62 protein-coding genes (1 of these 62 running past the window's edge) are annotated in these 54,825 nt (G+C 62.9%); 51 read left to right on the top strand and 11 right to left on the bottom strand.

Features of this window, described 5'->3' with window-relative positions:
• Position 1: 1 nt before the first annotated feature.
• From fliF to F8N82_RS16965, 31 genes are all read left to right on the top strand, one after another.
• On the top strand, positions 2 to 1,783 hold the full coding sequence (fliF, locus tag F8N82_RS17115; protein WP_038996382.1) for a flagellar basal-body MS-ring/collar protein FliF: 1,782 nt from the start codon (positions 2 to 4) through the stop codon (positions 1,781 to 1,783).
• Positions 1,776 to 2,795, top strand: coding sequence for a flagellar motor switch protein FliG (gene fliG, locus F8N82_RS17110; RefSeq protein ID WP_038996381.1), 1,020 nt, complete (start codon positions 1,776 to 1,778; stop codon positions 2,793 to 2,795). The genes fliF and fliG overlap by 8 nt, the downstream gene beginning before the upstream one ends.
• A gap of 84 nt (positions 2,796 to 2,879) precedes the next feature.
• On the top strand, positions 2,880 to 3,641 hold the full coding sequence (fliH, locus tag F8N82_RS17105) for a flagellar assembly protein FliH (RefSeq protein ID WP_038999533.1): 762 nt from the start codon (positions 2,880 to 2,882) through the stop codon (positions 3,639 to 3,641).
• The gene (fliI, locus tag F8N82_RS17100) at positions 3,631 to 4,992 is read left to right on the top strand and encodes a flagellar protein export ATPase FliI (RefSeq protein ID WP_038996380.1); all 1,362 of its coding nucleotides are present in this window, start codon (positions 3,631 to 3,633) and stop codon (positions 4,990 to 4,992) included. The genes fliH and fliI overlap by 11 nt, the downstream gene beginning before the upstream one ends.
• Before the next feature lie 6 nt (positions 4,993 to 4,998).
• Entirely contained in the window at positions 4,999 to 5,451 is a 453-nt protein-coding gene (gene fliJ / locus F8N82_RS17095) for a flagellar export protein FliJ (RefSeq protein WP_038996379.1), read from the top strand.
• A 92-nt stretch (positions 5,452 to 5,543) separates the two neighbouring features.
• Entirely contained in the window at positions 5,544 to 5,849 is a 306-nt protein-coding gene (locus F8N82_RS17090) for an STAS domain-containing protein (RefSeq protein WP_038996378.1), read from the top strand.
• Positions 5,846 to 7,561 (top strand): ATP-binding SpoIIE family protein phosphatase, encoded by a 1,716-nt coding sequence (locus F8N82_RS17085; protein ID WP_038996377.1) that lies wholly within the window; start codon positions 5,846 to 5,848, stop codon positions 7,559 to 7,561. The genes F8N82_RS17090 and F8N82_RS17085 overlap by 4 nt, the downstream gene beginning before the upstream one ends.
• A gap of 25 nt (positions 7,562 to 7,586) precedes the next feature.
• Positions 7,587 to 7,934: an Hpt domain-containing protein gene (locus tag F8N82_RS17080; protein ID WP_038996376.1), complete on the top strand. Its 348-nt coding sequence runs from the start codon at positions 7,587 to 7,589 to the stop codon at positions 7,932 to 7,934.
• 79 nt (positions 7,935 to 8,013) lie between these two features.
• Positions 8,014 to 9,312, top strand: a complete 1,299-nt coding sequence (locus F8N82_RS17075) for a flagellar hook-length control protein FliK (RefSeq protein WP_038996375.1) — start codon at positions 8,014 to 8,016, stop codon at positions 9,310 to 9,312.
• Positions 9,313 to 9,452: 140 nt separating this feature from the next.
• Positions 9,453 to 9,947 (top strand): flagellar basal body-associated protein FliL, encoded by a 495-nt coding sequence (fliL, locus tag F8N82_RS17070; RefSeq protein WP_038996374.1) that lies wholly within the window; start codon positions 9,453 to 9,455, stop codon positions 9,945 to 9,947.
• A gap of 9 nt (positions 9,948 to 9,956) precedes the next feature.
• Positions 9,957 to 10,925: a flagellar motor switch protein FliM gene (gene fliM / locus F8N82_RS17065; protein WP_010225006.1), complete on the top strand. Its 969-nt coding sequence runs from the start codon at positions 9,957 to 9,959 to the stop codon at positions 10,923 to 10,925.
• Between the two features lie 46 nt (positions 10,926 to 10,971).
• Positions 10,972 to 11,439 carry a flagellar motor switch protein FliN gene (gene fliN, locus F8N82_RS17060; RefSeq protein ID WP_038996373.1) on the top strand — a complete coding sequence of 156 codons (468 nt, stop codon included), beginning with the start codon at positions 10,972 to 10,974 and terminating at the stop codon, positions 11,437 to 11,439.
• A complete protein-coding gene (gene fliO / locus F8N82_RS17055) occupies positions 11,440 to 11,892 on the top strand; it encodes a flagellar biosynthetic protein FliO (RefSeq protein ID WP_095161943.1) in 453 nt (150 codons plus the stop codon). It abuts the gene before it with no gap.
• Positions 11,892 to 12,644 (top strand): flagellar type III secretion system pore protein FliP, encoded by a 753-nt coding sequence (gene fliP / locus F8N82_RS17050; RefSeq protein WP_038996372.1) that lies wholly within the window; start codon positions 11,892 to 11,894, stop codon positions 12,642 to 12,644. The genes fliO and fliP overlap by 1 nt, the downstream gene beginning before the upstream one ends.
• Positions 12,645 to 12,665: 21 nt before the next feature.
• A complete protein-coding gene (fliQ, locus tag F8N82_RS17045; RefSeq protein ID WP_038996371.1) occupies positions 12,666 to 12,935 on the top strand; it encodes a flagellar biosynthesis protein FliQ in 270 nt (89 codons plus the stop codon).
• A gap of 7 nt (positions 12,936 to 12,942) precedes the next feature.
• Positions 12,943 to 13,719, top strand: coding sequence for a flagellar biosynthetic protein FliR (gene fliR / locus F8N82_RS17040; RefSeq protein ID WP_038996370.1), 777 nt, complete (start codon positions 12,943 to 12,945; stop codon positions 13,717 to 13,719).
• Between the two features lie 2 nt (positions 13,720 to 13,721).
• Entirely contained in the window at positions 13,722 to 14,858 is a 1,137-nt protein-coding gene (flhB, locus tag F8N82_RS17035; protein WP_038996369.1) for a flagellar biosynthesis protein FlhB, read from the top strand.
• A 166-nt stretch (positions 14,859 to 15,024) separates the two neighbouring features.
• Positions 15,025 to 17,154: a flagellar biosynthesis protein FlhA gene (gene flhA / locus F8N82_RS17030; protein ID WP_038996368.1), complete on the top strand. Its 2,130-nt coding sequence runs from the start codon at positions 15,025 to 15,027 to the stop codon at positions 17,152 to 17,154.
• 11 nt (positions 17,155 to 17,165) lie between these two features.
• Positions 17,166 to 18,473, top strand: a complete 1,308-nt coding sequence (gene flhF / locus F8N82_RS17025) for a flagellar biosynthesis protein FlhF (RefSeq protein WP_038996367.1) — start codon at positions 17,166 to 17,168, stop codon at positions 18,471 to 18,473.
• Positions 18,474 to 18,593: 120 nt separating this feature from the next.
• Entirely contained in the window at positions 18,594 to 19,427 is an 834-nt protein-coding gene (gene fleN, locus F8N82_RS17020) for a flagellar synthesis regulator FleN (protein ID WP_016393812.1), read from the top strand.
• Positions 19,424 to 20,164: an RNA polymerase sigma factor FliA gene (gene fliA, locus F8N82_RS17015; RefSeq protein WP_010225024.1), complete on the top strand. Its 741-nt coding sequence runs from the start codon at positions 19,424 to 19,426 to the stop codon at positions 20,162 to 20,164. The genes fleN and fliA overlap by 4 nt, the downstream gene beginning before the upstream one ends.
• A gap of 103 nt (positions 20,165 to 20,267) precedes the next feature.
• Positions 20,268 to 20,642, top strand: coding sequence for a chemotaxis response regulator CheY (locus tag F8N82_RS17010; RefSeq protein ID WP_038996366.1), 375 nt, complete (start codon positions 20,268 to 20,270; stop codon positions 20,640 to 20,642).
• A 19-nt stretch (positions 20,643 to 20,661) separates the two neighbouring features.
• Entirely contained in the window at positions 20,662 to 21,450 is a 789-nt protein-coding gene (locus F8N82_RS17005) for a protein phosphatase CheZ (RefSeq protein ID WP_038996365.1), read from the top strand.
• A 12-nt stretch (positions 21,451 to 21,462) separates the two neighbouring features.
• Positions 21,463 to 23,691 (top strand): chemotaxis protein CheA, encoded by a 2,229-nt coding sequence (locus tag F8N82_RS17000; protein WP_038996364.1) that lies wholly within the window; start codon positions 21,463 to 21,465, stop codon positions 23,689 to 23,691.
• Positions 23,692 to 23,736: 45 nt separating this feature from the next.
• A complete protein-coding gene (locus tag F8N82_RS16995; protein ID WP_038996363.1) occupies positions 23,737 to 24,855 on the top strand; it encodes a protein-glutamate methylesterase/protein-glutamine glutaminase in 1,119 nt (372 codons plus the stop codon).
• Positions 24,855 to 25,595, top strand: coding sequence for a flagellar motor protein (locus F8N82_RS16990; RefSeq protein WP_038996362.1), 741 nt, complete (start codon positions 24,855 to 24,857; stop codon positions 25,593 to 25,595). Before F8N82_RS16995 ends, F8N82_RS16990 begins: the two co-directional genes overlap by 1 nt.
• 3 nt (positions 25,596 to 25,598) lie before the next feature.
• Complete coding sequence (gene motD, locus F8N82_RS16985) at positions 25,599 to 26,486, top strand: flagellar motor protein MotD (RefSeq protein ID WP_038996361.1); 888 nt, start codon at positions 25,599 to 25,601, stop codon at positions 26,484 to 26,486.
• A gap of 45 nt (positions 26,487 to 26,531) precedes the next feature.
• Complete coding sequence (locus tag F8N82_RS16980) at positions 26,532 to 27,320, top strand: ParA family protein (protein WP_038996360.1); 789 nt, start codon at positions 26,532 to 26,534, stop codon at positions 27,318 to 27,320.
• Positions 27,320 to 28,192 (top strand): CheW domain-containing protein, encoded by an 873-nt coding sequence (locus tag F8N82_RS16975; RefSeq protein WP_038996359.1) that lies wholly within the window; start codon positions 27,320 to 27,322, stop codon positions 28,190 to 28,192. Before F8N82_RS16980 ends, F8N82_RS16975 begins: the two co-directional genes overlap by 1 nt.
• Before the next feature lie 64 nt (positions 28,193 to 28,256).
• Positions 28,257 to 28,736 (top strand): chemotaxis protein CheW, encoded by a 480-nt coding sequence (locus tag F8N82_RS16970; protein ID WP_010225041.1) that lies wholly within the window; start codon positions 28,257 to 28,259, stop codon positions 28,734 to 28,736.
• Position 28,737: 1 nt separating this feature from the next.
• A complete protein-coding gene (locus tag F8N82_RS16965) occupies positions 28,738 to 29,130 on the top strand; it encodes a DUF2802 domain-containing protein (protein ID WP_038996358.1) in 393 nt (130 codons plus the stop codon).
• 75 nt (positions 29,131 to 29,205) lie between these two features.
• Here F8N82_RS16965 and F8N82_RS16960 read toward each other — a convergent pair whose 3' ends face one another.
• Together F8N82_RS16960 and F8N82_RS16955 are read right to left on the bottom strand one after the other, a co-directional pair.
• Complete coding sequence (locus tag F8N82_RS16960; protein ID WP_038996357.1) at positions 29,206 to 29,538, bottom strand: EscU/YscU/HrcU family type III secretion system export apparatus switch protein; 333 nt, start codon at positions 29,536 to 29,538, stop codon at positions 29,206 to 29,208.
• Positions 29,535 to 31,103, bottom strand: coding sequence for a flagellar hook-length control protein FliK (locus F8N82_RS16955; protein ID WP_038996356.1), 1,569 nt, complete (start codon positions 31,101 to 31,103; stop codon positions 29,535 to 29,537). Before F8N82_RS16955 ends, F8N82_RS16960 begins: the two co-directional genes overlap by 4 nt.
• 163 nt (positions 31,104 to 31,266) lie before the next feature.
• Here F8N82_RS16955 and ccmA point away from each other — a divergent pair, with 163 nt between their 5' ends.
• From ccmA to F8N82_RS16895, 12 genes are read left to right on the top strand one after another with little or no spacing between them, the layout of a single operon-like run.
• Positions 31,267 to 31,899 (top strand): cytochrome c biogenesis heme-transporting ATPase CcmA, encoded by a 633-nt coding sequence (ccmA, locus tag F8N82_RS16950; protein WP_038996355.1) that lies wholly within the window; start codon positions 31,267 to 31,269, stop codon positions 31,897 to 31,899.
• Complete coding sequence (gene ccmB, locus F8N82_RS16945) at positions 31,896 to 32,564, top strand: heme exporter protein CcmB (protein WP_026001415.1); 669 nt, start codon at positions 31,896 to 31,898, stop codon at positions 32,562 to 32,564. The genes ccmA and ccmB overlap by 4 nt, the downstream gene beginning before the upstream one ends.
• Before the next feature lie 43 nt (positions 32,565 to 32,607).
• Positions 32,608 to 33,384 carry a heme ABC transporter permease gene (locus F8N82_RS16940; protein ID WP_038996353.1) on the top strand — a complete coding sequence of 259 codons (777 nt, stop codon included), beginning with the start codon at positions 32,608 to 32,610 and terminating at the stop codon, positions 33,382 to 33,384.
• Positions 33,381 to 33,557 (top strand): heme exporter protein CcmD, encoded by a 177-nt coding sequence (gene ccmD / locus F8N82_RS16935; RefSeq protein ID WP_038996352.1) that lies wholly within the window; start codon positions 33,381 to 33,383, stop codon positions 33,555 to 33,557. Before F8N82_RS16940 ends, ccmD begins: the two co-directional genes overlap by 4 nt.
• Positions 33,554 to 34,009 (top strand): cytochrome c maturation protein CcmE, encoded by a 456-nt coding sequence (ccmE, locus tag F8N82_RS16930; protein WP_038996351.1) that lies wholly within the window; start codon positions 33,554 to 33,556, stop codon positions 34,007 to 34,009. Before ccmD ends, ccmE begins: the two co-directional genes overlap by 4 nt.
• 11 nt (positions 34,010 to 34,020) lie before the next feature.
• A complete protein-coding gene (locus F8N82_RS16925; protein ID WP_176470421.1) occupies positions 34,021 to 35,994 on the top strand; it encodes a heme lyase CcmF/NrfE family subunit in 1,974 nt (657 codons plus the stop codon).
• Entirely contained in the window at positions 35,991 to 36,524 is a 534-nt protein-coding gene (locus F8N82_RS16920; protein WP_038996349.1) for a DsbE family thiol:disulfide interchange protein, read from the top strand. The genes F8N82_RS16925 and F8N82_RS16920 overlap by 4 nt, the downstream gene beginning before the upstream one ends.
• On the top strand, positions 36,521 to 36,997 hold the full coding sequence (locus F8N82_RS16915; RefSeq protein WP_038996348.1) for a cytochrome c-type biogenesis protein: 477 nt from the start codon (positions 36,521 to 36,523) through the stop codon (positions 36,995 to 36,997). Before F8N82_RS16920 ends, F8N82_RS16915 begins: the two co-directional genes overlap by 4 nt.
• Positions 36,990 to 38,192, top strand: coding sequence for a c-type cytochrome biogenesis protein CcmI (gene ccmI / locus F8N82_RS16910; RefSeq protein ID WP_038996347.1), 1,203 nt, complete (start codon positions 36,990 to 36,992; stop codon positions 38,190 to 38,192). Before F8N82_RS16915 ends, ccmI begins: the two co-directional genes overlap by 8 nt.
• Positions 38,193 to 38,202: 10 nt before the next feature.
• Complete coding sequence (locus F8N82_RS16905; RefSeq protein WP_038996346.1) at positions 38,203 to 38,616, top strand: hypothetical protein; 414 nt, start codon at positions 38,203 to 38,205, stop codon at positions 38,614 to 38,616.
• A gap of 47 nt (positions 38,617 to 38,663) precedes the next feature.
• Positions 38,664 to 39,602, top strand: a complete 939-nt coding sequence (locus F8N82_RS16900) for a 2-hydroxyacid dehydrogenase (protein WP_038996345.1) — start codon at positions 38,664 to 38,666, stop codon at positions 39,600 to 39,602.
• A gap of 46 nt (positions 39,603 to 39,648) precedes the next feature.
• The gene (locus F8N82_RS16895; protein WP_038996344.1) at positions 39,649 to 40,056 is read left to right on the top strand and encodes a GFA family protein; all 408 of its coding nucleotides are present in this window, start codon (positions 39,649 to 39,651) and stop codon (positions 40,054 to 40,056) included.
• Here the strand turns inward: F8N82_RS16895 and F8N82_RS16890 are convergent.
• The gene (locus F8N82_RS16890; RefSeq protein ID WP_038996342.1) at positions 40,049 to 40,942 is read right to left on the bottom strand and encodes a LysR substrate-binding domain-containing protein; all 894 of its coding nucleotides are present in this window, start codon (positions 40,940 to 40,942) and stop codon (positions 40,049 to 40,051) included. The two genes, F8N82_RS16895 and F8N82_RS16890, sit on opposite strands and share 8 nt — an antisense overlap.
• Positions 40,943 to 41,095: 153 nt before the next feature.
• Here F8N82_RS16890 and F8N82_RS16885 point away from each other — a divergent pair, with 153 nt between their 5' ends.
• The 3 genes from F8N82_RS16885 (at position 41,096) to F8N82_RS16875 (ending at position 43,359) form a co-directional block, all read left to right on the top strand.
• On the top strand, positions 41,096 to 42,028 hold the full coding sequence (locus F8N82_RS16885; protein ID WP_038996341.1) for a DMT family transporter: 933 nt from the start codon (positions 41,096 to 41,098) through the stop codon (positions 42,026 to 42,028).
• A 120-nt stretch (positions 42,029 to 42,148) separates the two neighbouring features.
• Positions 42,149 to 42,487, top strand: a complete 339-nt coding sequence (locus F8N82_RS16880) for an FKBP-type peptidyl-prolyl cis-trans isomerase (protein ID WP_038996340.1) — start codon at positions 42,149 to 42,151, stop codon at positions 42,485 to 42,487.
• A gap of 209 nt (positions 42,488 to 42,696) precedes the next feature.
• Positions 42,697 to 43,359 (top strand): histidine phosphatase family protein, encoded by a 663-nt coding sequence (locus tag F8N82_RS16875; RefSeq protein ID WP_038996339.1) that lies wholly within the window; start codon positions 42,697 to 42,699, stop codon positions 43,357 to 43,359.
• A 3-nt stretch (positions 43,360 to 43,362) separates the two neighbouring features.
• On the opposite strand, the gene F8N82_RS16870 is transcribed toward F8N82_RS16875, so the two are convergent.
• The gene (locus F8N82_RS16870) at positions 43,363 to 44,049 is read right to left on the bottom strand and encodes a hypothetical protein (protein WP_038996338.1); all 687 of its coding nucleotides are present in this window, start codon (positions 44,047 to 44,049) and stop codon (positions 43,363 to 43,365) included.
• The gene (locus tag F8N82_RS16865) at positions 44,049 to 44,810 is read right to left on the bottom strand and encodes a hypothetical protein (protein WP_052251557.1); all 762 of its coding nucleotides are present in this window, start codon (positions 44,808 to 44,810) and stop codon (positions 44,049 to 44,051) included. Before F8N82_RS16865 ends, F8N82_RS16870 begins: the two co-directional genes overlap by 1 nt.
• Positions 44,811 to 45,079: 269 nt before the next feature.
• Here F8N82_RS16865 and F8N82_RS16860 point away from each other — a divergent pair, with 269 nt between their 5' ends.
• Positions 45,080 to 47,023, top strand: coding sequence for an S-type pyocin domain-containing protein (locus F8N82_RS16860; protein ID WP_038996337.1), 1,944 nt, complete (start codon positions 45,080 to 45,082; stop codon positions 47,021 to 47,023).
• On the top strand, positions 47,020 to 47,283 hold the full coding sequence (locus F8N82_RS16855) for a hypothetical protein (protein ID WP_038996336.1): 264 nt from the start codon (positions 47,020 to 47,022) through the stop codon (positions 47,281 to 47,283). The genes F8N82_RS16860 and F8N82_RS16855 overlap by 4 nt, the downstream gene beginning before the upstream one ends.
• 63 nt (positions 47,284 to 47,346) lie before the next feature.
• On the opposite strand, the gene F8N82_RS16850 is transcribed toward F8N82_RS16855, so the two are convergent.
• Complete coding sequence (locus F8N82_RS16850; RefSeq protein WP_038999528.1) at positions 47,347 to 48,255, bottom strand: LysR family transcriptional regulator; 909 nt, start codon at positions 48,253 to 48,255, stop codon at positions 47,347 to 47,349.
• 105 nt (positions 48,256 to 48,360) lie between these two features.
• Here F8N82_RS16850 and F8N82_RS16845 point away from each other — a divergent pair, with 105 nt between their 5' ends.
• A complete protein-coding gene (locus tag F8N82_RS16845; protein ID WP_038996335.1) occupies positions 48,361 to 49,602 on the top strand; it encodes a D-amino acid dehydrogenase in 1,242 nt (413 codons plus the stop codon).
• A 35-nt stretch (positions 49,603 to 49,637) separates the two neighbouring features.
• Entirely contained in the window at positions 49,638 to 50,549 is a 912-nt protein-coding gene (locus F8N82_RS16840; protein WP_176470417.1) for a transporter substrate-binding domain-containing protein, read from the top strand.
• Between the two features lie 27 nt (positions 50,550 to 50,576).
• Here F8N82_RS16840 and F8N82_RS16835 read toward each other — a convergent pair whose 3' ends face one another.
• Entirely contained in the window at positions 50,577 to 51,014 is a 438-nt protein-coding gene (locus F8N82_RS16835; protein ID WP_038996334.1) for an Lrp/AsnC family transcriptional regulator, read from the bottom strand.
• A gap of 131 nt (positions 51,015 to 51,145) precedes the next feature.
• Between F8N82_RS16835 and F8N82_RS16830 the strand changes: the two genes are divergently transcribed.
• Positions 51,146 to 52,051, top strand: a complete 906-nt coding sequence (locus tag F8N82_RS16830; protein WP_038996333.1) for a DMT family transporter — start codon at positions 51,146 to 51,148, stop codon at positions 52,049 to 52,051.
• Here F8N82_RS16830 and F8N82_RS16825 read toward each other — a convergent pair.
• From F8N82_RS16825 to F8N82_RS16810, 4 genes are all read right to left on the bottom strand, one after another.
• Entirely contained in the window at positions 52,038 to 52,730 is a 693-nt protein-coding gene (locus tag F8N82_RS16825) for an alpha/beta hydrolase (RefSeq protein WP_038996332.1), read from the bottom strand. The genes F8N82_RS16830 and F8N82_RS16825 overlap by 14 nt on opposite strands.
• A gap of 103 nt (positions 52,731 to 52,833) precedes the next feature.
• Complete coding sequence (locus tag F8N82_RS16820; protein WP_052251556.1) at positions 52,834 to 53,694, bottom strand: glutathione S-transferase C-terminal domain-containing protein; 861 nt, start codon at positions 53,692 to 53,694, stop codon at positions 52,834 to 52,836.
• A gap of 1 nt (position 53,695) precedes the next feature.
• A complete protein-coding gene (locus F8N82_RS16815; protein ID WP_052251555.1) occupies positions 53,696 to 54,343 on the bottom strand; it encodes an FMN-dependent NADH-azoreductase in 648 nt (215 codons plus the stop codon).
• A 182-nt stretch (positions 54,344 to 54,525) separates the two neighbouring features.
• Positions 54,526 to 54,825, bottom strand: partial view of a PaaI family thioesterase gene (locus F8N82_RS16810; RefSeq protein ID WP_038996331.1) — the 3' portion only. It continues 138 nt past the right edge of the window; the window shows 300 of its 438 coding nt (coding positions 139–438); its start codon lies beyond the right edge, outside the window; it ends in the stop codon at positions 54,526 to 54,528.

Here is a 54,825-nt window from a genome sequence, read left to right as displayed (position 1 = left end):
CATGGCCGAAGCAGTCGTCGATAACGTGCCCGCGAAAAGCAGCGGGGCAGCGCCCAAGCCGCCGTTGTTCGGCATGTCGTTCCTGGAAAATATTTCGCAGATGCCAATGCTGCGTCAGGTCGGCCTGCTGGTCGGTCTGGCGGCGAGCGTGGCGATCGGCTTTGCCGTGGTGCTGTGGTCGCAGCAACCGGACTACCGGCCGCTGTACGGCAGCCTGGCCGGCATGGACACCAAGCAGGTCATGGATACCCTGGCCGCTGCCGACATCCCCTACAACGTCGAACCCAATTCCGGTGCCTTGCTGGTCAAGGCCGACGATATTTCCCGTGCCCGCCTGAAACTGGCCGCCGCCGGTGTAGCGCCGAGCGACGGCAATGTCGGTTTCGAGATCCTCGACAAGGAGCAGGGCCTGGGCACCAGTCAGTTCATGGAGGCCACCCGTTACCGTCGCGGCCTGGAAGGTGAGCTGGCGCGGACCATCTCCAGCCTCAACAACGTCAAGGGTGCGCGCGTGCACCTGGCGATCCCGAAGAGCTCGGTGTTCGTCCGTGACGAGCGCAAGCCAAGTGCTTCGGTACTGGTCGAGCTGTATCCGGGCCGTGCCCTGGAAGCCGGTCAGGTGATGGCCATCGTCAACCTGGTGGCCACCAGCGTGCCGGAGCTGAACAAGTCCCAGGTCACCGTGGTCGACCAGAAGGGCAACCTGCTGTCCGACCAGGTCGAGAACTCCGAGCTGACCATGGCCGGCAAGCAGTTCGACTACAGCCGCCGCATGGAAGGCCTGCTCACCCAGCGTGTGCACAACATTCTCCAGCCGGTGCTGGGTAACGACCGTTACAAGGCCGAAGTGTCGGCAGACCTGGACTTCAGCGCCGTCGAATCGACCTCCGAGCAGTTCAACCCCGACCAGCCGGCACTGCGCAGCGAACAGTCGGTCAACGAACAGCGCTCCAGCAGCATGGGCCCGCAAGGCGTGCCTGGTGCGTTGAGCAACCAGCCACCCGGCCCGGCCTCGGCGCCGCAGACCACCGGTGGCACGCAGACTGCCGCCAGCGCCATTCAACCTGGCCAGCCGCTGCTCGATGCCAACGGTCAGCAGATCATGGACCCGGCCACCGGCCAGCCGATGCTTGCGCCGTACCCGGCGGACAAGCGTCAGCAGTCGACCAAGAACTTCGAGCTCGACCGTTCCATCAGCCACACCCGTCAGCAGCAGGGTCGCCTGACCCGCCTGTCGGTAGCGGTGGTGGTCGATGACCAGCTCAAGGTCGACCCGGCCACCGGCGATGCCGCTCGCACCCCGTGGGCTGCCGAAGACCTGGCGCGCTTTACCCGCCTGGTGCAGGATGCGGTGGGCTTCGATGCCAGCCGTGGCGATAGCGTCAGCGTGATCAACGTACCGTTCGCCGCCGACCGTGGCGAGGTGATTACCGAGATTCCTTTCTACTCGCAGCCGTGGTTCTGGGACATCATCAAGCAGGTCATGGGCGTACTGTTCATCCTGGTCCTGGTGTTCGGCGTGCTGCGTCCGGTGCTCAACAACATCACCGGCAATGGCAAGCAAGGCGCCGGTGCCGATGGCGACATGGAACTGGGTGGCATGCTCGGTCTGGATGGCGATCTGGCCAACGACCGCGTGAGCCTGGGTGGTCCGCAAAGCATTCTGCTGCCAAGCCCGAGCGAGGGTTATGACGCACAGCTCAATGCAATCAAGAGCCTGGTGGCCGAAGATCCGGGTCGTGTGGCCCAGGTCGTGAAAGAGTGGATCAACGCCGATGAGTGATAACCGAGCCCTTACCGCCAAACTGACCCGTGTCGACAAGGCTGCGATCCTGCTGCTGTCGCTGGGTGAAACCGATGCCGCGCAGGTGCTGCGGCACATGGGCCCCAAGGAAGTGCAGCGGGTCGGTGTGGCCATGGCGCAGGTGGGCAACGTCCATCGCGAGCAGGTCGAGCAGGTGATGAGCGAGTTCGTCGAGATCGTCGGCGACCAGACCAGCCTGGGCGTCGGCTCTGACGGCTACATCCGCAAGATGCTCACCCAGGCCCTGGGTGAGGACAAGGCCAACGGCCTGATCGACCGCATCCTGCTCGGTGGCAACACCAGCGGCCTGGACAGCCTCAAGTGGATGGAACCGCGCGCGGTGGCCGACGTCATCCGCTACGAGCACCCGCAGATCCAGGCCATCGTGGTGGCTTACCTGGACCCGGACCAGGCCGGTGAAGTGCTGGGCAACTTCGACCACAAGGTGCGCCTGGACATCATCCTGCGCGTCTCGTCGCTCAACACCGTACAGCCGGCGGCGCTCAAGGAGCTGAACCAGATCCTCGAGAAGCAGTTCTCGGGCAACTCCAACGCCGCGCGTACCACCCTGGGTGGTATCAAGCGGGCAGCGGACATCATGAACTTCCTCGACAGCTCCGTCGAAGGCCAGTTGATGGACGCGATCCGCGACATCGACGGCGACCTCTCCGAGCAGATCGAAGACCTCATGTTCGTCTTCAACAACCTGGCCGATGTCGACGACCGCGGTATCCAGGCGCTGCTGCGCGAAGTCTCCTCCGACGTGCTGGTGGTGTCGCTCAAGGGCGCCGACGAGAAGGTCAAGGAGAAGATTTTCAAGAACATGTCCAAGCGTGCCTCCGAGCTGCTGCGCGACGACCTCGAGGCCAAGGGCCCAGTGCGTGTCAGCGACGTCGAGACGGCGCAAAAGGAAATCCTCACCATCGCCCGCCGTATGGCCGAAGCCGGAGAAATCGTTCTCGGTGGCAAGGGCGGCGAAGAGATGATCTAAGACCTTATCGCGGGTCAAGCCCGCTCCCACAGAGGTCCTGTGGGAGCGGGCTTGACCCGCGATGTTTTGCGAGTGCGTGAAATCATGTCAACCAATGAGCACCTGAGTGAGCTGATTCGCGCCAACGACGTCGAGGACTTCGACCGCTGGGCGTTGCCCAGTTTCGATCCGGAGCCGGAACCTGAGCCTGAACCCGAGCCTGAAGCGGTTCAGGAAGAAATCGAAGAAGTGCCGCTGGAAGAAGTCCAGCCACTGACCCTCGAAGAGCTCGAAAGTATCCGCCAGGAAGCCTATAACGAAGGCTTTGCCACCGGCGAGCGCGAAGGCTTTCACAGCACCCAGCTCAAGGTTCGCCAGGAAGCTGAAGAGGCCCTGGGCGCCAAGCTGGCCAGCCTCGAACAGGTCATGACCCACCTGCTCGAACCCATCGCCGACCAGGACAGCCAGATTGAAAAGGCCGTGGTTCACCTGGTCGGACACATCGCCCGCGAGGTCGTTGGCCGCGAACTGCGCAGTGATTCCAGCCAGATCGGCCAGGTGCTGCGAGAGGCTCTGAAGCTGCTGCCAATGGGCGCCGAGAACATCCGTATCCATATCAACCCGCAAGACTTCGAGCTGATCAAAGCCTTGCGCGAGCGTCACGAGGAGCGCTGGAAGCTGCTCGAGGACGAAGCCCTGTTGCCAGGCGGTTGCCGCATCGAGACTGATCACAGCCGCATCGATGCAAGCATGGAAACCCGTATCGAAAAGGCCATGGCGCAGCTGTTCGACCAGCTCCATGACCAAAGCCTGCACCCGGCGGCACCCGACCTGCAGGTCGACCTGGACAGCCCCGATGCGCCTTGAACGAACCAGTTTCGGCAAGCGCCTGGGCGCTTACGCCGACGCCGTCAATTTACCGTCCCAGCCAGTGGTCGAAGGCCGCCTGCTGCGCATGGTCGGCCTGACTCTCGAAGCCGAAGGCCTGCGCGCGGCGGTCGGCAGTCGCTGTGTGGTGATCAACGACGACAGCTATCACCCGGTGCGGGTCGAGGCTGAGGTCATGGGCTTTGCTGGCGGCAAGGTGTTCCTCATGCCGGTCGGCAGCGTTGCCGGCATTGCCCCGGGTGCGCGTGTGGTGCCGCTGGCCGATAGCGGCCGCTTGCCCATGGGCATGAGCATGCTCGGGCGGGTGCTTGACGGTGCCGGACGAGCCCTGGACGGCAAGGGCGGGATGAAAGCCGAAGACTGGGTGCCCATGGATGGCCCGACCATCAACCCGCTCAACCGCGACCCGATCAGCCAGCCGCTGGATGTCGGCATTCGCAGCATCAACGGATTGTTGACGGTCGGCCGAGGCCAGCGCCTGGGTCTGTTTGCCGGTACCGGCGTCGGTAAGAGTGTGCTGCTGGGCATGATGACCCGCTTTACCGAAGCGGACATCATCGTCGTCGGCCTGATCGGTGAGCGCGGTCGCGAGGTCAAGGAATTCATCGAGCATATTCTTGGTGAAGAAGGCCTCAAACGCTCGGTGGTGGTGGCATCGCCCGCCGACGATGCGCCGCTGATGCGCTTGCGTGCGGCAATGTACTGTACGCGCATCGCCGAGTACTTTCGCGACAAGGGCAAGAACGTCCTGTTGCTGATGGATTCGTTGACCCGTTTCGCCCAGGCCCAGCGGGAAATCGCCCTGGCCATCGGCGAGCCGCCGGCGACCAAGGGTTATCCGCCGTCGGTGTTCGCCAAGCTGCCCAAGCTGGTGGAGCGCGCCGGTAACGGCGAGGCCGGTGGCGGCTCGATCACCGCTTTCTATACCGTACTGTCCGAAGGTGACGACCAGCAGGACCCGATTGCCGACTCGGCGCGGGGCGTGCTTGACGGCCATATCGTACTGTCCCGGCGCCTGGCCGAGGAGGGGCATTACCCGGCCATCGATATCGAGGCGTCCATCAGCCGGGTCATGCCGCAGGTGGTCAGCCCCGAGCAGATGACCGAAGCGCAGCAGTTCAAGCAGCTGTGGTCGCGCCTCTCGCAAAGCCGCGACCTGATCAGCGTCGGCGCCTACGTCGCCGGTGGCGATGCCGAAACTGACCTTGCCATCGCCCTGCAGCCGCGCCTGGTGCACTTCCTGCGCCAGGGCCTGAACGACAACGTCGGCATGCAGCAAAGCCGCGAGCATCTGGCCAGCGTGTTCGCCCAGCCCGCGGCTGGCGGCTGATAGCTTATGGCTCAGCCCAGCCGTGCCGCGCGTCTGGCGCCGGTGGTGGAGATGGCGGAAAACGCCGAACGCCAAGCCGCCCAGCGCCTGGGGCAGTTCCAGCAGCAAGTCAACATGGCCCAGGTCAAGCTCGCCGAACTCGATCGCTTTCGCGAAGACTACCAGTTGCAGTGGATCGACCGCGGCGGGCAGGGCGTGTCCGGCAGCTGGCTGGTCAATTACCAGAGCTTTCTCGGTCAGCTGGAAGCGGCCATGACCCAGCAGCGCCAGAGCCTGGCCTGGCACCAGAACAACCTGAAAAACGCCCGTGGTACCTGGCAGCAGGCCTATGCGCGGGTCGAAGGCTTGCGCAAACTGGTGCAGCGCTACATCGATGAGGCGCGGATGATCGAGGACAAGCGTGAGCAGAAGTTGCTCGATGAGCTGTCCCAGCGCCTGCCGCGCCACGACCGCTACTGATCCGCGCTTGGTCGTTGCAGCTTGCCGCCGGGGGGTGGGGCTGCTAAACCTTCTAGATGTCTGCAATCGTCGCAATGGAAGGAATCATCGACATGGCAGTTGTATCTGAAGTATCCCCGGATGGGAAAAAACTGACGATAAAAGTCAAAGGACGTTTTGACTTCGGCAAGCATCAGGAATTTCGCCAGGCCTACGAACACGAGCAGCACCGGCCGGATTCAGTGGTTGTCGACCTCAAGGAGGCAACCTATCTCGACAGTTCGGCCCTGGGCATGCTGTTGCTGTTGCGCGATCACGTTGGGGGTGATGACTCGGAAATCCGTGTGGTCAATACCAGCTCCGATGTGCGAAAGATCCTCGCCATCTCCAACTTCGACAAGCTGTTCGACATCAGTTGAGCCAGACCACCCATGACCTCGAGGCGCTCACCATCCTGATCGCCGAAGACGGTGCCGCTGATCGTTTGCTGCTCGCCACTATCGTGCGCAAGCAGGGGCATCAGGTGCTCACGGCCGAAGATGGCGAACAGGCGGTAGCGCTGTTCGCCGCACAGCGCCCGCACATGGTCCTGCTCGATGCCTTGATGCCGGTGATGGACGGTTTCGAGGCGGCGCGGCAGATCAAGGCCCTGGCGGGCGAGGCGCTGGTGCCGATCATCTTTCTCACCTCGTTGAGTGAAGAGCAGGCGTTGGTCCGTTGCCTGGAGGCAGGTGGCGACGACTTTCTGGCAAAACCCTATAGTCCGGTGATCCTGGCCGCCAAAATCAAGGCGATGGAGCGGATGCGCCGGCTGCAGGCTACGGTGCTGGAGCAGCGTGACCAGATTGCCCGTCATCACAGTCATCTGCTCAACGAACAGCGGGTCGCCAAGGCGGTGTTCGACCAGGTGGCGCATGCCGGTTGCCTGAGTGCGCCGAATATCCGCTACCTGCAATCACCCTATGCCTTGTTCAATGGCGACTTGCTGTTGGCTGCCTTCACGCCGGCGGGGGACATGCACGTGTTGCTGGGTGATTTCACTGGGCACGGCTTGCCGGCCGCGGTGGGCGCGATGCCCCTGGCCGAGGTGTTCTACGGTATGACCGCCAAGGGCTACGGCTTGGCCGAAACCCTGCGCGAGATGAATGCCAAGCTCAAGCGCATTCTGCCGGTGGATATGTTCTGTTGTGCGTTGCTGCTCAACTTGAGCTTTCAGCGACGGGTGGTCGAAGTATGGAATGGCGGCATGCCGGACGGCTATCTGTTGCCTGCTGGCGGAGGGGAGCCATTGGCGCTGGTGTCGCGTCATCTGCCGTTGGGCATCCTGGCGCCGGAACGCTTTGATGACGCCACGCAGGTGCTGCCGCTGGCGTTGGGCGAGCGCCTGTTTTTGCTGTCCGATGGGGTGGTCGATACCAGTGATGACAACGACCAGTTGTTCGGTGTCGAGCGCTTGCGTCGGGTGCTGAGCGCCAATCGGCAGCCGGCGCTGTTGTTCGAAGAGGTGCTGCAGGCGTTGGAAGCCTTTCGCGGGCGCTCGCGAGACGACGTCAGCCTGTTGGATATCGAGGTAGTCGAGCCGCAGCAGTTGTCACCGCTGCCGGTGATCTATTCTGACAGTGGTCAGTCCAGCCCGCTGGACTGGTCGTTACAGTTCGAGTTTCGCGCTGACACGCTAAAGCGTTTCAATCCATTACCTTATCTGCTGCAACTGCTACAGGAGATACACGGTCTGCGGGCCCAGAGCGGGGCGCTGCACAGCGTCCTCACCGAGCTGTATTCCAACGCCCTGGAGCACGGCGTGCTGGGTCTGGATTCGGCGCTCAAGCGCAATGCGCACGGCTTTGCCAGCTACTACCAGATGCGTGAGAAGCGCCTGCAAGCATTGAGCGAGGGCTTTATCCGTGTGTACCTGCGGGTGGAGCCGGATCGGCAGGGCGGGCGTCTGATTATTGAGGTCGAAGATAGCGGCAAGGGCTTCAATGTGAGTAAAGTGCTGGCAAGGCCTGTGTCCGAACAAGGGTTGTGCGGACGCGGTCTGAGCCTCATACGCCGGTTGAGCCGGCGTGCCGAATGGGCCGACGAGGGGCGCCGCGCATGCGTGGAGTTCGCCTGGGAGGCTCTGGCATAATCCAACTTGATCAAGGAGTGAGCAAGTGTCCGACATTCACATCGATCGCGAGGTGCTCAGCGACCTGCAGGAGGTCATGGAAGATGGCTACCTGCAATTGCTGGAAACCTTTCTTGAAGATTCCGAAAAACGCCTCAGCCAGTTGCATGAGGCGAAGAACGCCGACGAAGTGGCGCGTGCCGCGCACAGTTTCAAGGGCAGCAGCAGCAACATGGGCGCCGTGGCGCTGGCCGAGTTGTGCCGGCAGCTCGAAGACCGGGTCAATCACGGCCCGTTGCAAGGGATCGAGGATTTGATCAATCAGATCGACCGCGAGTACGCAGCGGTTCGTGATCTGTATCGCGATGAGCGCCAGCGGGTGTCGATTGGTTGAGCATGAGGGCAAACTTGGCGCGAGTTTTGCGTAGTCTTCGCTAATTCACGTTTACGACTTTTGTAGCGGAGACTCCTACATGCCTGTCGCCTCCAATCCCCTGTTGCATTCCAGTGCCCTGGCGAAGCCTTCGCGCGCCGCTGCCAGCGCGCCGGATAAATCGCCGCAGGCCCCTAACGACAAGGCGTCCGGCTTTTCCGATGTATATGCCAAGCAGTCCCGCGAGGCGACTGCGGGCGCCAACGAGACGCCTGTGCCTGACAAACCCGCTGCTGGCGCAAGCAGCGGCAAGGACGCCACCGCCGCCCCGTCGAAGATTGCCGACAGCGGCAAGAACTTGCCTGAAGACCAGGACCGCGCCGAGGTCGATCCGGCGCCGTTGCCTGACCCGACCTTGCTCGACCCCAGCCTGGTGGCTGGGCAAGTGACCGATGCACAGCCGGGAGCGCAGTTGATCCAGGCCCAGGCTGAAGCCGTGGCGCCAGTAGTTGAGGCGGCCGCAGCGCAGTTGCAGGCGGCAGCCGTGGTGAGTCAGCCGGTAGCCAAAGAGCCCGATTTCGATCCTGAGGCCGATCCGCTGGCCGATCTGCCGGCCTTGCGCATGGCCCTTGAGCAGAGCGCTCAGGCCCAGGGCACGACGTCGGCGCATGCTGCGGGCAAGGCGGGCAATGCCGAGCCTGACGCGGCACCCGCACAGCCAGCCGTCAATACACTGGCGGCCCTGCTCGACAAGCCGGGAGCCGATGCCAAGCAGGGTGAGCCGGGCGAAAAAGCCTTCAGTGGCCTGATCGACGATGGTCTTAAAGATCTCAAGAGCGCTTCGGCCGATACCCGCGTCGACAACTTCGCCGAGCGCCTGAGCAGCCTGACCCAGGCGGCCACGGCCAAGACCGCCAACGCTGTGCCGGTGGCGGCGCCTTTGAACCAGCCGTTGGCGATGAACCAGGGTGGCTGGACCGAAGGCCTGGTCAACCGGGTGATGTACCTGTCCAGCCAGAATCTGAAGTCGGCGGATATCAAGCTTGAGCCGGCCGAGCTCGGGCGCCTGGACATCCGCGTCAACCTGGCGCCGGAGCAGCAGGCCCAGGTGACCTTCGTCAGTGGTCATGCCGGGGTGCGCGAAGCGCTGGAGAACCAGGTTGGCCGACTCAAGGAAATGTTTGCCCAGCAAGGGCTGGGGCAGCCGGACGTCAACGTCGCCGATCAGTCCCGTGGTGGCCAGCAGCAGGGCGCCCAGGACACGCCGAAGCTCAGTGGCGTGGCAGCGCGGCGCAATGAAGCTGCCGAATCCGCTGAGTCCGGGGAAATCGCACCGGGTGCAATGGCGGTCGAGCAGCAGTCCGTCGTGGGCTCAAGCGCCGTGGATTACTACGCCTGAATCGCGGGTCAAGCCCGCTCCCACAGCCCCTGTAGGAGCGGCTTGGCCCGCGATCAATCACCCTCCAGACAAATCTGGCATAACACTTGCTCAACCCTCGCCATGTGACTGAAATCTCCGATGAATGACGGATTATTGGCATGGCGAAGAGCGAAGCAGAGAAAGACCCCGCCGCTACAGGCAAACTCAAGCTGATCCTGCTGTTGGTGCTGGCATTGCTGCTGGCTATCGGTCTGTCGGTTGGCGCCACCTGGTTCTTCCTGCACAAGTCCGAGGACAAGCCGGCGGTCGATCCGGCCCTGGCCAACCTCAAGCCGGCGGCGATCTACGAGCCCCTGGCACCGGCCTTCGTGGTCAATTTCAACCAGAACGGCCGGCAGCGCTACATGCAGGTGAGCATCACCATGCAGGGGCGTGATCAGGCCGCGCTGGATGCCCTGAAGGTGCACATGCCGGTGATTCGCAACAACTTGGTCATGCTGTTCTCGGGCCAGGGCTTTGACACCCTGTCCAGCCCGGTCGGCCAGGAAATGCTGCGTCAGAAGGCCACTGCCAGTGTCCAGGAAGTGGCGCAGAAGGAAGTCGGCAAGCCGGTCGTTGACCAGCTGCTGTTCACCAATTTCGTATTGCAGTAGGAGCCCCAGATGGCCGTGCAGGACCTGCTGTCCCAGGATGAAATCGATGCCTTGTTGCATGGCGTCGACGATGGTCTGGTGCAAACCGAAAGCAATGCCGAACCCGGCAGTGTCAAAAGTTATGACCTGACCAGCCAGGATCGGATCGTCCGTGGACGCATGCCGACCCTGGAGATGATCAACGAGCGATTCGCCCGTTATACCCGCATCAGCATGTTCAACCTGTTGCGCCGCTCTGCGGACGTGGCGGTCGGTGGGGTGCAGGTGATGAAGTTTGGCGAGTACGTGCATTCGCTGTACGTACCGACCAGCTTGAACCTGGTGAAGATCAAGCCGCTGCGCGGTACCTCGTTGTTCATCCTCGACGCCAAGCTGGTGTTCAAGCTGGTGGACAACTTCTTTGGCGGCGACGGTCGTCACGCCAAGATCGAAGGTCGCGAGTTCACGCCGACCGAGCTACGCGTAGTGCGCATGGTGCTGGACCAGGCCTTCGTCGACCTCAAGGAAGCCTGGCAGGCGATCATGCCGGTCAACTTCGAGTACATCAACTCCGAGGTCAACCCGGCCATGGCCAACATCGTCGGGCCGAGCGAAGCGGTGGTGGTCTCGACCTTCCACATCGAGCTCGATGGCGGTGGCGGTGACCTGCACGTGACCATGCCGTACTCGATGATCGAGCCGGTGCGCGAAATGCTCGATGCCGGTTTCCAGTCCGACCTGGACGACCAGGACGAGCGCTGGATCAAAGCCCTGCGCGAAGACGTGCTGGACGTCAGCGTGCCGCTCAGCGCCACGGTCGCCCGTCGCCAGTTGAAGCTGCGCGACATCCTGCACATGCAGCCGGGCGACGTGATTCCGGTCGAGCTGCCGGAAGAGCTGATCCTGCGGGCCAACGGCGTGCCGTCGTTCAAGGCCAAGCTGGGTTCGCACAAGGGCAACCTGGCCCTGCAGATTATCGATCCGATCGAGCGCCGCTGAGGCGCTCGTGGTTCCAACTCCGAATTGATTGCCCGTCGAGGACAAAATGGCTAACGAAAACGACATCACCTCCCTGGAGGACCAGGCCCTGGCCGATGAGTGGGCTGCGGCCCTGGAAGAAACCGGCGACGCCGGCCAGTCCGACATCGACGCCTTGCTCGCCGCCGACACCGCCAGCGCACCGGCGTCCAACCGCCTGGCCATGGAAGAGTTCGGCAGCTCGCCGCGCAGCAACGAACAGGTCACCCTCGATGGCCCGAACCTGGATGTGATCCTGGACATTCCAGTGAGCATTTCCATGGAAGTGGGCAGCACCGAGATCAACATCCGCAACCTGCTGCAGCTCAACCAGGGTTCGGTAATCGAGCTCGACCGCCTGGCCGGCGAGCCGCTGGACGTGCTGGTCAATGGCACCCTGATCGCTCACGGTGAAGTGGTGGTGGTCAACGAAAAGTTCGGCATCCGCCTGACTGACGTGATCAGCCCAAGCGAACGCATCAAGAAGCTGCGCTGAGTGAGCAGGCTCCTGCGCAACGGCCTGGCCCTGGTTAGCGGCCTGTATGTGGATGTTGCCCTGGCGACCACGCAGCCGGCGGCTGCGGTGCTGGCGCCGGCTGCCAGTGGCAGCGCGGCAGGGCAGTTGACCCAGCTGGTACTGGGCCTGCTGTTGGTGCTGGGGCTGATCTTCGTCCTGGCCTGGCTATTGCGCCGGGTACAGAACGCCGCGCCCGGCAGTGGTCAGGTCATCGAAATCCTCGGCACTCGTTCGCTGGGGCCGCGGGATCGCCTGTTGCTGGTCCAGGTCGGCAAGGCGCAGATTCTCATCGGTCATTCGCCGGGCACTATTGAAGCCCTGCATGTCATGGCCGAACCGATTGAAGTGCCCGCCAGTGCGCGCCAGGCAACACCGGAATTCGCCCAGCGGCTGATGGAGCTGATGGGCAAGGATCAGAAGGGAAGGTCGTGATGGGCGCGTTGCGCATGATGTTGACGCTGCTGCTGATGCTGGCAGCGCCGCTGGCCCTGGCGGCTGATCCACTGTCGATTCCGGCTATCACCCTGTCCAGTGGGGCTGACGGCCAGCAGGAATACTCGGTCAGCCTGCAGATATTGCTGATCATGACGGCGCTGAGCTTCATTCCGGCGTTCGTCGTGCTGATGACCAGCTTCACCCGCATCATCATCGTCTTTTCCATTCTGCGCCAGGCCCTGGGCCTGCAGCAGACGCCGTCGAACCAGATCCTCAACGGCATGGCGCTGTTCCTGACCCTGTTCATCATGGCGCCGGTGTTCGATCGGATAAACCAGGAGGCCGTGCAGCCGTACCTGGCGGAGAAGCTCAGCGCCCAGGATGCGATCAGCAAGGCCCAGGCGCCGCTGAAGAACTTCATGCTGGCGCAGACCCGCGAGAGCGACCTGGACCTGTTCATGCGCCTGTCCAAGCGCACCGACATTGCCAGCCCGGATCAGGCGCCGCTGACCATCCTGGTGCCGGCCTTCGTCACCTCGGAGCTCAAGACCGCGTTCCAGATCGGTTTCATGATCTTCATTCCGTTCCTGATCATCGACCTGGTGGTGGCCAGTGTGCTGATGGCCATGGGTATGATGATGTTGTCGCCGCTGATCATCTCGTTGCCGTTCAAGATCATGCTGTTCGTCCTGGTCGATGGCTGGGCGCTGATCATGGGTACCTTGGCCGGCAGTTTCGGCGGCGTCTGACGCCGCGAGGAGAAGTAGTCCATGACCCCTGAAGTGGCTGTCGACCTGTTTCGCGATGCGCTGTGGCTGACCACCCTGATGGTCGCCATCCTGGTGGTGCCGAGCCTGTTGGTGGGCCTGATCGTTGCGATGTTCCAGGCCGCCACGCAGATCAACGAACAGACCCTGAGCTTCCTGCCGCGCCTTTTGGTGATGCTGGTGACGCTGATCGTGGTCGGCCCGTGGCTGGTGCAGAAATTCATGGAATACATCCTGTCGTTGTACGGCAGCATTCCGCAACTGATCGGCTGACCCGGCGATGCTCGAGCTTACCGATGCGCAGATCGGCGCCTGGGTGGCCAGTTTCATCCTGCCGCTGATTCGCGTCACGGCGGTGCTGATGACTATGCCGATTTTCGGTACGACCCTGGTGCCGACGCGTATTCGTCTGTATTTCGCCCTGGCGATTACCGTGGTGATCGTCCCTGGCTTGCCGCCAATGCCGGTGGTCGAGTCGCTGGATCTCAAGACGATGTTGCTGGTGGCCGAGCAGATCATCATTGGCGCTGTGTTCGGCATGGCGCTGCAGCTGTTCTTCCAGATATTCGTCATCGCCGGGCAGATCGTCGCGATCCAGATGGGCATGGCCTTTGCCTCCATGGTCGACCCGGCCAACGGCGTCAACGTCGCGGTGGTCAGCCAGTTCCTGACCATGCTGGTGACCTTGCTGTTCCTTGCCATCAACGGCCACCTGGTGGTCTTCGAGGTGCTGACCGAGAGCTTTACCACCTTGCCGGTGGGCGGCGGCTTGCTGGTCAATCATTTCTGGGACCTGGCCGGGCGCCTGGGCTGGGTGCTGGGTGCGGCGCTACTGTTGGTGTTGCCGGCGATTACCGCGCTGCTGGTGGTCAACATTGCTTTTGGCGTGATGACCCGGGCGGCGCCGCAGTTGAACATCTTTTCCATCGGCTTTCCGCTGACCCTGGTGCTGGGGTTGGTGATCTTCTGGATCACTCTGGCCGATATTCTTCCTCACTATCAGTCGCTGGCCTCCGAGGCTTTGCAATGGCTGCGTGAACTGGCACGGGCGCGCTGAGCATGGCAGAGAGCGAAAGCGGTCAGGACAAAACAGAAGACCCCACGGAGAAGCGCAAGAAGGACGCGCGCGAGAAGGGTGAGATTGCCCGCTCCAAAGAACTCAACACGGTGGCGGTGACCCTGGCGGGTGCGGGGGCGCTGCTGGCGTTTGGCGGTGGCCTGGCGCAAACCCTGATGGAGCTGATGCGCAGCAACTTCACCTTGTCGCGCGAGGTGCTCATCGATGAGCGCTCGATGGGTATTTTCCTCATGGCCTCGGGCAAGATGGCCTTGTTGGCCACTCAGCCGGTGTTGCTGGTGCTGTTGATCGCGGCAATTATCGGCCCGGTGTCGCTGGGTGGTTTCCTGTTTTCCAGTAGCTCGCTGGCGCCGAAGTTCAGTCGCATGAACCCGCTGTCGGGGATCAAGCGGATGTTTTCGGTCAATGCCTTGTCCGAGCTGCTCAAGGCACTGGCCAAGTTCTTCATGATTCTCATCGTCGCCCTGACGGTGCTGTCGGCTGACCGCGACGACCTGCTGGCGATTGCCAACGAGCCGTTGGAGCAGGCGATCATCCATAGCGTGCAGGTGGTCGGCTGGAGTGCGCTGTGGATGGCGGCGGGCCTGTTGATCATTGCTGCGGTGGACGTACCGATCCAGCTCTGGCAGGCACACAAGAAGCTGCTGATGACCAAGCAGGAAGTGCGCGACGAGTACAAGGACTCCGAAGGCAAGCCCGAGGTCAAACAGCGCATTCGCCAGCTGCAGCGCGAGGCCTCGCAGCGGCGGATGATGGCGGCGATCCCCGAGGCGGATGTGATCATCACCAACCCGACCCACTATGCCGTGGCGCTCAAGTACGATCCGCAGAAGGGCTCGGCGCCGCTGCTGTTGGCCAAGGGCGCCGACTTCATTGCCTTGAAAATTCGCGAAATCGCCAACGAGCACAAGATCCAGGTGCTCGAATCGCCGGCGCTGGCGCGCTCGATCTACTACTCCACCGAGCTTGAGGAAGAGATTCCTGCCGGTTTGTACCTGGCGGTAGCCCAGGTGCTGGCCTACGTCTACCAGATCCGCCAGTACCGCGCCGGCAAGGGCAAGCCTCCGGAGCCGCTCAAGGATTTGCCGATTCCGCCGGATTTGCGCCGCGATTCCTGATCAAGCCTACGGATTCATTGTGGGGGCGGCCTTGCCGGCGATGGCTGCGCAGCAGTCCCGCGTCATTCAAACCACCTCGTTCAGCAAAGTTGGAAAGCTTCTTGCAAAGGCAGCGCTGCGCGCCTCACGCGCGTCAAAGTTTTGCTTGAGCTAACGAGGAATACCGGTGGATCGCTCTCAGTTAATCAACAGTGCCCGTAGTAACCTGGTCGGCCTAGGCCGGGGGAACCTGGGTGTGCCGCTGTTGCTGCTGGTGATGCTGGCAATGATGATGTTGCCGATCCCGCCGTTTTTGCTCGACGTGTTCTTCACCTTCAACATCGCCTTGTCGATCGTGGTCCTGCTGGTCTGCGTGTATGCCCTGCGCCCGCTGGACTTTGCTGCGTTCCCGACCATCCTGCTGGTGGCGACATTGTTGCGCCTGGCCCTCAACGTAGCGTCCACGCGGGTGGTGATGCTCCACGGCCATGACGGCCATGAGGCCGCCGGTAAGGTGATCCAGGCTTTCGGCGAGGTGGTGATCGGCGGTAACTACGTGGTCGGTATCGTGGTCTTCGCGATCCTGATGATCATCAACTTCGTGGTGGTGACCAAGGGTGCCGGGCGTATTTCCGAGGTGAGCGCGCGCTTCACTCTCGACGCCATGCCTGGCAAACAGATGGCCATCGACGCCGACCTCAACGCCGGTCTGATCGACCAGGCCCAGGCCAAGGCGCGCCGTGCCGAAGTGGCCGGCGAGGCCGAGTTCTACGGCTCGATGGACGGTGCCAGCAAGTTCGTTCGCGGTGACGCCATCGCCGGCCTGCTGATCCTGTTCATCAACCTGATCGGCGGCATGGCCGTCGGTATGTTCCAGCACAACATGACCTTTGCCGACGCCGGCAAGGTTTACGCCCTGCTGACCATCGGCGACGGTTTGGTGGCGCAGCTGCCATCGCTGTTGCTGTCCACCGCAGCGGCGATCATGGTTACCCGTGCCTCGGGCTCCGAGGACATGGGCAAGCAGATCAACCGGCAGATGTTCGATTCACCCAAGGCCCTGGCGGTCTCCGCTGGCTTGATGATCGTCATGGGCCTGGTGCCGGGCATGCCGCACGTTGCCTTCCTGAGCCTCGGCCTGCTGGCCGGTGGTGGTGCCTACCTGGTGTGGCGCAAGCAGAACCAGGTCAAGCTCAAGGCCCTGGAAGAGGTGCAGCGCCAGCAGGACCTGCTGCCTTCGCCCCAGCGCGCCATGGAAACCAAGGAGCTGGGCTGGGATGACGTCACCCCGATCGATATGATCGGCCTTGAGGTCGGCTACCGGCTGATCCCCCTGGTGGACCGCAACCAGGGCGGCCAGTTGCTGGCGCGGATCAAGGGCGTGCGCAAGAAGCTATCCCAGGACCTGGGCTTTCTCATGCCCACGGTGCATATTCGCGACAACCTTGACCTGGCACCCAGTGCCTACCGTCTGACCCTGATGGGGGTGATCCTGGCCGAAGCCGAGATCTACCCGGACCGCGAGCTTGCGATCAACCCCGGGCAGGTGTTCGGTACCCTCAGCGGCATTGCCGCCCGCGACCCGGCTTTTGGCCTGGAAGCGGTGTGGGTCGACGTCAACCAGCGCAGCCAGGCGCAGTCGCTGGGCTACACCGTGGTGGACGCCAGTACCGTGGTCGCCACTCACCTCAACCAGATCCTGCACAAGCACTGTCATGAGCTGATTGGTCACGAAGAGGTGCAGCAGCTGTTGCAGGTGCTGGCCAAGGCTTCGCCCAAGTTGGCCGAGGAGCTGGTGCCAGGCGTCATTTCGTTGTCGGGGCTGCTCAAGGTCCTGCAGGCGCTGCTCGCCGAGCAGGTTCCGGTGCGTGACATTCGCAGCATTGCCGAGGCCATCGCCAACAACCCGGGCAAGAGTCAAGATACCGCCGCGTTGGTGGCCGTAGTGCGCGTCGGATTGTGTCGCGCTATCGTGCAAAGCATTGTCGGCGTTGAGTCCGAGCTACCAGTGATCACCCTTGAGCCAAGATTGGAACAGATTTTGCTCAATAGTTTGCAAAGGGCTGGGCAAGGCCAGGAAGACGGTGTTCTTCTGGAGCCGAGCATGGCCGAAAAGCTTCAGCGTTCGTTGATCGAAGCCGCCCAGCGTCAGGAGATGCAAGGGCAGCCGGCGATCCTCCTGGTCGCAGGACCGGTACGAGCCATGCTGTCGCGCTTCGGTCGCCTGGCTGTACCGAATTTGCATGTTTTGGCGTATCAGGAAATACCTGACAACAAGCAAGTTACCATCGTCGCCACAGTGGGCCCGAACGGCTGAGGTAGTGGGTTATGCAAGTTAAGCGTTTTTTCGCCGCCGATATGCGTCAGGCCATGAAGCTGGTTCGCGATGAGCTGGGGGCTGATGCCGCCATCATTGGCAACCGTCGGATTGCCGGCGGTGTCGAACTGACGGCTGCGCTGGACTACAAGCTGTCCGCTCTTGCGCCGCGGGTGCCGAATGTCGAACTCGAAGACGAGCTGCGCAAGACCCAGTCGCGCATCGTCACGGCCCAGGCCGAACTGAGCAGCCGCAGCGAGAGCGAAGACGCCAACCGCCAGCTGTTTGCCGGCTTGCCGCTGACCGCGTCCGAGCCGCTGGTCGACCCGCAGGTCGAAGCGCCGGCAGCCCCTGCTGCGCCAGCCGCGCCGATTGATCCGCGCCTGTTCGATTCGATGCGCTCGGAACTGTCGGGCTTGCGCGAACTGCTTGAAGTGCAGCTTGGCTCGCTGGCCTGGAGCCAGTTGCAGGGCAACAAGCCGCAGCAGGCCAACCTCTGGCGGCGCTTGCAGCGTATCGGCCTGTCGGGGCCGATTGCCCGCGAACTGCTCGAGCTGACCACCGAAATCGAAGAGCCGCGTCACGCCTGGCGCATGCTCCTGGCGCATCTGGCGCGCATGATTCAAGTGCCGGAAATCGAACCGATCGAAGAAGGCGGTGTCATTGCCATGGTCGGTCCGGCCGGCATGGGCAAAACCACCACCCTGGCCAAGCTCGCCGCCCGCTACGTGCTCAAGTACGGCGCGCAGAACCTGGCCCTGGTGAGCATGGACAGCTTCCGCATCGGCGCCCAGGAGCAACTCAAGACCCTGGGGCGGATCCTCAACGTCTCGGTTACCCACGTTGACCCGGGCCAGTCGCTGGCCCAGGCCCTGGACCCGCTGCTGCGCAAGCGCGTGGTGCTGATTGACACCGCCGGCCTGCAAGCCAGCGACCCGGCGCTGCGCATGCAGCTAGAAACCCTTGCCGGGCGCGGGATTCAGGCCAAGAATTACCTGGTGCTGGCAACCACCAGCCAGAAGCAGGTGCTGACCGCCGCCTACCACAGCTACAAGCGCTGCGGCCTGGCCGGTTGCATCCTGACCAAGCTAGATGAAACCGCCAGCCTCGGCGAAGTATTGAGCCTGGCAATCAGTCACGAACTGCCGGTGGCCTATCTTACCGATGGCCCGCGCATTCCTGACGACCTGCACCTGCCGCGCCGGCACCAGTTGGTCAGCCGCGCAGTGAGCGTGCAGATGCAGGACGAGCCCAGCGAAGAGGCCATGGCCGACATGTTCGCTGATCTCTACCACAGCTCCGGAAAACGCGTGGGCTGAGGTGAATATGAATACGTTGCAAAGTACCTACATCAATGGTCTGCCAGGCATTTTTCAGGTGTTGAAAGCGCAGCCCAGTCATGTGGCCTCGGTCTAAGTAAGACAAGGTAAAGAACAAACATGGGTAGCATGCATCCCGTACAGGTGATCGCCGTGACCGGTGGCAAAGGTGGCGTCGGCAAGACTAACGTGTCAGTGAACCTGTCGCTGGCGCTGGCTGAGCTTGGCCGTCGGGTCATGTTGCTGGACGCCGACCTGGGTCTGGCCAACGTCGACGTGCTGCTGGGCCTGACGCCCAAACGCACCCTGGCCGACGTCATCGAAGGCCGTTGCGAGCTGCGCGATGTGCTGCTGCAAGGCCCCGGCGGTGTGCGCATCGTGCCGGCGGCCTCGGGTACGCAGAGCATGGTGCACCTGGCCCCGGCCCAGCACGCCGGCCTGATCCAGGCCTTCAGCGAGATCGGCGACAACCTCGACGTGCTGGTGATCGATACCGCTGCGGGTATCGGTGACTCGGTAGTCAGTTTTGTCCGCGCCGCCCAGGAAGTGCTGCTGGTGGTATGCGACGAGCCCACCTCGATCACCGACGCCTACGCCCTGATCAAGCTGCTCAACCGCGATTACGGCATGAACCGCTTCCGCGTCCTGGCCAACATGGCCCAGAGCCCTCAGGAAGGGCGCAACCTGTTCGCCAAGTTGACCAAGGTCACTGATCGCTTCCTCGATGTCGCCTTACAATACGTCGGTGCGGTGCCTTACGACGAATGCGTGCGCAAGGCGGTGCAGAAGCAGCGAGCGGTCTATGAAGCCTTCCCGCGTTCCAAGTGCGCGCTGGCATTCAAGGCCATTGCCCAGAAGGTCGATAGCTGGCCGCTGCCTGCCAACCCACGGGGGCACCTGGAGTTCTTCGTCGAGCGTCTGGTGCAACCGACGAGTGCGGGTCCGGTGCTATGAACGCCAGCGGTTATCGGATGTACAGCAAGGCTTCGCGTGACGCCCAGTACGAGCTGATCGAGCGTTACGCGCCGTTGGTCAAGCGCATCGCCTACCACCTGCTGGCACGTCTGCCGGCCAGTGTGCAGGTCGAGGACCTGATCCAGGCCGGAATGATCGGCCTGCTCGAAGTTGCCAACAAGTATGACGCGAGCAAGGGGGCCAGTTTCGAGACCTACGCCGGCATCCGCATCCGCGGCGCCATGCTCGATGAAGTGCGCAAGGGCGACTGGGCACCGCGTTCGGTACACCGCAATACCCGCATGGTCAGTGACGCGATTCGTGCAATTGAAGCAAAAACCGGCCGCGACGCTAAAGATCACGAGGTTGCTGCCGAACTTCAATTGAGTCTCGATGATTATTACGGGATTTTGAATGACACCCTGGGCAGCCGCCTGTTCAGTTTCGACGACCTGTTGCAGGACGGCGAACATGAAGGCCTGCACGAGGACGGTGCCAGTGCCCAGCTCGAGCCTTCGCGCGATCTGGAAGACGAGCGTTTTCAGGCAGCCTTGGCCGATGCCATCGCCAACCTGCCGGAACGCGAACGTCTGGTCCTGGCGCTGTACTACGACGAAGAACTCAACCTCAAGGAGATCGGTGAGGTCCTGGGGGTGAGTGAGTCGCGCGTCAGCCAGTTGCACAGCCAGTGCGCGGCACGTTTGCGTGGTCGCCTGGGGGAATGGCGGGCGCGTTGAACAAAGGTTCGATGCAGTCGTGAAATGTAGTGCCGAATTGATTGAATGCGCGTTCCGCGCTGAACGCGTTAAAGACTGCTTGGAGGTCTAATTGAACAAAGACATGAAAATCCTCATCGTGGACGACTTCTCGACGATGCGGCGGATCATCAAGAACCTGTTGCGTGATCTGGGCTTTACCAACACCCAGGAAGCCGATGACGGCACCACTGCGCTGCCGATGCTGGAAAGCGGCCATTTCGACTTTCTGGTCACCGACTGGAACATGCCTGGCATGTCCGGTATCGACCTGCTGCGCAAGGTGCGTGCCGACGAGCGTCTGAAACACCTGCCGGTGCTGATGGTGACTGCCGAAGCCAAGCGCGAGCAGATCATCGAAGCCGCCCAGGCCGGGGTCAACGGCTACGTGGTCAAGCCGTTCACCGCCCAGGTGCTGAAAGAAAAGATCGAAAAGATCTTCGAGCGCGTCAATAGCTGAGGTACGCCACGGGGGCGCTATGGAGCAAACACAATCATCCTTGGGCGAGTTTGAGTCGACACTCAAGAAGCACGCCCGGGAACTGGTCGACAGCCTTGAACGAGGCAAGTTCGGCGACGCGGTGCAACTGATCCATCAGCTGAACCAGACCCGTGACCTTGGCCTGTACCAGGAAGTCGGCAAACTCACCCGCGAGCTGCACAGCGCGATCGTCAGCTTCCAGATCGACCCGCACATGCCGCAGGCCGAGGAAGTGTCGCAGATCACTGATGCGACCGAACGCCTGTCCTACGTGGTCAAGCTGACCGAGGGCGCGGCCAACCGCACCATGGACCTGGTCGAGGCCAGCACGCCGGTACTCAACGAATTGAGCGATGAAGCCAAGGCGCTGAGCGTCGACTGGCAGCGTTTCATGCGTCGTGAAGTGGCGGCGCCGGAGTTTCGTGAGCTGGCCAAGCGTGTCGACAGTTTCCTGACGCGCAGCGAGGAGGGCAACCGCAAGGTCGCCAGCCACCTCAATGACATCCTTCTGGCTCAGGACTACCAAGACCTGACCGGCCAGGTGATCAAACGCGTCACGACGCTGGTCACCGAAGTAGAAAGCAATCTGCTCAAGCTCGTGCTGATGGCAAGTCAGGTCGACCGTTTTGCCGGTATCGAACATGACCACCAGCAGCTGCGCGCTGAAAAAGATCAAGAAAAACATCCGACTCGGGGTGAAGGTCCGCAGATTCATGCCGATAAGCGTGAAGACGTTGTGTCCGGTCAGGACGATGTCGACGATCTGCTGTCCAGTCTGGGTTTTTAGGGAGCACGTTTAATGAGCTTCGGCGCCGATGAAGAAATCCTTCAGGATTTCCTGGTAGAAGCCGGCGAAATTCTTGAGCAACTGTCCGAGCAACTGGTCGAGCTGGAAAGCCGTCCGGATGATGCCGACCTGCTCAATGCGATCTTTCGCGGTTTTCACACTGTAAAAGGGGGCGCCGGCTTCCTCCAGCTCAATGAGCTGGTGGAGTGCTGCCATATCGCCGAAAACGTGTTCGACATCCTGCGCAAGGGTGCCCGGCGCGTCGACTCCGAACTGATGGACGTGGTCCTGGAAGCCCTGGACACGGTCAACAGCATGTTCGGCCAGGTGCGCGAGCGCACCGATATCACCCCGGCCACCCCCGAGCTGCTGGCGGCGCTGTCGCGCCTGGCCGAGCCTGCCGGGGAAGACGAAGTGGCAGCCCCTGCCGCTGAGCCCGAGGTGGTTGAAGCGCCAGCGGCCGAGGCCGAGGCGGACATTACCGACACCGAATTCGAACAGCTGCTCGACTCGCTCAATGCGGTCAAGGCCGAGGCCGAAGCCCAGGTGGCCGAGCCTGCCACTGACGAAATCACCGACGCCGAGTTCGAGTCGCTGCTTGACCAGTTGCACGGCAAGGGCCAGTTCGCCGCCGACAACCTCGGCGCTGCAGGTGAAGCACCGGTTGCGGCCGCTGCGGCGGGCGACGCCAGCGGCGATATCACCGATGACGAATTCGAAGCGCTGCTCGACCAGTTGCACGGCAAGGGTACCTTTGCCGTCGATGCACTGCCGGGCGCCGCTGCCGCGCCTGTGGAGGCCGCCGCGCCTGCCGCGGCTGGCGATCACATCTCTGAGCATGAATTTGAAGCGCTGCTCGACGAGCTGCACGGCAAGGGCAAGTTCGCTCCGGACGCCGTAGCCACTGCCGCACCTGCTGCTGTCGCGGCGCCAGCCAAAGCTGCAGCCAAGCCTGCGCCGGCACCTGCCGCCAAGGCCGCTGCGCCAGCCCCTGCGGCCAAAGCACCGGCTGCGGCGCCTGCACCGGCACGCCAGGCCGCTCCGGCTGCCGAGAAGCATCCCGCCAGCGAAACCGAGACCACCGTACGGGTCGATACCGCGCGGCTCGACGAGATCATGAACATGGTCGGCGAGCTGGTGCTGGTGCGTAACCGTCTGGTGCGCCTGGGCCTGAACAGCGGCGATGAGGCTATGTCCAAGGCCGTGTCGAACCTCGACGTGGTCACCGCCGATCTGCAGACCGCGGTGATGAAAACCCGCATGCAGCCAATCAAGAAGGTCTTCGGGCGTTTCCCGCGCCTGGTTCGCGACCTGGCCCGGCAGCTCAAAAAAGAGATCAACCTGGAACTGGTCGGTGAAGAAACCGACCTCGACAAGAACCTCGTCGAGGCCCTGGCCGACCCGTTGGTGCACTTGGTGCGCAACGCCGTCGACCACGGCGTCGAGACCCCGGAAGAGCGCGAAGCCTCAGGCAAGTCCCGTGGCGGCAAGGTGGTACTCTCGGCCGAACAGGAAGGCGACCATATCCTGCTGTCGATCTCCGATGACGGCAAGGGCATGGACGCCGACGTGCTGCGTGCCATCGCGGTCAAGCGTGGCGTGATGGACAAGGACGCGGCCGATCGCCTGAGCGAGACCGAGTGCTACAACCTGATCTTCGCCCCGGGCTTCTCGACCAAGACCGAGATCTCCGACGTGTCCGGGCGTGGCGTGGGCATGGACGTGGTGAAAACCAAGATTTCCCAGCTCAACGGCTCGATCAACATCTATTCGACCAAGGGCCAGGGCTCGAAGATCGTTATCAAGGTGCCGCTGACCCTGGCGATCATGCCGACCCTGATGGTCATGCTGGGCAACCAGGCGTTCGCCTTCCCGCTGGTCAACGTCAACGAGATCTTCCACCTCGACCTGTCGCGCACCAACGTGGTCGACGGTCAGGAAGTGGTGATCGTGCGTGACAAAGCCTTGCCGCTGTTCTACCTCAAGCGCTGGCTGGTCAGCTCGGCCGCTCATGAAGAGCAGCGCGAGGGCCATGTGGTGATCCTTTCGGTGGGTACCCAGCGTATCGGCTTCGTCGTCGATCAACTGGTGGGCCAGGAAGAAGTGGTCATCAAGCCGCTGGGCAAGATGCTCCAGGGCACCCCGGGCATGTCGGGCGCCACCATTACCGGTGACGGGCGCATTGCGCTGATCCTCGACGTACCGAGCATGCTCAAGCGTTACGCCGCCCGGCGTATTTGATTCTGGTGGCGCGGCGAAATCGCCGCGCCCCCTAATGGAGTGTTTATGGCAGTCAAGGTCCTGGTGGTGGATGATTCCGGTTTCTTCCGCCGCCGCGTCTCGGAAATTCTTTCAGCGGACCCGACTATCCAGGTCGTCGGTACCGCGACCAACGGCAAGGAAGCGATCGACCAGGCACTGTCGCTCAAGCCTGACGTCATCACCATGGACTACGAAATGCCCATGATGGATGGCATCACCGCCGTGCGTCACATCATGCAGCGTTGCCCGACCCCGGTGCTGATGTTCTCCTCGCTGACCCACGAAGGCGCCCGTGTCACCCTTGACGCGCTGGATGCCGGTGCGGTCGATTACTTGCCGAAGAACTTCGAAGACATCTCGCGCAACCCGGAGAAGGTCAAGCAGTTGCTGTGTGAAAAGGTCCATACCATTTCCCGTAGCAACCGTCGTTTCAGTGCCTACGCAAGCCCGGCGCCAGCGCCGCAGCCAAGTGCGCAGCCCGCTGTCAGCAGCCTGGGCAGCGCCCCAGCGCCACGTGCCGCAGCACCTGTGCGCGCAGCGGCGGCGCCGGCCTCCAGTGCTTCGCCGGCACCCAAGCGCAAGCCCTACAAGCTGGTTGCCATTGGTACGTCCACCGGCGGCCCGGTTGCTCTGCAGCGGGTCCTGACCCAACTGCCGGCCAACTTCCCGGCGCCGATCGTGCTGATCCAGCACATGCCGGCGGCCTTTACCAAGGCGTTTGCCGAGCGCCTCGACAAGTTGTGCAAGATCAGCGTCAAGGAAGCCGAGGACGGCGATATGCTGCGCCCGGGCCTGGCCCTGCTGGCCCCTGGCGGCAAGCAGATGATGGTCGACGGTCGCGGCACGGTGAAGATTTTGCCGGGCGATGAGCGCCTGAACTACAAGCCGTGCGTAGACATCACCTTCGGCTCGGCGGCCAAGTCCTATGGCGACAAGGTACTGTCGGTGGTACTCACCGGCATGGGCGCCGACGGCCGTGAAGGCGCGCGCCTGCTCAAGCAGGGCGGCAGCACGGTGTGGGCCCAGGATGAAGCCAGCTGCGTGATCTACGGCATGCCCATGGCTATCGTCAAAGCCAACCTGGCAGACGCGGTGTACGGCCTGGACGAAATCGGCAAGCACCTGGTCGAGGCCTGCGTCTGATGGATGTCTTGAGCCTTATCGGGATCATCCTGGCATTTGTCGCCATCGTTGGCGGCAATTACCTCGAAGGCGGTCACCTGTCGGCACTGCTCAACGGTCCTGCGGCGCTGATCGTGCTCGGCGGCACCCTGGCGGCGGCGTTGCTGCAATCGCCGATGAGCGCTTTCAAGCGCGCGCTGCAGATCGTGCGCTGGATTCTGTTCCCGCCACGGGTCGACCTGGCCGGCGGCATCGACCGGGTCGTCACCTGGTCGCTGACCGCGCGCAAGGAAGGCCTGCTGGGCCTTGAAGGCGTGGCCGATGCCGAGCCGGACCCTTACGCACGCAAAGGTTTGCAGCTGCTGGTCGACGGCGCTGAACCTGAAGCCATCCGCAGCATCCTCGAAGTGGATTTCTACACCCAGGAAAGCCGCGATGTGCAGGCTGCCAAGGTGTTCGAGAGCATGGGCGGCTACGCGCCGACCATCGGTATCATCGGTGCGGTGATGGGCCTGATCCACGTGATGGGCAACCTCGCTGACCCGTCGCAGTTGGGCAATGGCATTGCCGTGGCTTTTGTTGCCACCATCTACGGTGTTGCCAGTGCCAACCTGATCCTGCTGCCGATTGCCAACAAGCTCAAGGCCCTGGCCCTGCGCCAGTCGCGCTACCGGGAAATGCTCCTGGAAGGTTTGCTGTCGATCGCCGAAGGCGAAAACCCGCGCTCGATCGAGCTGAAGCTTCAGGGCTTCATGGAGTAACACATGGCGCGCCGTCGACAACCCGAAGAGCATGAAAACCACGAACGCTGGCTGGTGTCCTACGCCGACTTCATTACCTTGCTGTTCGCGTTTTTCGTGGTCATGTATTCGATCTCCTCGATCAACGAGGGCAAGTACAAGGTCATTTCCCAGGCCCTGATCGGCGTGTTCAACGACCCCGAGCGGAGCATGAAGCCGATCCCCATCGGCGACGAGCGCCCGCTCAGCGTCAAGCCGGCCGAGCCGTTAATCAAGGACAGCGAGCAGGTTGACGCGGGCCTGGCGCAAACCAGCAGCGACCCGCTCAAGACCATCACCGATGACGTGCGCGACGCCTTCGGTGACCTGATCAAATCCGACCAGATGACCGTGCGCGGCAACGAACTGTGGGTCGAGATCGAGCTCAATTCCTCGCTGCTGTTCGGCAGCGGCGACGCCATGCCCAGTGACGTGGCGTTCAATATCATCGAGAAGGTGGCGAGGATCCTCAAGCCATTCGCCAACCCGGTGCACGTCGAAGGTTTTACCGACGACCTGCCTATCCGCACCGCGCAGTACCCGACCAACTGGGAACTGTCATCGGCGCGGGCGGCGAGCATCGTCCGCCTGCTGGCGATGGAAGGGGTGAACCCGGCGCGCATGGCGTCGGTCGGCTACGGTGAGTTCCAGCCGATCGCCGGCAATGACACAGCCGAAGGTCGCGCGCGCAACCGACGGGTGGTATTGGTGATCTCGCGCAACCTGGAAGTACGCCGCAGCCTGACCGGTACTGGCAGCGCCAATGCCAGCCCGGACGCGGCGATGAAGCGGGCTGGCACACAAACTGCACCGGCAGCGGTAGCACCGACGGTGGGCGATAATCGCGTCAATTCCCCGTCACCGACCCTATAACCGATCCCGGCAGGGCAGGCTGCCGTACCGGGAGGAAGCAATGCAATGAGAGTCTGGGCAGTAGCCAATCAAAAAGGTGGAGTCGGCAAGACCACCACGTCCATCGCCCTGGCCGGCCTGCTGGCCGAGGCGGGCAAGCGTGTGGTTGTCGTCGACCTCGACCCGCACGGGTCGATGACCAGCTATTTCGGGCACAACCCCGATGCGCTGGAGCACAGTTGCTACGACCTGTTCCTGCACAAGGGCACGGTGCCTGAAGGCTTGCCCGGGCAATTGCTGCTGCCGACCAGCGACGAGAAGATCTCGCTGTTGCCCTCCAGTACCGCTCTGGCCGTGCTTGAGCGCCAGTCGCCGGGCCAGAGTGGCCTGGGCCTGGTGATCGCCAAGTCTCTGGCGCAACTGTGGCAGGACTTCGACTACGCCATCATCGACAGCCCGCCGTTGCTCGGCGTGCTGATGGTCAACGCCCTGGCGGCCAGCCAGCAGCTGGTGATCCCGGTGCAGACCGAGTACCTGGCGGTCAAGGGCCTGGAGCGCATGGTCAGCACCCTGGCGATGGTCAACCGCTCGCGCAAGCAGGCGTTGCCCTATCACATCGTGCCGACCCTGTTCGACCGCCGCACCCAGGCCTCCATGGGCACCTTGCGGGTGCTGCGCGACGCTTACCCCGAACATATCTGGCAAGGCTACATTCCGGTCGACACACGCCTGCGTGATGCCAGCCGGGCCGGGCTGACGCCCTCGCAATTTGACGGCAAGAGCCGCGGCATAGTGGCCTACAAAGCGCTGCTCAAGCACCTGCTGACGCAGAACCTTGCCCTGCAGGTGGCCTGATGAATCGCCCTCAACAGCTCGCCAGCCGGCCACAGATGGCCTTGCAGACCTACCTCGACGGTTTGCTGCAGGAGGCTACCGGAGAACTCGACGAGGTGCTGCCGGCATCGGTCGAGCCGGACGAGTTCCAGGCAGCAGTGCGTGAAGAGCAGGCCCGTGATGCCCAGGTGGCGGCCCAGGCCGCGGTAAAACCTGAGCCACTGCCATTTGCCGAGCCGCCACTCCCGGTATTGCCGCTGACCTTGCCGCCGGTGGTCGAGGCTGCGGTAGCGCCGGTGGTCGAGTCTGTAGTCGAAGCGCCCAAGCCGCAGGCCGAGGTTGCGCCGGTCGAGCCGCTGGTGGATGTGCACCTGCCGCCGGCACCCAATCAACCGGTACCACCGGCCACTGTCGATGGCCGCCCGGCCTGGGCTGCCGAGCCGTTCGAATGCCTGCTGTTCGATGTCGCGGGCCTGACCCTGGCGGTACCGCTGGTATGCCTGGGCTCGATCTACTCGCTGGCCGGCCACGAATTGACACCGCTGTTTGGCCAGCCCGACTGGTTCCTTGGCATCCTGCCGAGCCAGAGCGGCAACCTCAAGGTATTGGATACCGCCCGCTGGGTCATGCCCGACCGTTACCGGGACGACTTTCGCCAGGGCTTGCAGTACGTGATTTCGGTCCAGGGCTACGAATGGGGCCTGGCGGTGCATCAGGTCAGCCGTTCGCTGCGCCTGGACCCCAACGAAATCAAGTGGCGCAGCCAGCGCGGCCAACGGCCATGGCTGGCCGGCACCGTGATTGAACACATGTGCGCGTTGCTCGACGTCGCCGAACTGGCCGAGTTGATCGCCAGCGGTGCGGTCAAGCAATTGCACAGCACCCATAACTAATCGGCCGCATCTGCCGCGACCGCACTGAGCACACCGCCGATGGCGGATTTTGAGGGATAGGGGAATGAAAAAATCGTCTGCACAAGGTTCCGAAGATCCGATCCTGCAGTGGGTGACCTTCAAGCTGGACAACGAGTCCTACGGCATCAACGTGATGCAGGTGCAGGAAGTCCTGCGCTACACCGAGATCGCCCCGGTCCCGGGTGCCCCGAGCTACGTGCTGGGCATCATCAACCTGCGCGGTAACGTGGTCACCGTGATCGACACCCGCCAGCGCTTCGGCCTGCTGTCCAGCGAGATCACCGACAACACCCGTATCGTCATCATCGAGGCCGACAAGCAAGTGGTCGGCATCCTGGTCGACAGCGTCGCTGAAGTGGTTTACCTGCGTCAGTCGGAAATCGAGACCGCGCCGAATGTCGGCAACGAGGAATCGGCCAAGTTCATCCAGGGCGTGTGCAACAAGAACAACGAACTGCTGATTCTGGTCGAGCTGGACAAGATGATGACCGAGGAAGAGTGGTCCGAGCTGGAGAACATCTGAGTTGATCCTCGAGGTTGCAGTCATATTTCTGGCGCTGCTCTGGGCGGTCAGCCTGTGGTTCTTCCTGAACTACAGCAAGCGCCAGCGTGAGCTGGCCGCGCAACAGGCCCAGGGTGATGCGGTGCGTGACCAGCGCATCAAGGACCTGGCCAAGAGTCTGGACGACTACCAGAACGGCAGCGTGCGTATGGGCGAAGCCCTGCACGAGCTGCGCGCGGTGGTTGCGCCCTTGCCGGACAAGCTCCTGCAACTGGAGCAGCGTGACCCCAACAGCCTGTCGTTCGCGCAAGCGGCGCGGCTGGTGGGCATGGGTGCCAGTGTTGATGAACTGACCCAGTCCTGCGGTTTGACCCAGGCTGAGGCTGAGTTGATGAGCAAGTTGCACCGCAGTTGAAGGTTGCAGTGAATTGATCGCGGGGCAAGCCCGCTCCTGCAGGTGTTGTGGGAGCAGGCTTGCCCCGCGATGCTTTCAGGCACCCGGCAATCTCAGGTCGGTGGGGGTGATATCGCGCTCCTGGGGGGGCTCGTCGACAAACCCCGCCGGCACCTTGCCCTTGAGCTGCCAGGCGAAGGCGATGATTTCGGCGATGGTCAGGTACAGGGCCTCGGGAATCTGATCGCCCAGCTCCATGCGCGCCAGCAGGCGCACCAGTTCGGCGTTCTCGTAGATCGGTACCTCGTGCTCGCGGGCAATCGCCAGGATCGCCTCGGCCAGCTCGTCGTCACCTTTGGCACTAAGGGTCGGGGCTTGCTGGCCGTCGTAGGTCAGGGCGATGGCCTGGCGGGGAGTTTTATCAATCATGCCTGTTCATCCACCCATCTTTGCTCCAGGTGCGTACGCGGCCCCTGTGGCGCTGTGCCGTGATGGCAGTGCAGCTCCGTGACGTTGAGACCACGGGCCAGCAGCCGTTCGCGCAGGTGGCCGAGCTGGCTTTCGATCAGTTGCGCGGTGCTTGGTAATTCGGCCCAGAGCTGGCTGGACAGGCTGCCCTGGCTGATCTGCGCCTGCACCTGCAATGGCCCCAGCGGGTGCAGGTCAAAAGACAGCTCGATGCGCCAGAGCATTTCCAACGGGTCGCGACGCTCGCGCTCCGGGTCGCTTTGCTGCTCCGGGGTTTCTTCGCGCTGCAGTTTCATCTGCAACGGCATGAAATCCTGGCCGGTACGCAGGGGAATCTCCAGTTGCCAGGTGGTTTGCAGGTTGCCATCGGCGGTGGTGCCGGTTTGCTCAAGGCTTGCCAGCTGATGGCTTTGTAGGCGCGAGATGGCCGCAGCAGCCAGGCGCAGCAGGTGCTCGAGATCACCTTCGCCGTCCTGGCTCTGCAATAACCGCGAGGGCAGGGGGAAGCCACCGGGCTGGGGCCGCGGGCTGACCTGGCCGAGCATGCCCAGGGCATTGCGGACCATGCCCGGCATGACCTGGGCCAGGGTGCTGGCGGCGGCCGCCGGGTTGAAGGTGGCGTTGCCGGGCAGGCCCGGCAGCAATTGCGCCACCAGGCGTACCACCTGGGCCTTGAGGTCGGGGGCAAGTGCGGCAGGCAGCCCGGCCAGCAGCTTGGCCTCAAGAAACACGCCGCTGTTGCTCAGGGCCTGGGCCAGGCCCTTGGGCTCGCTGAGCTGGCGGATGTCCGGCAGGCTGGCCAGCAGCTTGTCGACCGTGGCGCGCACTTCGCCGCTCTGGCTATTGTCGTTGCGTAGCTGCTGCAGGCCTGCCAGCAAGCCTTGCAGGGAGGCCTGGCGACTCTGCTGGGTGCTGAGCTGCTGGGTAATCGCCAGTTGCTCCTGGCGGCCGCTGAGCGGGACGAAGCTCAGCGATTGATCACCTTGCACCCGAGCGCTGAGCAGGCTGCCCACCGCTAGCGGACGGGGGCTGTCGATGGCCAGGGTGGCACCGGCTTGCGGGCCGCCGAGCAGGGTTACCAACGAGCGAAACTGCGCCAACTGGCCGGCGTTAGGCGGCAATGTCTGGCTGGTGACGACCTTGCCTTGCAGCAGGGTGCCTACCGGCAGCTCGCGGGTGTCGATGCGGGTCAGGGTGGCCACGCTACTGGCGATGGTCTGCTGCACCGTGATGCTCAGGTTGGCGCTGCTGCTCTGGGTGACCGCCAGCTGGCTGCCCTGGGCCAGGGGCAGGCTGCTGCTGGCCTGGACGTTGGTCTGTCGGCCGTTGTCCTGGGTCAGCTTTAGCAACATCTGGAAGTCCTGGCCGACCTGACGCAGGGTCAGTACCTCGGCCTTGGCGGTTTCGCCGGGGGCCAGCAAGGCCTGTTGCGGTTGCAGCAGGCGCAGCAGTTCGCCGGTCATCGCCGAGCGCAACGGCGGGTTGGCCGGAATCTGTGTGCCGAGGTTGTTGATTTCGCCTGTCATCCGCTCGCAACCTGTTGAAATAGCCCTCTTTGCAGTAGGACATCACATGTATAATGCCGCCCGATCTTTGGCGATCAGCGCGGCCGGGCCACATCGTCGTTGCCAGTATAACGGCAAGGCCGGGACCGACTTGAGACAGGCATCCCAAGCATAAGGCGAAACCGTGACCCCTCATCTCCAAGCCGTGGGCCTGGCCTGCGAGCGCGACTGGCGAATGCTCTTCGAAAACCTCGAATTGCACCTGGGTGCAGGCGACATGCTGCAGATCAGCGGCCCCAACGGCAGTGGCAAGACCAGCCTGCTGCGCCTGATGGCCGGCCTCATGAGCCCGACCGCCGGGCAGATTCTGTTAAGCGGCAAGCCGTTGACCGAGCAGCGCAACGAGCTGGCGCGCATCCTCTTGTGGATTGGTCATGCCGCCGGCATCAAGGATGTCCTCAGCCCCGAAGAGAACCTCGCCTGGCTCTGCGCCCTGCATCGCCCGGCAGCGCCTGCGGCCATCCGCAAGGCCCTGGAAGCGGTCGGCCTGCGCGGTTTCGAAGACGTGCCTTGCCATACCCTGTCGGCCGGCCAGCAACGCCGCGTGGCCCTGGCCCGGCTGTACCTGGACAGCCCGCCGCTGTGGATTCTCGACGAACCCTTCACCGCCCTCGACAAGCAGGGCGTGGCCCAGCTCGAAGCGCACCTGGCCGCCCATTGCGAGCAGGGCGGCATGGTCGTGCTGACCACCCACCACACGCTGGAACGCAAGCCGTCCGGTTACCGTGAACTGAACCTGGGGCAGTGGGCCGCATGAGTGTGTTTGTGCTGTTGTTGCGCCGTGAGGCGCGTCTGTTGTGCCGACGTCCCGCCGAGCTTGCCAACCCGCTGGTGTTCTTCGCCATCGTTGTCGCGTTGTTCCCGTTGGCGGTCGGTCCCGAGACTCAATTGTTGCAAACCTTGTCTCCGGGACTGGTCTGGGTCGCAGCGCTTTTATCGGTTCTGCTCTCGCTGGACGGGCTTTTCCGCAGTGATTTCGAGGATGGGTCGCTTGAGCAGTGGGTCCTTTCGTCGCACCCCCTGCCTCTTCTGGTGCTGGCGAAAGTGCTGGCACACTGGGCCTTTTCCGGCCTGGCACTGGTATTGTTGGCACCCTTGCTGGCACTGATGCTAGGTTTGCCTGCGGCATGCCTGCCGGTACTGCTGGCATCGCTTTTGCTCGGTACCCCGGTATTGAGCCTGTTGGGCGCCGTGGGTGCGGCCCTGACGGTCGGCTTGAAACGTGGCGGCCTGCTGCTGGCGCTACTTATTTTACCGTTATATATCCCGGTATTGATCCTGGGCAGTGGCGCCTTGCAGGCGGCATTGCAAGCTATGCCGGCGACCGGTTATCTGCTCTGGCTTGGCAGCCTGACCGCCCTGGCAGTAACTCTGGCACCCTTTGCAATAGCGGCTGGCCTGAAGATCAGCGTCGGCGAATAATGAGGTCTGGGCTCAGCCCAGCAAAGACCCTGGATGTACCGTGATGAAAAGCAGCGCAATCAGCTGGACGTGGTTTCACAAACTGGGTTCACCCAAATGGTTCTATTCCATCAGCGGGCGGATGCTGCCGTGGCTGGCGATTGCCGCCATCCTGCTGATCGGCATCGGCGTGGTCTGGGGCCTGGCCTTCGCGCCGCAGGATTACCAGCAAGGTAACAGCTTCAGGATCATCTACATCCACGTACCGGCGGCGATGCTCGCCCAGTCCTGCTATGTGATGCTGGCGGTGGCCGGGGTAGTGGGCCTGGTGTGGAAGATGAAGATCGCCGATGTCGCCCTGCAATGCGCGGCGCCCATCGGTGCCTGGATGACCGCCGTGGCGCTGGTCACCGGGGCCATCTGGGGCAAGCCGACCTGGGGCAGCTGGTGGGTCTGGGATGCCCGACTGACGTCGATGCTGATCCTGCTTTTTCTGTACTTCGGTCTCATTGCCCTGAGCCATGCAATCAGCAATCGTGAGAGCGCGGCCAAGGCCTGTGCGGTGCTGGCCATCGTCGGCGTGATCAACATCCCGATCATCAAGTATTCGGTGGAGTGGTGGAACACCCTGCACCAGGGCGCCACGTTCACCCTCACCGAAAAACCGGCGATGCCCGCCGAAATGTGGCTGCCGCTGCTGCTGACGGTGCTGGGTTTCTACTGCTTCTTCGGCGCCGTGCTGTTGCTGCGCATGCGCCTTGAAGTGCTCAAGCGCGAGGCACGCGCCAGCTGGGTCAAGGAGGAGGTATTGAACAGCCTGGGTCGGGAGATGGCGCGATGAGCTTTGCCTCCTTCAGTGATTTTCTCGCCATGGGCCATCACGGCCTGTACGTCTGGTCGGCCTACGGCATCTGCCTGCTGGTGCTGGCCCTCAACGTCGCCGCGCCCGTGCGCGCCAAGCGCCGTTACCTGCAAGAACAGGCGCGTCGTCTGCGCCGGGAGAACAAACCGTGAATCCGCAGCGTAAAAAGCGTCTGTTCATCATCCTCGGCCTGCTGGCCGGGATTGGCATTGCCGTGGGCCTGGCCCTGAGCGCCCTGCAGCAGAACATCAACCTGTTCTATACCCCGACCCAGATCGCCAATGGCGAAGCGCCGCTGGACACTCGCATCCGCGCTGGCGGCATGGTCGAGAAAGGCTCGCTGCAACGCTCCGGCGACTCGCTGGACGTGCGCTTCGTGGTCACCGACTTCAACAAGTCGGTACCGATCACCTACCGTGGCATCCTTCCGGACCTGTTCCGCGAAGGGCAGGGTATCGTCGCCCTGGGCAAGCTCAACGCCGAGGGCGTGGTAGTGGCCGATGAAGTGCTGGCCAAGCACGACGAAAAATACATGCCGCCGGAAGTCACCAAGGCCCTCAAGGAAAGCGGCCAAGCCGCCAGCGATGCCGGAGCCAAGCCATGAATGCGGCACTGATCATTCCTGAACTGGGCCAGCTGGCGATGATCCTGGCGATCTGCTTCGCCTGCGTCCAGGCCACCATCCCGCTGCTCGGCGCCTGGCGCGGTGACAGCCTGTGGATGAGCCTGGCGCGCCCGGCGGCCTGGGGCCAGTTCGCCTTCCTGGCGTTCGCCTTTGCCTGCCTCACCCACGCCTTCATGACCGACAACTTCTCGGTCGCCTATGTCGCCAACAACTCCAACAGCGCCTTGCCCTGGTACTTCAAGTTCAGCGCCGTGTGGGGCGCCCACGAAGGCTCGCTGCTGCTCTGGGCGATGATCCTCGGCGGCTGGACCTTCGCCGTGTCGATCTTCTCCCGGCAATTGCCGCAGGTGATGCTGGCGCGGGTGCTGGCGGTGATGGGCATGATCAGCGTCGGCTTCCTGTCGTTCCTGATCATCACCTCCAACCCGTTCAAGCGCCTGCTGCCGCAGGTGCCGACCGACGGCGCCGACCTCAACCCGCTGCTGCAGGATATCGGCCTGATCGTCCACCCGCCGATGCTGTACATGGGCTATGTGGGCTTCTCGGTGGCCTTTGCCTTTGCCATCGCCGCCTTGCTCGGCGGTCGCCTGGACGCCGCCTGGGCCCGCTGGTCGCGGCCCTGGACCATCGTTGCCTGGGCCTTTCTGGGTATCGGTATCACCCTCGGTTCCTGGTGGGCCTATTACGAGCTGGGCTGGGGCGGCTGGTGGTTCTGGGACCCGGTCGAGAACGCCTCGTTCATGCCGTGGCTGGTGGGTACCGCGCTGATTCACTCGCTGGCGGTCACCGAGAAGCGTGGCGTGTTCAAGAGCTGGACGGTACTGCTGGCCATCGCCGCCTTTTCCCTGAGCTTGCTGGGCACCTTCCTGGTCCGTTCCGGGGTACTGACCTCGGTGCATGCCTTCGCCTCGGACCCTGAGCGCGGCATTTTCATCCTGATTTTCCTGCTGTTCGTGGTCGGTGGCTCGCTGACCCTGTTCGCCCTGCGCGCGCCGGTGGTCAAGAGCCAGGTCGGCTTTGCCCTGTGGTCGCGGGAAACCCTGCTGTTGGCCAACAACCTGGTGCTGGTGGTGGCGGCGTCGATGATCCTCCTCGGTACCCTGTACCCGTTGATCCTCGACGCCCTGACCGGCGCCAAGCTGTCGGTCGGCCCGCCGTACTTCGATGCGCTGTTCATCCCGTTGATGGCGCTGCTGATGGTGGTAATGGCGGTGGGCGTGATCGTGCGCTGGAAAGACACCCCGAGCAGATGGCTGCTGGGCATGCTCACCCCGGTGCTGATCGCCAGCGTCGTGCTGGCGCCGATCGGCGGCCTGCTGGTGGATGATTTCGACTGGCAGGTGCTGGCCACCTTCGCCCTGGCTGCGTGGGTCATCCTTGCCGGCGCCCGCGACATCCTCGACAAGACCCGTCATAAAGGTCTGTTCAAGGGCCTGCGCGGCCTGAGCCGCAGCTACTGGGGCATGCAGGTTGCGCACCTGGGCCTGGCGGTATGCGCCCTGGGCGTGGTGCTGTCGAGCAACAACAGCGCCGAGCGCGACCTGCGCCTGGCACCTGGGGAGTCGGTGGAGCTGGCCGGTTACCAGTTCGTCTTCGAAGGCGCCAAGCACTTCGAAGGGCCGAACTTCACCTCCGATAAAGGCACCGTGCGCGTGGTCGAGAACGGTCGCGAGATCAGTGTGCTGCACCCGGAAAAACGCCTGTACACCGTGCAGCAGTCGATGATGACCGAAGCCGGCATCGACGCCGGTTTCACCCGTGACCTGTATGTCGCCCTCGGCGAGCCGCTGGATAACGGCGCCTGGGCGGTGCGGGTGCACGTCAAGCCGTTCGTGCGCTGGATCTGGCTGGGCGGTTTGCTGACCGGCCTGGGCGGTTTGCTCGCGGCACTGGATGGTCGCTATCGAGTCAAGGTGAAAACCCGTGTGCGTGAGGCACTGGGCATGTCTGGAGCAACTGCATGAAGCGTTGGATCATGGTGCTGCCGCTGGCGGTGTTTCTGCTGGTGGCGGTGTTTCTCTACCGCGGTCTGTTCCTCGACCCGAGCGAACTGCCCTCGGCGATGATCGGCAAGCCGTTCCCGGCCTTTGCCCTGCAGTCGGTCGACGGCAAGCCGCTGACCGAAGCCGACCTGCTGGGCAAACCGGCGCTGGTCAACGTCTGGGCCACCTGGTGCCCGTCGTGCAAGGTCGAGCACCCGTACCTGAACAAGCTGGCCGAGCAGGGCGTGGTGATCCACGGGGTCAACTACAAGGATGACAACGGCGCCGCGCTGAAATGGCTGGCCGAGTTCCACAACCCGTACCAGCTCGACATCCGCGACGAGCAGGGCAGCCTGGGCCTGGACCTGGGCGTGTACGGCGCGCCGGAAACTTTCCTGATCGACGCCAAGGGCATCATCCGCTACAAGCATGTCGGGGTGGTTGACGCCACGGTCTGGCGCGAGCAACTGGCGCCGCAGTACCAGAGCCTGGTCGATGAGGCCAAGCCATGAAGCGCTGGCTGGCAGCCGTCGTGCTCGGCCTGAGTCTGGCCGGGGTGACCCAGGCGGCAATCGACACCTACCAGTTTGCCGACGAGGCCGAGCGTGCGCGTTATCACGAGTTGACCAAGGAACTGCGCTGCCCCAAGTGCCAGAACCAGGACATCGCCGACTCCAATGCGCCGATTGCCGCCGACCTGCGTCGGGAGATCTTCCGCATGCTCGGCGAGGGCAAGAGCAATCAGCAGATCGTCGACTTCATGGTCGATCGCTACGGTGATTTCGTCCGCTACAAACCGGCCCTGAGCGCCCGTACCTGGCTGCTGTGGTTCGGCCCGGGGGTGTTGCTGCTGGGCGGTTTTACCGTGCTCGCGCTGATCGTGCGCAAACGCCGCGGGCAGGCGGCTGCAAGCAGCGCCGACCTTTCTTGCGAGGAGCGTGAGCGCCTCGCCAAATTGCTGGACAAAGAACAGACCCATGACTGATTTCTGGCTTGCTGCAGGCCTGCTGTTGCTGGTGGCCCTGAGCTTTTTGCTGATCCCGGTGTTGCGCGGCCGTCGTGCGCAACAGGAAGAAGACCGCACCGCCCTCAACGTCGCCCTGTATCAGGAACGCGTCGCCGAACTGGCTGCCCAGCAGGCTGCCGGGGTGCTCGATGCCGAGCAGTTCGGCAAGGGCCGTGATGAGGCCGCGCGCGAGCTGCTGGCCGATACCGAAGGCGCCGAGCCGCAACGCCTGGGGCGCCTGGGCAAACCGTTGCCGCTACTGGCCGCGGTGCTGGTACCGCTGATGGGCCTGGGCCTGTACCTGCACTTTGGTGCCAGCGAGCAGGTCGAGCTGACCCAGCAATTTGCCAAGGCGCCGCAGTCCATGGAAGAAATGACCCGCCGACTGGAGTTGGCCGTTCAGGCCCAGCCGGATTCGGCCGAAGGTCTGTACTTCCTTGGCCGTGCCTACATGGCTCAGGAGCGTCCAGCCGATGCCGCCAAGGTGTTCGAACGTGCCGTGGCAGTTGCCGGGCGTCAGCCGGAACTGCTCGGGCAGTGGGCGCAGGCGCTGTACTTTGGCAACAACAAACAATGGAACGGGCAGTTGCAGGCCCTGACCGACGAAGCGCTCAAGGCCGACCCGAACGAAGTCACCAGCCTTGGTCTGCTGGGCATCGCGGCATTTGAGGCCGAGCACTACCAGCAAGCCATCGACTACTGGAACCGCCTGCTGGCGCAACTGCCCGAGGGCGATGCCTCGCGCTCAGCGCTGCAGGGCGGCATCGAGCGGGCCAGCGACAAGCTCAAGGCCGGCGAGGGCAAGGCCGCGCCAGCGGTCGCCGAGCAGGGCACGGCACGCCTGAAGGTGCGGGTGGAGCTGGCAGCGGCGCTCAAGGACAAGGTCAAGCCTGACGACAGCGTGTTCATCTTCGCCCGGGCAAGTTCCGGCCCGCCAATGCCGCTGGCGGCCAAGCGGGTTACTGTGGCGCAGTTGCCGATCGAGGTGGAACTGAGCGACAGCGACGCGATGATGCCGAACATGAAACTGTCTAGCTTCCCTGAAGTCCAACTGGTTGCGCGCATCTCACGCGCTGGCCAGCCGACCCAGGGCGAATGGATCGGAAAGGGTGCTCCGCTGGCCAGCAGCACTACCGCTGCGCAACACCTGACCATCGACAGCCCGGACCAGTAAGAGACCGACTATGAACAGCATCGCACGCCTGACCCTTCTCTCCCTGGTTGTAGGCTTGAGTGCATGTACCGTTCATCAGCCCTCCGAACCCACCGCGCCGCCGATCGAAACCTGGCCGCCGGGGCCGAGTACCAAGCCTGCGCCCAAGCCCGGTGCGGTGCCGAGCAAGCCGGCCGTCACTCCGGTGCCCAAGCCAGTGCAGCGTACCTCACCGAGCTTTGCGCCACCGCCGGGTGGCGCCAGCCACTGGGACCCGCGCCTGGGCGTGTACGTGCTCGACGGCAAGACCAACACCTTCTACCGTCAGCGCACCTACTACCGCTGGAACAACGGCTGGAGCTGGTCGACCAACCTCAACGGCCCCTGGCAGGAAACCGACAGCAGTGGCGTGCCGGGCGGTCTGGGCCGGGCTTTCGCCCAGTAACCTGAGATGCGCATAATGCTTCCTCGCGAATAGCCCGGGAGCATGGCATGACACAGACGGTACTGGTGCTGGTAGAAACGGTCGACGACTACCTGCCCCTGTTGCAAAACAATGGCTTTCGCCTGATCCGCGCGCAGACCCCAGCGTTACGCGCCGAGGCCATTGCCCGTCATGGCAGCGACATCGATGCAGTGCTGACCCGCGGCCCGCTGGGCCTGTATGCCGACGAAATGACCGCGTTGCCGGCCTTGAAAATCATCTGCGTGATCGGCGCCGGTTACGAGCAGGTCGACCTGGCCGCCGCCGCTGCACGGGGCATCACAGTGACCAACGGCGCCGGGGCCAATGCCACGGCAGTCGCCGACCATGCCATGGCCTTGCTCCTGGCGGTGGTGCGCGATATTCCCCGCGCCGATGCCTCGACCCGCCGTGGCGAGTGGAACCGGGTGATCAGCCCCTCGGTGAGCGGCAAGCGCCTGGGCATTCTCGGCCTGGGCGCGGTGGGCCTGGCGATTGCCAAGCGGGCGGCGCAGGGCTTTGACATGCCGGTGAGTTACCACAACCGAAAACCGCGTAGCGACGTGGCTTATCACTACTACGACAGCCCCTTGGCCCTGGCCCGGGAATCGGACTTCCTGATCGTCGCCACGCCGGGCGGCGCCACTACCCGCCAGTTGATCGACAGGCCGGTACTCGAGGCCTTGGGCGCGGACGGCTTTCTGGTCAACATTGCACGGGCCAGCGTGGTCAGTACGGCTGATCTGGTCGATGCCTTGGCAAGCCGGGTGATTGCCGGTGCCGGGCTGGACGTGTTCGATGACGAGCCGGCAGTACCCGAGGCCTTGAAGGCCTTGCCCTCGGTGGTGCTGACCCCGCATGTTGCCGGTCAGTCGCCGGAGGCGGCACGTGACACGGTGCAACTGGTGCTGAAGAACCTGCAGGCGTTCTTCGCCGGCGAGCCGGTGCTGACCCCGGTCACTGCATAACAGCTGCTAGACTTGCTGCCTACCTCTCCAGCTAGGAGCCTTGATCATGTCCCTGGAAAAACACGGCAGTTGCCTGTGCGGCGCCGTCAAACTCAGTGTCAGCCTGGAAAAAGCCAGCGTCAACGCCTGCCATTGCAGCATGTGCCGGCAGTGGGGTGGCGGGCCGTTCCTGTCGGTGCACTGTGCGCAACCGGTGAAATTCACCCGTGGCCAGCCGGTGTTCCATGACTCCTCCGACTGGGCCCAGCGCGGTTTCTGCGGCACCTGTGGCACGCACCTGCTGTACCGTCTGAAATCCGGCAATTTCGATGCGGTATCGGTGGGGGTGCTTGAGGGTGACACCGACTGGGTTTTCGACCTGCAGGTGTATGTCGACAAGAAACCGGGCTACTACTGCTTCGCCAACCAGACCCAAGAAATGACCGCGGCGCAAGTCGAGGCCCTGTTCAACTGAGTGCCAGCAACCAGTCCTCGAACACCTGCGCTGCGGGCGAGCGCAGGGCCTGCTTGTCGTGCACCAGGTAGTCGGCCTGGCCGGTGTGCACGACAAATTCCGACACCTGGCGGATCGAGCCGTTGTCGATCCGCTCGCGGGCCATGAACTCCCAGCCCAGGCCCACGCCCATCCCCTGCATCACTGCATCGAACACCAGGTTGACCTGGTTGAAGGTCACCGCATTGGCCGGCGCCTGATAACGCAAGCCCTGGTGGCCGAACCAGTCCTGCCAGTCCAGGCAGTTCCAGGCCGAGGCATCCAGTTGAATCAACGGCAATGCCTGCAGCTCGCTCAATGAATGCACGGCGGGCAGGGCTCGTTTGACGCTGGCAATGGGATAGATGGCCTCATCGAACAACTTGCTGGCCTTGAGCGAACTCCAGTGGCCATGGCCATAGAGGATGCCGAAGTCGTAGTTGCCGATATCGCTTTCGCTGATTTCGTTGCTGGCGTGAATGTTCACCGTCAGCTCCGGGTGTTGCTCGTTGAAGCGCAGCAAGCGCGGGAACAGCCAGTACTGGGCCACCGCATGGGTGCAGATGACGCTGACGTTGCGGCTGCCGTGGCCGCTTTTCAGACGCAGTACATTGGCCAGCAGACTTTCGAGCATAGGTTCGACGATGGCGTTGAAGCCCTCGCCCGCCTGCGTCAGGGCGATGCCTCGGGCGCGGCGTTCGAACAGCAGCGCACCCAGATGCTCTTCCAGCACCTTGATCTGTTTGCTTACCGCGCTTTGGGTCAGGTACAGCTCGCTGGCGGCGCGAGTAAAGCTGCCGGTACGCACCACCGCCTCGAAGGCGATCAGGGTGTCCAGAGGCGGCAGGTGACGGCTGAAGCGGCTCATGTGACGGTCCGGTCTGGGGAATGCCTGAATCATAAGGTCGATGCTTTCAGTGCGAAAGGTATTCCCTGTAGGAATGTCTGCATGCCGAATGATCTTTTGTCCAGGCGCTGTCCAGGCGTTAGCCTGCGCACTTCTTTGAACAGGAGCGGGCACGTGAAACGGGGTGTGGCGTATGCCGGGGTAGCCGGTGCGATGTGGGGGCTGGTGCTGATGGTGCCGCAGTTGTTGCCGGAGTTCAGCCCGGTGCTGCTCAGTTGCGCGCGTTTCGTGCTGTTCGGCCTGGTGACCCTGGTGCTGGCGATCCCCATGCGCAAGGCCCTGGGCCGCCTGACCCTGAGCGATGTGTGGATGATCGGGCGCCTGGCGCTGATCGGTAACCTGCTGTACTTCATCTGCCTGGTCGCGGCGATCCAGCGCTTGGGCGTGGCGCCGGCGTCGCTGATCGTCGGCGTACTGCCCCTGACCATCACCCTGTATGGCCGCCATGACAGCGACGGGGTGGCGCTGCGCCAGTTGCTGCTGCCGCTGGGCCTGATCCTTGCGGGCATGCTCTGCATCAACCTGCAGACCTTTGCCCTCGAACCCGGGGCGGCGGCCGACAAGCTTGTAGGTGTGCTCTATGCCCTGGGTGCGCTGGTCTGCTGGACCTGGTACGCGGTGCACAACAGCCGCTACCTCAAGCAGTGCGGGCATTTCGACAGCCATCAATGGTCGGTGCTCAACGGGGTGATGACCGGCGTATTGAGCCTGGTGCTGGTGGCGGTGCTGGCGCTGTGGCAGCCGGCCCAGTTGCAGGTCGACGCTGCGCCCGAGCGCTGGCTGCTGTTCTGGCTGTACAGCCTGGGGTGCGCGGTGTTCGGCTCGTGGCTGGCGGCCTTGCTGTGGAATGCTGCCTCCAAGCGCATGCCGCTGACCCTGAGCGGCCAGTTGATCGTCTTCGAGACCCTGTTCGCCTTGCTCTACGCCTTCATCTGGCGCCAGAGCGGCCCGAGCCTGCTCGAAGGCCTGGCGATAGTCCTGGTGATCGGCGGCGTGTGCTGGTCGATGCGCCAGCATGAGCCGGGCAGGGCGCCAGCGACAGCCTGAGGCCGGTGTGGGAGCGGGCTTGCCCCGCGATGCCATGATGGTCATGGGCCTTGCAAAACCCCGCCAACCCTGCGAAAACGCAGCCCACCCAAGGCATATCCCGTTTCAACGAGGTCAAGCATGAGCAGCGAACTGCAAATCATCGATATCCAGCCAGGCGACGGCAAGGCCGTGGTCAAGGGCGCGCTGATCACTACCCAGTACACTGGCTGGCTCGACGACGGCACCGAGTTCGACTCCTCCCACAGCCGCGGCAAGGCGTTTCAGTGCGTGATCGGCACCGGTCGGGTAATCAAGGGCTGGGACCAGGGCCTGATGGGCATGCAGGTCGGCGGCAAGCGCAAGCTGCTGGTGCCGGCGCACCTAGGCTACGGCGAGCGCAGCATGGGCAAGATCCCGCCCAATTGCGACCTGACCTTCGAGATCGAATTGCTCGAAGTCCTAACCCGCGACGATTGAGCGCCGTCCGTCTTAATTCAGCAACATCAAGGCTCTACAGTAGCTCTGGCTCAGGGATGAGCGCTCAGGGATCGAACCAAATGGCATTCTTGCACTCTGAAGCATGCCCGATTCCACGGATGGAACATCAGACAGGGATCCCCCCGCGGCTTCGGCCGCGGGGTGGCACAGGCGGGTCAGCCTCAACCCTTTTTGCTGTGAAGAGCCCTATGAAGTTGCCCTCCCTGTTCAAGCGTCATCGTCACGCTGCGTTGTCCCTTGCCCTGCTTGCCGGTGTCGGCCTGCTGGCTGTCGAGGCGGTGGAAAGCCGCGCGGAACCTGTGGATGGTGTGCAGACCCTGGTGTTCCTGCGCCACGCCGAAAAGCCCGGCGAGGGCCTTGGGCAACTCAATTGCCAGGGCCTGAACCGCGCCCTGGACCTGGCCACCTTGCTACCGGAGAAATTCGGCAAGGCCGACTATGTGTTCGCCGCCGATCCGTCCCGGCATGTCGAAGAGGGCAGCAAGGACGACGCCTACAGCTACATCCGCCCGCTGATGACCATCAGCCCCAGCGCCATCAAACTTGGCTTGCCAGTGAACATCGACTTCGGTGCCAACGACACCGGCGAGCTGGCCGACGAACTGCTGCAGGACAAATATCGCAACGCCACCGTCTATACCGCCTGGTCCCACGGCTACCTGCCGGAACTGATCAACACCGTGGCCGGTAAGGCCCTGGGTGAAAAGCGGGTGATCACCGACGACTGGGACGGTGAGGATTTCGACTCGATGTATGTGCTGACCCTGACCTGGCATGACGGCAAGGCCAGCCTGCTCAGCCGCAACTACAAGCAGGGCCTGAACAACGGCGAGCACAGCTGCCCCAGCTGATGCTCAGTTCAGCGCTTCGAACTGCCCCTTGGCCTCGCGCCATTCAAATACCTTGCCCAGGCAGTTGCTGTTGGCTTCCAGCAGCACCTGGGTGCTGCCGCCTTCGAGGCGTACCTTGAGGCTGTCGATACCCTGGCTGTAGCAACCGGGCAGGCCCACCTCAAGGGTTTGCACGCGCTTGCCGCTGGATTTTTCCATGACCTCGATGGTCTTCACCTGGTCGTAGTCATCGGCCAGCGGAATCTGGAAATAGAAGCGTTCGGTAGACACCGCCTGAGGCAATGACGGGGTGCCCGCAGGCCAGACTTGCTGATGACCAAAGTCAGCCACCAGGCGCAACTCCAGGGGCAGTTGCCGGGCGTTGGCGTAGGCCGTCCAGGTGCCGAGCATAGGCTCTCTGATGGCGTTGTCATCGGGGTTGTAGAACCTCAGCCGAGCCGTGGGCAAGCCGCCGCCGTCCAGTTCATCCATCGACAACTGGCGGCTGTAGTTCACCGAGCGCTTGAGGCGGATCGGCGTGCGATAGCGATCGTAAAAGTAGAACCCATGCTTGTAGTCATTGGTTTTCTCGATCACCAGGGTGATCGCCTGCTTGCCCAAGGTGCCGTGGTACACCGACTGGTAAGCCTGGACGCCGAGGCTCAGGCCGAGCAGCCCGGCAGCCAGCAGGCATTTGCCTAAGCTACTCATCAGTTGCGCTCCCTGGCTTGCTGCTCGGTCTTGAGCTCATAGCGACTGCTGTCCGCCTGGTACACGTAGTACTGCAGGTCCTCACCGGCCGCGCCACCGCTGGCCAGTTGCCCGACCGGCGTGGCTTTGAAATCGATCACCCCATCACCGTTGAAGTCGGCAAAGCTCAGGCTGGCACTGCCCTGGAAGAACAGCGCCAGGTTGTCGATGACCTGCACCGGCTGGCCGCTGCTGCGATCGAGGATAGTGATGCGATTGACGGTACCGACATGCTCGCCTGCGGCCTTGTGCGCATGCACGCGAAACAGCCTGCGCCCGTCCAGTGGCAGTTGCAGCAGTTCGCCCTGCCAGGATGCGTCCTGGCGGTTACTGAAACGCGTCACGCGCTTGAGCGCCAGCGCTTGTCGCTCGCGGTTGCGCAGGTTCACCCGGGTGCCGTGCAGCTCGCGGTCGTGGCTGAAGGCAAAAGGCTGAATCAGCAGCGCGGCAGAGGGCAGTTCCGGGTTATCCAGGAGATTGATCAACAGTGGCAGGCGAACGTCGTGGGGCGTGCGTTCAAGAGGGATGAGCCACTGACGCTGCTCCTCAAGCCAGTAACCCTCGACGGTCTTGTGCTGGGCGTCGTAAGTCAGGGCGACTTCAATGGCGGTGTCGCCCTGGGTGCCCTGGTAGACATTGACGGGGAGGGCAGCCTGAGCTGCGGCGCAGGGCAACAGGGTTGCCAGGCTGAGCCTGAGCAGCAGCCTTGGGAGGGGGATCATTTGAGCAGGGCGTCCATGCAAAAAAACTGCAGCAAGGCTAACAAACCTGAGGGGTGACGGCGACTGCTGATAGGTGTGGACGGAGCGCTCTATATGAGACTGGTTCTCTTCAACGTCCTTTCTACCGAGTCCTATGCAAGATGAGCTAGTCAAATAGTGCTGGTTAAATATACAGTAGTTTTGTCGTCCACGAAGGATGACCAACCAACGACCGGGGTTCAAAAACCATGGCTTGATTGAAAACGTCCAAGCAGTCAAAGGATAGAAATATGCCAGGAAGCATTGTTTTACCTCCCATCATCATTACCGGTAGAGAACAGATCTATGGTCCAGGCGGGGGCGGCGGCTACGATCCCAACGCCGACCTGAGCTACAACCTTAGTATTCTCCAGCAGCCGGATGCGCTGCAGTCGCTGACCAAACAGAACTTGCGCGGGCGGATCTACAGCTCGCTGCTGTCGATCCGGAGCAAACTCCAAACCTTCTTTTCGGCCAAGCTTGCAACGATTTCGGCGGACACCGAAAGCGAGATGCAGGCGGCTGGTGTACGCAACGAGGCCTCTTACCAGACCTCGACCGACACCGAAAACGCCAAACGCACGGTAGACGGTCTGATTCAACTGAAAAGTGCACAGTTCAGTGCCTATCAGGCTTTGGCACTGGGCTACTCCGGGAGCGATCCACTGACGCTCACGGATGCACAGCTGGGACAGATCGTCGCCCGGGAAATGGGCTGGAACCTGGGCCAGTATCCGGCGCTGGGCAAGGCCCAACAAGACCGCTTCGGCGATTCCTACAGTGCCGCCTACCAGGCGAAGATCCTCGCCGAAGCCATCGCCATTCTGAACCGCAAGTCTGCTGCGCTGGCGGCGCGGCTAGCTCAGGTTCAGGCTGCTGAAGCCGAGGCGCGTCGGGTCGCGGCCGAACAGGAAGCGCGTCGTCTGGCCGAAATCAAGCGCCAGGCTGAAGAGCACGCGCGACTGGCTGAGGCCAGGCGTCAAGCCGAAGAGCAGGCGCGTCAGGCCGAAGCCACGCGTAAAGCCGAGGAACAGGCACGTCTGGCGGCCGAGGAGGCGATTCGCGCCGCCAACACCTTCAGGGTGCCGGTTGCCGGAAACAAGGCCCAACTCAGTGCCGTGGCAGGTTCCATCGCCCTCGCCACGGGGTCGAAGTTCAGCCTCGATGCCGCCATCCAGGGCGCTATCAAGTTGTTGCAGGCTGCAGCCGGTGTTGTACTCGATCGCGCCACCGGCGTGGGTATCGGTTTGCTGGTTTACTCACCCTCGCTGGGTAACAGTGACCGATTCCCGTCGACCTCGCTGACGGTTCCGGCCGGCAGCCTGACGCCGAATCTGCCGCAGAACCTGGCGGCGATCGCCGCGGCTGGCGGTACGGTCGACATGCCGTATCGGGTGGTTGGCAGCCGTACGCAGTACTCGGTGGTCAAGACCAGTTCGGCAGGTGGCCTGTCGCCGAAGGTCAAGGTCAGGCTGCTGACCCTCAATACTGCGCGCAATGCCTACACCTTCACCAGCGCTGATACACCGCCGATCACCTTGAGTTTTCCCATTGCAGCGCCTGGCAACAGCTCCACGGGCACCCCGGCAAAACCTGTGGACGTGCCGGTTTACACTGGGGTTACCCTGACACCGATCCAGGTTGAGGGTGAGGTCTTTCCTGCGGTTAACCCGTTGGATATCCATGACGGCATTTACGTCTTCCCGGCCGATTCGGGATTGGCGCCATTGTATGGTGTGTACAACTCACCTTATGAGGGTGCCACCACGGTCGGTGTCCATAGCGGGCGAAAATACAACCCTGCCAAGGCGGGCGGACCCGTCCGGGAGCTGGACTGGAAGAGCGCATCGGTCACTCAGGCGGGAGTCGCGCTGGTCAAGCTGCACACCGGGCGCTTTGCTCCCTCCGACGCAAACAGCATCATGATTGCCCGGCTGGAGAAGATCCTGCGCGGCGAGCTCCAGGTCACCGATACTGACAAACGCTTTTACACCCACGAAATCAGGGAGCTGGAGCGTTATCGTGCGCTCGGCGTCAAGGATGGTCGTGAAGACCACTCGGTATGGAATGATGCCCATACGGCAACGCTTGAGGACTACGGCATCAACGAGCGCACTGACTCGCTCTATACCCAGCAAGCGAAAGAGGCGGGCGAGCAGCAGGAATACAAGGAAGCTATGAGGGATTTGAAATGAGCACTATCAAAGACATTATCTTGAATGAATCTGTAGTGGATGTACTGACGGCCCTCCTGCCGGGGTCTTCTATTCAGAACGTCGACCGGATGTACGTTAACTACAAGTTCGACGTCATCGCCAGTGGCGAGTTGGTGAACACCTACAACAAGCTGCTTGCCGATGGTGTATTCGCCACGGGTGAAAACGGCCGTACCATCAAAGGCCCGAAATGGAAGGCGCCTGGCTTTGTGACCAGCAAAAAGTACGCTGGCAAATAAAGCCTCTCTGAAACTCCAGTGTTTGTAGAAGGCCCCGCTCAGGCGGGGCCTTTTTATTCAGGCTCAAGCGCCTCGGGTGACCAGCGCAATCTGCTCCTGCGCCCGCTCGGCGAAATACTCCAGCAACTCATCCAGGGTGTGCGGGTGGCTCTCGTTGGCACGGGTCAGGGCATACAGGGTAATGGGCAGGGCAGGATTCAACGGCCGCACCAGCGTTTGCGCCGAACCCTGGGCGGTAAACGGATCGATCAAGGCCAAGCCGGCACCGGATTCGACCATGGCCCGGGCCAGGGAGTAGGTCTGCACGCGGATGCTGATACGCGGCGCCGGCTCCAGGTTTTTCAGGTACTGGCCGACCTGGGCGGCCAGCGGATCGCTGCTGCTCAGGCCGATCAACGGCGCATCGGCCAGGGCTTCCAGCGCCAGCGGCAGGCCCTGGCTGTCTGCGCTCCAATAGCCCTTGGGGGCCAGTGCCACCAGCATGCCATGGGCCAGGGGCTGCACAGTCAGACCGGGGTGTTCGGGGTGGCGCAAGGTCAGGGCGACATCGATCTCGCGCATCAGCAACTGCTGTACCAGCTCGCGGCTGTGCAGGCTCGACAGTTCACACTCGGATTGCGGATGACGCTCGGCCCACTGGCGGATCACTGGCGGGAACAGCGACAGCGCCAACGCCGGTGTTGCCCCGATACGCAGGGTCATGCCCGGTTGCCGGCGCAGGCTGGCGGCCAAGCGCCGAACCGCTTCGACGCTGTCGCTGACCTTGTCGACCTCACGTTCCAGGGCCAGGGCCTCCGGGGTGATCTGCAACTTGCCACGCACCCGCAGGAACAACGGGAAGCCCAGCTGCGCTTCGGCGTGCTGGAGTATCTTCGACACCGCCGGCTGAGTGACGTGCAGCAACTGCGCGGCGCCGCTGATGGAGCCGGTCTGGCGGATGGCCTGGAACACTTCGATATGACGTAAGCGCATGGGGCAGCCCATAACCTTTGTTTATGGTCTGCCCATTTTTATTCATTATCGCCAGGCTGTCACCGGGCCTAGTCTGAAGGCCTTCAGATAGGTGGATGAAAGCACATGGCACAGCGAGTAACGGTCATCGGCGGCGGGGTCATCGGTCTGGCAACGGCTTACGCCCTGGTGCGCGACGGTTTCGCCGTTGACCTGATCGAGGCCCGCGAGAGCTTTGCGGCCGGCACCAGCTTTGCCAATGGCGGACAGTTATCGTATCGCTATGTCGCGCCGCTGGCCGATACCGGGGTGCCGCTGCAGGCGCTGGGCTGGCTGCTGCGCAGCGAATCGCCGCTCAAGCTGCGCCCGCGCCTGGACCTGGCGCAGTGGCGCTGGATGGGCGCGTTCATGGCGGCGTGCCGGACTTCGGTCAATCGCAGCAATACCGAGCACCTGTTGCGCCTGGCCTTGCACAGCCAGCGCACGCTCAAGCAATGGCGAGAGGACGATGGCCTGGACGGCTTTGCCTGGCGGCGCAACGGTAAGCTGGTGACCTTTCGCAACCGTGCAAGTTTTGATCGTGCCCGCCAGCACCTGCTCGACCCGCAAGGCCAGCAGGTATTGGACGCGCAGGAGATCCGCGCGCTGGAACCGGCCTTGGCCGATGCGCCATTCGTTGGCGGGGTGTTCACCGCTGATGAAGAGGTCGCCGATTGTCATCGTTTCTGCCTGGCCCTGGTCGAGCGCCTGCAGGCGTCGGGGCAATGCCGCTTGATGCTCGGGCAAACGGTGACGCGTATCTGTCATGGCAGCGGGGTGGTGCAGGGGCTGGAGCTGGGCGAGCAGCGCTTGCCGGTGGAGCACCTGGTGCTGTGTGCCGGGCACCGCAGCGCCAGCCTCGGCCTGCCGGGGCTGAAGCTGCCGATCTATCCGCTCAAGGGCTACAGCCTGACCGCGCCGATCAAGGCCGGCCAGCGGGCACCGCAGGTGAGCATCACCGACTACGACTGCAAGATTGTCTATGCCCGCCTTGAAGACCAACTGCGTATCGCTGCCATGGTCGATATCGTCGGCTTTGATGAATCGCTGGATCCGGCGAGATTGGCCAGCATGCGGCACTTGGCAATGGCGACTTTGCCCGATACCGCCGACTATCAACAGGCCCGCGAATGGGCCGGCATGCGCCCGGCAACCCCCAGTGGCGTACCGTTGCTCGGTGCCACGGCCTACCGCAACCTGTGGCTCAACCTTGGCCATGGTGCCCTCGGTTTTACCCTGGCCTGCGCCAGTGGCCAACTGTTGGCCGAACTGATCGGCGGCCGCGCGCCGTCAATCGACATGCACGGCCTGACCCCTCGGGCGGCCTGACCCGAACAAGAACAACAACCGCAAGGAGTGTCCCGATGTCGATTACCTGTTTGCACCGTCCTGCTCTGCTTGCCCTGTCATTGTGTTTCGCGCAGCCGCTTCTGGCTCAAACCCCTGCGCTCACTGGCAGCCTGAAGAAGATCGCCGAATCCGGCAGCATCACCCTCGGCTACCGCGACTCGTCCATTCCTTTTTCTTATGTGGGCGATCACAGCGGCAAGCCCATGGGCTATTCGGTCGACCTCGCGGCGGAAATCGTCAAGCACCTGCAGGCCAAGCTGGCGGTGCCGCAACTCAAGGTGCGCTACAACCTGGTGACCTCGCAGACGCGTATCCCGCTGGTGCAAAATGGCACCGTCGACCTGGAGTGCGGTACCACCGGGGTCACCGCCGAACGGCAGAAACAGGTGGATTTCTCCTATGGCTTTATCTTCGTCAAAGGCCAGCTGCTGACCAAAAAGGACAGCGGCATTCAGGGCCTGGATGACCTCAAGGGCAAGAATGTGGTCAGCACCGCCGGCACCACCAACGAGAAGTACCTGAAGAACTACAACCTGGAGCACAAGCTTGGCGCCTCGGTGATCAGCGCCAAGGACCACGGCGAAGCGTTCATGATGTTGCAGTCCGGGCGCGCGGCGGCGTTCTACATGGATGATGCGCTGCTGTACGGCGAGCGGGCCAAGGCGCGCAACCCCCATGACTGGATGGTGGTGGGTGAGGCGCAATCGAAGGAGATCTACAGCTGCATGGTGCGCAAGGGTGATGAAGGGTTGTTGGCGCTGGTCAACGAGGCGCTGGCGGATGTCTATCGCAGCGGGCGCATCGACGGGATCTACAACCGCTGGTTCCAGCAGCCCATCCCGCCCAACGGCCTGAACCTGGAGTTTCCGATGACCAGTGAATTGAAGGGGCTGATTGCCCAGCCCTCGAGTGAGCCGGTGCAGTAACGCCGCTCCTACAGGGTTGTGCAGTGTTCAGGCCATTGGCGGCAAGCGGCGTTTCACCGGGGTCTTCTTGACGATTGCGGTATTGGTCTCGGCATGGCTGTTGAGCTTGTCCAGCACGCTGTCCAGCGCTTCCATCGAGCGTACGTGCAGGCGCGCGATGAAGCAGTCATCGCCAGTCACCTTGTCGCATTCGGTGAACTCGGGGATGGCCATGATCTGGCGCTCCACCTCCTGCAGTTGCCCCGGCAGCGGCCGGACCCGGACGATGGCCTGCAACTGGTAGCCGAAACAGCGTGGGTCGATCTCCACCGTGTAGCCCTTGAGCACGCCACGTTCTTCAAGGCGGCGCAGGCGTTCACTGACGCTGGGTGCTGACAGCCCGCTCAACTGTGCCAGGGCCTTGAGCGAGCGCCGCGAGTCTTCCATCAGCGCCTTGATCAATAGTTGGTCGATATCGTCGGTCATACAGGTCTCGTTAGGCAAAAAGCGAAAGTTGCCTTGATAGTAAAGGTACAAAGTCAGTCTAGCCTGTTTTATCCGCTGGAAGGGTCGCCGCCACCATTGCCATAATTTGCCCATCGTCAAGGAGGTGAGTGATGGACAGTTCAATACGCCGTGGGTCGTTCGAGATGGTCGCCGCGATGCTGATTTCCGGGACCATTGGCTGGTTCGTGCTGGTGTCCGGGCAACCGGTGCTGGATGTGGTGTTCTGGCGCTGCGTGTTCGGTGCCGGGACCCTGTTGCTGATCTGCCTGGCCATGGGCTTTCTCAAGCCCAGTATCCTGACTCTGACCACCTTCGCCCTGGCCGTGCTCAGCGGCGTGGCCATCGTCGGCAACTGGGTGTTGCTGTTCGCCTCTTATTCGCGCGCATCGATTGCCATCGGCACCGCGGTGTACAACGTCCAGCCGTTCATGCTGGTGGGCCTGGCGGCGCTGTTTCTCGGTGAGAAGATCACCGTGCCGAAACTGTTCTGGCTGGGGGTTTCCTTTGTCGGGATGCTGGCGATCGTCAGTGCCCATGGCAGCCAGGGCGGCAGTGGCAACGACTACCTGCTGGGCATTGCCCTGGCCCTGGGCGCGGCGTTTCTCTACGCCGTGGCGGCGCTGATCATCAAGCGCCTGAGCGGCACGCCGCCGCACCTGATCGCGCTGATCCAGGTGTGCACCGGCATTCTCCTGCTGGCGCCCTGGGCGAACACCAGTGGCCTGCCAGGCGACGTCGGCGCGCTGGCCAGCCTGGTGACCCTGGGCATCGTTCACACCGGGGTGATGTACGTGCTGCTGTATGGCGCGATCCAGAAGCTGCCGACCGCCTTGACCGGGGCGCTGTCGTTCATCTACCCGATCGCGGCGATCTTCGTCGACTGGTTCGCCTTTGGCCATCGCCTTGAACCGCTGCAATGGCTGGGTGTGGCCGCGATCCTGCTGGCCGCGGCCGGCATGCAGCAAGGCTGGTGGTTCAAGCCTGCGCTCAAGGCGCCGGCGGTCAAGCCAGACTGACGGCTGCACGGTCGATCAGGGCTGCCACTTCGGCGGCCCTGGACACCAGCGAGGCATGGCTGGCCTCCAGCGTCAGCAACTCCTTGGGCTTGAGGCGTGCCGCCATGAATGCCTGGTTATCCGGGTGGATCATCCGGTCTTGGGCCGAGAGCTGATACCAACTGGGCTTGTGTTTCCACGCAGGCTCGCCGACGGGGTCACCGAAGGTGCTGGCCAGCGGCGCCTTCTGGGTCACGCTCATGATCAGCCCTTCATCCTTGCTCAGGTCCTGGCAAAAACTCTCATGCAGTTTGTCGGGTTTGATCCACAGGTAGCCATCGCCGTCCGGTTGCAGGTTGGCCGCGGCTTTTGGCGGGTTCTTGGCGGTGATGGCGCCGGGGCTTTCGCCGCTGTCCGGGGCAAAGGCGGCAATGTAGACCAGGCCGGCGACATTGGCCTGGTTGCCCATCTGGGTAATCACCGCGCCGCCATAGGAATGCCCGACCAGCAGCACCTTGCCGGGTATCGAGGCGACCATCTTGCGTGTACGTTCGGCGTCGTCGGCCAGCGAGGTCAGGGGCATTTCCACCGCATGCAGGTTGCGGTGGCCCAGGCGTGACAGTTCGAGGATGACCCGACTCCAATGGGCGGCGCCGCCCCAGAAACCATGGACCAGGACAATGGAAGGGGTGTCGCTCATGGCCGTTCTCCAGCGCGAAGGGTGGGAATGGCAGTGTAGATGCTCGTACCTGATCATGATGGATCCCGCCGCCACGCCAGTTCGGCGTGGCGGCAGGTCCGGATCAGTTCAGCCAGGGCAGGGCAGGGCCCTGGGGGACGATACGGGTCGGGTTGATGTGGTCGTGGGAGTAGTAGTAATGCAGCTTGATATGGGCCATGTCGATGGTGCGGTAGATTTCCGGGATGCGCACCAGGCGGCACAGGTACTCGTACAGCGCCGGGTACTCGCTCAAGGTCTTGAAGTTGGCCTTGAAGTGCACGTAGTACACCGCTTCATAGCGAATCAGGGTCGGCAGCAGGAACAGGTCGCTCAGGCTCAGCGTGCCACCGACCAGGTAGGGTTGCTTGCGCAGCCGGTTCTCCAGGGTATCCATGGCTGCGAAAAACTGCGCGAAGGCCTTGTCGTAGCTGTGCTGGTCGGGGGCAAAACCCATGTGGTAGACCATGCGGTTGATGTTGCTGTGCAACCAGCTGTTGAGCTCGACGATGTCGCAACTGGAGCGCTCCGGTACCAGATCCAGCGGCGTGCGCGCCAGTGGCAGCAGGCGGGTAGCCATCTGTAGCGCCAGCTCCGCCGAGTCGTTGTGGGCGATGCAGTCCTTGCGCCGGTCCCAGAGCACCGGCACTGACTGGTTGCCGCTGAAGTCCGGATGCGAGCGTTGGTACAGGGTCGATAGCAGCGTCACGTCCTTGTGCAGCGGATCCTGGTCGCGCTCATCGAACTCCCAGCCCTTGTCGTAGCGACGCGCCGCCACCGAGGTGACATCCAGCGCGTCGCCCAAGCCCAGCAGACTCTGCACCAGGTGCACACGGTGCGAAAACGGGCAGGCGTGGGAGATGTACAGGTGGTAGCGATTGGGCTCGGCCACCAGTTCACTGAGGATCAGCGCTTCACCCGCAGTATTGTCGTTCGCTTTGGACATGTTACCTCCCTTGCGCGGCAGCCAGGCTCAGGCGCGGGCGTGCGCCCATTGATTCGATGCTGTGTTGGATCTGCGAGCGGGCGGCAGCCAGGCCTTTGGCCAGGCTTTCCTCGCCCATGCCCAGGCCTTCGGCATAGATGAACTCGACACGCTGCAGGCCGATGAAACCCAGGGTTTGCGTGAGCCAGCCGGCCAGGCTGTCGCTGCTCTGGCTGTAGACGCCACCGCTGGTGTTGAGCACATGCACGGGCTTGTCGTTGATCAAGCCAACCGGTGCGCCATCGACGTAGTTGAAGGTGACGCCGGCACGCACCAGGTAGTCGACCCAGGCATGCAGGATCGACGGCGCACCGAAGTTGTAGCGCGGCAGGCCGATGACCACACGGTCGGCTTCCTGCAGTTCCTCGATCAGTTCATTCGACAGTTGCAGGGCGGCACTGGCCTCGGCGCTGCTGGCGTCGCCGCCGTACAGGGCATCCATGGTCACGGCGTTGAGATGGGGGATTTGCTGGGCATGCAGGTCACGGACGACGATAGAGGCTTCAGGAATCACCTCCTTGAGTTCAGTCAGGAAGTTGTCGACCAGTTGCCCGGAAAAGCCGCCGTCGGTTTTGATCGAAGAACGAATGACCAGTACTTTGTGATTCATTGTTTGAACTCTTGTGATGAGGGAGTCGCTAAAGTTTTTAACAATTGGCCGGACAAAAATAGCGCAGATATTCAGGTTCAAACTTCAAGGGTCTTCATGTATTTCCAGGCCGCCACGCAAACAGCCCGGTGGCGCAGGCAAGGGCGCCACCGGGCTGTTTGCCAACGCTATCGGCGCGGCTTTTACCACTGGTGCTTGAGACGAAACTTGGTCAGTTGTGCGCTGGCCACCTGGGTGCGGCTGCCGTCGGCATTGAGCCGCCAGGCGTCGGCCTGGGTGAAGATCAGGTTGCGACCGTCGCGGATCACCCGGGCCTGGAACTCCAGTTCGCTGTGCAACGGGCTGGCCGACATCAGCATGGTGTTGAAGCTACTGGTCAGGGCGTATTCCTCGGGGCCGAGGATCGGCAGGGTGGCGAGCATGCTGACGACATCGAGCATCGAATAGATCACCCCGCCATGCAGGGTGTGGCTGAGGTTGTC

Source organism: Pseudomonas fluorescens (genome assembly GCF_902497775.2).
Lineage (GTDB): Bacteria > Pseudomonadota > Gammaproteobacteria > Pseudomonadales > Pseudomonadaceae > Aquipseudomonas > Aquipseudomonas putida_F.
This window is presented reverse-complemented; position numbering and strand designations above follow the sequence as displayed.

Bases quoted from the DNA above. Each gene is read 5' to 3' on its own strand.
- fliA (WP_010225024.1), top strand. From the start codon at position 19,424: ATGAACGCCAGCGGTTATCGGATGTACAGCAAGGCTTCGCGTGACGCC.
- F8N82_RS16825 (WP_038996332.1), bottom strand. From the start codon at position 52,730: ATGAGCGACACCCCTTCCATTGTCCTGGTCCATGGTTTCTGGGGCGGC.
- fliI (WP_038996380.1), top strand. From the start codon at position 3,631: ATGCGCCTTGAACGAACCAGTTTCGGCAAGCGCCTGGGCGCTTACGCC.
- F8N82_RS16995 (WP_038996363.1), top strand. From the start codon at position 23,737: ATGGCAGTCAAGGTCCTGGTGGTGGATGATTCCGGTTTCTTCCGCCGC.
- F8N82_RS16940 (WP_038996353.1), top strand. From the start codon at position 32,608: ATGAAAAGCAGCGCAATCAGCTGGACGTGGTTTCACAAACTGGGTTCA.
- F8N82_RS16820 (WP_052251556.1), bottom strand. From the start codon at position 53,694: ATGTCCAAAGCGAACGACAATACTGCGGGTGAAGCGCTGATCCTCAGT.
- fliP (WP_038996372.1), top strand. From the start codon at position 11,892: ATGGGCGCGTTGCGCATGATGTTGACGCTGCTGCTGATGCTGGCAGCG.
- F8N82_RS17000 (WP_038996364.1), top strand. From the start codon at position 21,463: ATGAGCTTCGGCGCCGATGAAGAAATCCTTCAGGATTTCCTGGTAGAA.
- fliL (WP_038996374.1), top strand. From the start codon at position 9,453: ATGGCGAAGAGCGAAGCAGAGAAAGACCCCGCCGCTACAGGCAAACTC.
- F8N82_RS16920 (WP_038996349.1), top strand. From the start codon at position 35,991: ATGAAGCGTTGGATCATGGTGCTGCCGCTGGCGGTGTTTCTGCTGGTG.
- flhF (WP_038996367.1), top strand. From the start codon at position 17,166: ATGCAAGTTAAGCGTTTTTTCGCCGCCGATATGCGTCAGGCCATGAAG.
- F8N82_RS16875 (WP_038996339.1), top strand. From the start codon at position 42,697: ATGAAGTTGCCCTCCCTGTTCAAGCGTCATCGTCACGCTGCGTTGTCC.
- F8N82_RS16865 (WP_052251557.1), bottom strand. From the start codon at position 44,810: ATGATCCCCCTCCCAAGGCTGCTGCTCAGGCTCAGCCTGGCAACCCTG.
- F8N82_RS16830 (WP_038996333.1), top strand. From the start codon at position 51,146: ATGGACAGTTCAATACGCCGTGGGTCGTTCGAGATGGTCGCCGCGATG.
- F8N82_RS16895 (WP_038996344.1), top strand. From the start codon at position 39,649: ATGTCCCTGGAAAAACACGGCAGTTGCCTGTGCGGCGCCGTCAAACTC.
- ccmD (WP_038996352.1), top strand. From the start codon at position 33,381: ATGAGCTTTGCCTCCTTCAGTGATTTTCTCGCCATGGGCCATCACGGC.
- F8N82_RS17090 (WP_038996378.1), top strand. From the start codon at position 5,544: ATGGCAGTTGTATCTGAAGTATCCCCGGATGGGAAAAAACTGACGATA.
- F8N82_RS16960 (WP_038996357.1), bottom strand. From the start codon at position 29,538: ATGATTGATAAAACTCCCCGCCAGGCCATCGCCCTGACCTACGACGGC.
- F8N82_RS16990 (WP_038996362.1), top strand. From the start codon at position 24,855: ATGGATGTCTTGAGCCTTATCGGGATCATCCTGGCATTTGTCGCCATC.
- F8N82_RS16955 (WP_038996356.1), bottom strand. From the start codon at position 31,103: ATGACAGGCGAAATCAACAACCTCGGCACACAGATTCCGGCCAACCCG.
- F8N82_RS16900 (WP_038996345.1), top strand. From the start codon at position 38,664: ATGACACAGACGGTACTGGTGCTGGTAGAAACGGTCGACGACTACCTG.
- F8N82_RS16845 (WP_038996335.1), top strand. From the start codon at position 48,361: ATGGCACAGCGAGTAACGGTCATCGGCGGCGGGGTCATCGGTCTGGCA.
- F8N82_RS17075 (WP_038996375.1), top strand. From the start codon at position 8,014: ATGCCTGTCGCCTCCAATCCCCTGTTGCATTCCAGTGCCCTGGCGAAG.
- fliF (WP_038996382.1), top strand. From the start codon at position 2: ATGGCCGAAGCAGTCGTCGATAACGTGCCCGCGAAAAGCAGCGGGGCA.
- F8N82_RS16905 (WP_038996346.1), top strand. From the start codon at position 38,203: ATGAACAGCATCGCACGCCTGACCCTTCTCTCCCTGGTTGTAGGCTTG.
- F8N82_RS16915 (WP_038996348.1), top strand. From the start codon at position 36,521: ATGAAGCGCTGGCTGGCAGCCGTCGTGCTCGGCCTGAGTCTGGCCGGG.
- F8N82_RS16840 (WP_176470417.1), top strand. From the start codon at position 49,638: ATGTCGATTACCTGTTTGCACCGTCCTGCTCTGCTTGCCCTGTCATTG.
- fliN (WP_038996373.1), top strand. From the start codon at position 10,972: ATGGCTAACGAAAACGACATCACCTCCCTGGAGGACCAGGCCCTGGCC.
- F8N82_RS16855 (WP_038996336.1), top strand. From the start codon at position 47,020: ATGAGCACTATCAAAGACATTATCTTGAATGAATCTGTAGTGGATGTA.
- F8N82_RS16870 (WP_038996338.1), bottom strand. From the start codon at position 44,049: ATGAGTAGCTTAGGCAAATGCCTGCTGGCTGCCGGGCTGCTCGGCCTG.
- F8N82_RS16880 (WP_038996340.1), top strand. From the start codon at position 42,149: ATGAGCAGCGAACTGCAAATCATCGATATCCAGCCAGGCGACGGCAAG.
- F8N82_RS16835 (WP_038996334.1), bottom strand. From the start codon at position 51,014: ATGACCGACGATATCGACCAACTATTGATCAAGGCGCTGATGGAAGAC.
- fliJ (WP_038996379.1), top strand. From the start codon at position 4,999: ATGGCTCAGCCCAGCCGTGCCGCGCGTCTGGCGCCGGTGGTGGAGATG.
- fleN (WP_016393812.1), top strand. From the start codon at position 18,594: ATGGGTAGCATGCATCCCGTACAGGTGATCGCCGTGACCGGTGGCAAA.
- F8N82_RS17005 (WP_038996365.1), top strand. From the start codon at position 20,662: ATGGAGCAAACACAATCATCCTTGGGCGAGTTTGAGTCGACACTCAAG.
- flhB (WP_038996369.1), top strand. From the start codon at position 13,722: ATGGCAGAGAGCGAAAGCGGTCAGGACAAAACAGAAGACCCCACGGAG.
- ccmB (WP_026001415.1), top strand. From the start codon at position 31,896: ATGAGTGTGTTTGTGCTGTTGTTGCGCCGTGAGGCGCGTCTGTTGTGC.
- F8N82_RS16850 (WP_038999528.1), bottom strand. From the start codon at position 48,255: ATGCGCTTACGTCATATCGAAGTGTTCCAGGCCATCCGCCAGACCGGC.
- fliR (WP_038996370.1), top strand. From the start codon at position 12,943: ATGCTCGAGCTTACCGATGCGCAGATCGGCGCCTGGGTGGCCAGTTTC.
- fliH (WP_038999533.1), top strand. From the start codon at position 2,880: ATGTCAACCAATGAGCACCTGAGTGAGCTGATTCGCGCCAACGACGTC.
- fliM (WP_010225006.1), top strand. From the start codon at position 9,957: ATGGCCGTGCAGGACCTGCTGTCCCAGGATGAAATCGATGCCTTGTTG.
- motD (WP_038996361.1), top strand. From the start codon at position 25,599: ATGGCGCGCCGTCGACAACCCGAAGAGCATGAAAACCACGAACGCTGG.
- fliG (WP_038996381.1), top strand. From the start codon at position 1,776: ATGAGTGATAACCGAGCCCTTACCGCCAAACTGACCCGTGTCGACAAG.
- fliQ (WP_038996371.1), top strand. From the start codon at position 12,666: ATGACCCCTGAAGTGGCTGTCGACCTGTTTCGCGATGCGCTGTGGCTG.
- F8N82_RS16815 (WP_052251555.1), bottom strand. From the start codon at position 54,343: ATGAATCACAAAGTACTGGTCATTCGTTCTTCGATCAAAACCGACGGC.
- F8N82_RS16890 (WP_038996342.1), bottom strand. From the start codon at position 40,942: ATGAGCCGCTTCAGCCGTCACCTGCCGCCTCTGGACACCCTGATCGCC.
- F8N82_RS17010 (WP_038996366.1), top strand. From the start codon at position 20,268: ATGAAAATCCTCATCGTGGACGACTTCTCGACGATGCGGCGGATCATC.
- F8N82_RS16975 (WP_038996359.1), top strand. From the start codon at position 27,320: ATGAATCGCCCTCAACAGCTCGCCAGCCGGCCACAGATGGCCTTGCAG.
- F8N82_RS16970 (WP_010225041.1), top strand. From the start codon at position 28,257: ATGAAAAAATCGTCTGCACAAGGTTCCGAAGATCCGATCCTGCAGTGG.
- F8N82_RS16980 (WP_038996360.1), top strand. From the start codon at position 26,532: ATGAGAGTCTGGGCAGTAGCCAATCAAAAAGGTGGAGTCGGCAAGACC.
- F8N82_RS16860 (WP_038996337.1), top strand. From the start codon at position 45,080: ATGCCAGGAAGCATTGTTTTACCTCCCATCATCATTACCGGTAGAGAA.
- ccmI (WP_038996347.1), top strand. From the start codon at position 36,990: ATGACTGATTTCTGGCTTGCTGCAGGCCTGCTGTTGCTGGTGGCCCTG.